This is a genomic window from Roseibium sp. LAB1 (assembly GCF_054658235.1).
Genome location: NZ_BAAGIB010000001.1, coordinates 363,445 through 421,115, shown reverse-complemented (window position 1 = coordinate 421,115; position 57,671 = coordinate 363,445). Strand labels below are relative to the sequence as shown.

General features: G+C 59.2%; 52 protein-coding genes and 4 tRNA genes (2 of these 56 only partly in view). 46 read left to right on the top strand and 10 right to left on the bottom strand.

The window, feature by feature from the left end; translation table 11 throughout:
- The 7 genes from nirD to ACYQ54_RS01980 form a co-directional block, all read left to right on the top strand.
- On the top strand, positions 1-111 hold the 3' portion of the coding sequence (nirD, locus tag ACYQ54_RS02010; RefSeq protein ID WP_460078817.1) for a nitrite reductase small subunit NirD. 231 nt of this gene lie to the left of the window's left edge; 111 of the gene's 342 nt are visible here — the last part of the coding sequence; the start codon falls outside the window, past its left edge; it ends in the stop codon at positions 109-111.
- A gap of 31 nt (positions 112-142) precedes the next feature.
- Positions 143-988 carry a formate/nitrite transporter family protein gene (locus ACYQ54_RS02005; protein WP_460078815.1) on the top strand — a complete coding sequence of 282 codons (846 nt, stop codon included), beginning with the start codon at positions 143-145 and terminating at the stop codon, positions 986-988.
- A gap of 64 nt (positions 989-1,052) precedes the next feature.
- Positions 1,053-2,786 (top strand): protein kinase domain-containing protein, encoded by a 1,734-nt coding sequence (locus ACYQ54_RS02000; RefSeq protein WP_460081644.1) that lies wholly within the window; start codon positions 1,053-1,055, stop codon positions 2,784-2,786.
- Between the two features lie 9 nt (positions 2,787-2,795).
- Complete coding sequence (gene cynS / locus ACYQ54_RS01995; protein WP_460078812.1) at positions 2,796-3,245, top strand: cyanase; 450 nt, start codon at positions 2,796-2,798, stop codon at positions 3,243-3,245.
- Positions 3,246-3,267: 22 nt separating this feature from the next.
- Positions 3,268-5,949 (top strand): nitrate reductase, encoded by a 2,682-nt coding sequence (locus ACYQ54_RS01990; RefSeq protein WP_460078811.1) that lies wholly within the window; start codon positions 3,268-3,270, stop codon positions 5,947-5,949.
- On the top strand, positions 5,921-7,468 hold the full coding sequence (gene cysG, locus ACYQ54_RS01985; RefSeq protein ID WP_460078810.1) for a siroheme synthase CysG: 1,548 nt from the start codon (positions 5,921-5,923) through the stop codon (positions 7,466-7,468). Before ACYQ54_RS01990 ends, cysG begins: the two co-directional genes overlap by 29 nt.
- Before the next feature lie 44 nt (positions 7,469-7,512).
- Positions 7,513-8,202 carry a GntR family transcriptional regulator gene (locus ACYQ54_RS01980; RefSeq protein ID WP_460078809.1) on the top strand — a complete coding sequence of 230 codons (690 nt, stop codon included), beginning with the start codon at positions 7,513-7,515 and terminating at the stop codon, positions 8,200-8,202.
- Positions 8,203-8,204: 2 nt separating this feature from the next.
- Here ACYQ54_RS01980 and ACYQ54_RS01975 read toward each other — a convergent pair whose 3' ends face one another.
- Positions 8,205-8,618, bottom strand: a complete 414-nt coding sequence (locus ACYQ54_RS01975) for a nuclear transport factor 2 family protein (protein ID WP_460078807.1) — start codon at positions 8,616-8,618, stop codon at positions 8,205-8,207.
- Positions 8,619-8,853: 235 nt separating this feature from the next.
- Between ACYQ54_RS01975 and ACYQ54_RS01970 the strand changes: the two genes are divergently transcribed.
- From ACYQ54_RS01970 to ACYQ54_RS01955, 4 genes are all read left to right on the top strand, one after another.
- Positions 8,854-10,041: an ABC transporter substrate-binding protein gene (locus ACYQ54_RS01970; protein WP_460078806.1), complete on the top strand. Its 1,188-nt coding sequence runs from the start codon at positions 8,854-8,856 to the stop codon at positions 10,039-10,041.
- Positions 10,042-10,126: 85 nt separating this feature from the next.
- Positions 10,127-11,002: a branched-chain amino acid ABC transporter permease gene (locus tag ACYQ54_RS01965; RefSeq protein ID WP_460078804.1), complete on the top strand. Its 876-nt coding sequence runs from the start codon at positions 10,127-10,129 to the stop codon at positions 11,000-11,002.
- A gap of 18 nt (positions 11,003-11,020) precedes the next feature.
- Complete coding sequence (locus ACYQ54_RS01960) at positions 11,021-13,531, top strand: branched-chain amino acid ABC transporter ATP-binding protein/permease (protein WP_460078802.1); 2,511 nt, start codon at positions 11,021-11,023, stop codon at positions 13,529-13,531.
- Positions 13,528-14,796 carry an amidohydrolase family protein gene (locus ACYQ54_RS01955; RefSeq protein WP_460078799.1) on the top strand — a complete coding sequence of 423 codons (1,269 nt, stop codon included), beginning with the start codon at positions 13,528-13,530 and terminating at the stop codon, positions 14,794-14,796. The genes ACYQ54_RS01960 and ACYQ54_RS01955 overlap by 4 nt, the downstream gene beginning before the upstream one ends.
- Here ACYQ54_RS01955 and ACYQ54_RS01950 read toward each other — a convergent pair.
- From ACYQ54_RS01950 to ACYQ54_RS01930, 5 genes are all read right to left on the bottom strand, one after another.
- Positions 14,793-15,527, bottom strand: a complete 735-nt coding sequence (locus ACYQ54_RS01950; RefSeq protein WP_460078798.1) for a FadR/GntR family transcriptional regulator — start codon at positions 15,525-15,527, stop codon at positions 14,793-14,795. The two genes, ACYQ54_RS01955 and ACYQ54_RS01950, sit on opposite strands and share 4 nt — an antisense overlap.
- Before the next feature lie 96 nt (positions 15,528-15,623).
- On the bottom strand, positions 15,624-16,631 hold the full coding sequence (locus ACYQ54_RS01945) for an ABC transporter ATP-binding protein (protein ID WP_460078796.1): 1,008 nt from the start codon (positions 16,629-16,631) through the stop codon (positions 15,624-15,626).
- The gene (locus ACYQ54_RS01940; RefSeq protein WP_460078795.1) at positions 16,628-18,565 is read right to left on the bottom strand and encodes a dipeptide/oligopeptide/nickel ABC transporter permease/ATP-binding protein; all 1,938 of its coding nucleotides are present in this window, start codon (positions 18,563-18,565) and stop codon (positions 16,628-16,630) included. Before ACYQ54_RS01940 ends, ACYQ54_RS01945 begins: the two co-directional genes overlap by 4 nt.
- Entirely contained in the window at positions 18,565-19,509 is a 945-nt protein-coding gene (locus ACYQ54_RS01935; RefSeq protein WP_460078792.1) for an ABC transporter permease, read from the bottom strand. Before ACYQ54_RS01935 ends, ACYQ54_RS01940 begins: the two co-directional genes overlap by 1 nt.
- Before the next feature lie 293 nt (positions 19,510-19,802).
- A complete protein-coding gene (locus ACYQ54_RS01930) occupies positions 19,803-21,362 on the bottom strand; it encodes an ABC transporter substrate-binding protein (protein WP_460078790.1) in 1,560 nt (519 codons plus the stop codon).
- Between the two features lie 146 nt (positions 21,363-21,508).
- Between ACYQ54_RS01930 and ACYQ54_RS01925 the strand changes: the two genes are divergently transcribed.
- The 8 genes from ACYQ54_RS01925 (at position 21,509) to ACYQ54_RS01890 (ending at position 29,439) form a co-directional block, all read left to right on the top strand.
- Entirely contained in the window at positions 21,509-22,750 is a 1,242-nt protein-coding gene (locus ACYQ54_RS01925; RefSeq protein ID WP_460078788.1) for an allantoate amidohydrolase, read from the top strand.
- Positions 22,751-22,909: 159 nt separating this feature from the next.
- Entirely contained in the window at positions 22,910-23,842 is a 933-nt protein-coding gene (gene cyoA / locus ACYQ54_RS01920; RefSeq protein ID WP_460078786.1) for a ubiquinol oxidase subunit II, read from the top strand.
- The gene (gene cyoB, locus ACYQ54_RS01915; RefSeq protein ID WP_460078785.1) at positions 23,842-25,881 is read left to right on the top strand and encodes a cytochrome o ubiquinol oxidase subunit I; all 2,040 of its coding nucleotides are present in this window, start codon (positions 23,842-23,844) and stop codon (positions 25,879-25,881) included. The genes cyoA and cyoB overlap by 1 nt, the downstream gene beginning before the upstream one ends.
- 12 nt (positions 25,882-25,893) lie before the next feature.
- Positions 25,894-26,487, top strand: coding sequence for a cytochrome o ubiquinol oxidase subunit III (gene cyoC, locus ACYQ54_RS01910; RefSeq protein ID WP_460078783.1), 594 nt, complete (start codon positions 25,894-25,896; stop codon positions 26,485-26,487).
- A 9-nt stretch (positions 26,488-26,496) separates the two neighbouring features.
- Positions 26,497-26,802: a cytochrome o ubiquinol oxidase subunit IV gene (gene cyoD, locus ACYQ54_RS01905; protein WP_460078780.1), complete on the top strand. Its 306-nt coding sequence runs from the start codon at positions 26,497-26,499 to the stop codon at positions 26,800-26,802.
- Between the two features lie 65 nt (positions 26,803-26,867).
- The gene (locus ACYQ54_RS01900) at positions 26,868-27,137 is read left to right on the top strand and encodes a hypothetical protein (RefSeq protein WP_460078779.1); all 270 of its coding nucleotides are present in this window, start codon (positions 26,868-26,870) and stop codon (positions 27,135-27,137) included.
- 89 nt (positions 27,138-27,226) lie between these two features.
- Positions 27,227-28,462, top strand: coding sequence for an FAD-dependent oxidoreductase (locus ACYQ54_RS01895; RefSeq protein ID WP_460078777.1), 1,236 nt, complete (start codon positions 27,227-27,229; stop codon positions 28,460-28,462).
- Positions 28,459-29,439, top strand: coding sequence for a glycosyltransferase family 2 protein (locus ACYQ54_RS01890; RefSeq protein WP_460078775.1), 981 nt, complete (start codon positions 28,459-28,461; stop codon positions 29,437-29,439). Before ACYQ54_RS01895 ends, ACYQ54_RS01890 begins: the two co-directional genes overlap by 4 nt.
- Positions 29,440-29,504: 65 nt before the next feature.
- On the opposite strand, the gene ACYQ54_RS01885 is transcribed toward ACYQ54_RS01890, so the two are convergent.
- A tRNA-Thr gene (locus tag ACYQ54_RS01885) sits at positions 29,505-29,580 on the bottom strand.
- Between the two features lie 240 nt (positions 29,581-29,820).
- Between ACYQ54_RS01885 and ACYQ54_RS01880 the strand changes: the two genes are divergently transcribed.
- On the top strand, positions 29,821-30,945 hold the full coding sequence (locus ACYQ54_RS01880; protein WP_460078774.1) for a YHYH protein: 1,125 nt from the start codon (positions 29,821-29,823) through the stop codon (positions 30,943-30,945).
- Positions 30,946-31,167: 222 nt separating this feature from the next.
- Entirely contained in the window at positions 31,168-32,358 is a 1,191-nt protein-coding gene (locus ACYQ54_RS01875; RefSeq protein ID WP_460078772.1) for an MFS transporter, read from the top strand.
- Between the two features lie 27 nt (positions 32,359-32,385).
- On the opposite strand, the gene ACYQ54_RS01870 is transcribed toward ACYQ54_RS01875, so the two are convergent.
- From ACYQ54_RS01870 to ACYQ54_RS01860, 3 genes are all read right to left on the bottom strand, one after another.
- Positions 32,386-33,207 (bottom strand): TrmH family RNA methyltransferase, encoded by an 822-nt coding sequence (locus tag ACYQ54_RS01870; RefSeq protein WP_460078770.1) that lies wholly within the window; start codon positions 33,205-33,207, stop codon positions 32,386-32,388.
- Between the two features lie 72 nt (positions 33,208-33,279).
- Positions 33,280-33,783: a PaaI family thioesterase gene (locus ACYQ54_RS01865; RefSeq protein WP_460078767.1), complete on the bottom strand. Its 504-nt coding sequence runs from the start codon at positions 33,781-33,783 to the stop codon at positions 33,280-33,282.
- Positions 33,783-34,310, bottom strand: a complete 528-nt coding sequence (locus tag ACYQ54_RS01860) for a MarR family winged helix-turn-helix transcriptional regulator (RefSeq protein ID WP_460078765.1) — start codon at positions 34,308-34,310, stop codon at positions 33,783-33,785. Before ACYQ54_RS01860 ends, ACYQ54_RS01865 begins: the two co-directional genes overlap by 1 nt.
- A gap of 417 nt (positions 34,311-34,727) precedes the next feature.
- On the opposite strand from ACYQ54_RS01860, the gene ACYQ54_RS01855 reads away from it, so the two are divergent.
- The 25 genes from ACYQ54_RS01855 to rpsC form a co-directional block, all read left to right on the top strand.
- Positions 34,728-34,812 (top strand) — tRNA-Tyr (locus ACYQ54_RS01855).
- A gap of 22 nt (positions 34,813-34,834) precedes the next feature.
- Positions 34,835-34,908, top strand: a tRNA-Gly gene (locus tag ACYQ54_RS01850).
- A 170-nt stretch (positions 34,909-35,078) separates the two neighbouring features.
- Positions 35,079-36,269 carry an elongation factor Tu gene (gene tuf, locus ACYQ54_RS01845; RefSeq protein WP_460078751.1) on the top strand — a complete coding sequence of 397 codons (1,191 nt, stop codon included), beginning with the start codon at positions 35,079-35,081 and terminating at the stop codon, positions 36,267-36,269.
- A gap of 108 nt (positions 36,270-36,377) precedes the next feature.
- Positions 36,378-36,453, top strand: a tRNA-Trp gene (locus ACYQ54_RS01840).
- A gap of 103 nt (positions 36,454-36,556) precedes the next feature.
- Positions 36,557-36,754 carry a preprotein translocase subunit SecE gene (gene secE / locus ACYQ54_RS01835; protein ID WP_006936470.1) on the top strand — a complete coding sequence of 66 codons (198 nt, stop codon included), beginning with the start codon at positions 36,557-36,559 and terminating at the stop codon, positions 36,752-36,754.
- A gap of 66 nt (positions 36,755-36,820) precedes the next feature.
- Positions 36,821-37,351 (top strand): transcription termination/antitermination protein NusG, encoded by a 531-nt coding sequence (gene nusG, locus ACYQ54_RS01830; RefSeq protein WP_006936469.1) that lies wholly within the window; start codon positions 36,821-36,823, stop codon positions 37,349-37,351.
- Positions 37,352-37,528: 177 nt separating this feature from the next.
- Positions 37,529-37,957 (top strand): 50S ribosomal protein L11, encoded by a 429-nt coding sequence (gene rplK, locus ACYQ54_RS01825; protein WP_168688158.1) that lies wholly within the window; start codon positions 37,529-37,531, stop codon positions 37,955-37,957.
- A gap of 4 nt (positions 37,958-37,961) precedes the next feature.
- On the top strand, positions 37,962-38,660 hold the full coding sequence (gene rplA, locus ACYQ54_RS01820) for a 50S ribosomal protein L1 (protein ID WP_460078763.1): 699 nt from the start codon (positions 37,962-37,964) through the stop codon (positions 38,658-38,660).
- A 325-nt stretch (positions 38,661-38,985) separates the two neighbouring features.
- On the top strand, positions 38,986-39,504 hold the full coding sequence (gene rplJ / locus ACYQ54_RS01815; RefSeq protein ID WP_023001583.1) for a 50S ribosomal protein L10: 519 nt from the start codon (positions 38,986-38,988) through the stop codon (positions 39,502-39,504).
- 60 nt (positions 39,505-39,564) lie between these two features.
- Positions 39,565-39,942: a 50S ribosomal protein L7/L12 gene (gene rplL / locus ACYQ54_RS01810; RefSeq protein ID WP_006936464.1), complete on the top strand. Its 378-nt coding sequence runs from the start codon at positions 39,565-39,567 to the stop codon at positions 39,940-39,942.
- A 289-nt stretch (positions 39,943-40,231) separates the two neighbouring features.
- On the top strand, positions 40,232-44,371 hold the full coding sequence (rpoB, locus tag ACYQ54_RS01805) for a DNA-directed RNA polymerase subunit beta (protein ID WP_460078761.1): 4,140 nt from the start codon (positions 40,232-40,234) through the stop codon (positions 44,369-44,371).
- A gap of 93 nt (positions 44,372-44,464) precedes the next feature.
- Positions 44,465-48,664: a DNA-directed RNA polymerase subunit beta' gene (gene rpoC, locus ACYQ54_RS01800; protein ID WP_460078758.1), complete on the top strand. Its 4,200-nt coding sequence runs from the start codon at positions 44,465-44,467 to the stop codon at positions 48,662-48,664.
- A 78-nt stretch (positions 48,665-48,742) separates the two neighbouring features.
- Positions 48,743-49,036, top strand: a complete 294-nt coding sequence (locus ACYQ54_RS01795; RefSeq protein ID WP_460078756.1) for a regulator — start codon at positions 48,743-48,745, stop codon at positions 49,034-49,036.
- Positions 49,037-49,722: 686 nt separating this feature from the next.
- Positions 49,723-50,094 (top strand): 30S ribosomal protein S12, encoded by a 372-nt coding sequence (rpsL, locus tag ACYQ54_RS01790; RefSeq protein WP_006936459.1) that lies wholly within the window; start codon positions 49,723-49,725, stop codon positions 50,092-50,094.
- A gap of 12 nt (positions 50,095-50,106) precedes the next feature.
- Entirely contained in the window at positions 50,107-50,577 is a 471-nt protein-coding gene (rpsG, locus tag ACYQ54_RS01785; RefSeq protein WP_006936458.1) for a 30S ribosomal protein S7, read from the top strand.
- Between the two features lie 25 nt (positions 50,578-50,602).
- Positions 50,603-52,678 (top strand): elongation factor G, encoded by a 2,076-nt coding sequence (fusA, locus tag ACYQ54_RS01780; RefSeq protein ID WP_460078754.1) that lies wholly within the window; start codon positions 50,603-50,605, stop codon positions 52,676-52,678.
- A 47-nt stretch (positions 52,679-52,725) separates the two neighbouring features.
- Positions 52,726-53,916 (top strand): elongation factor Tu, encoded by a 1,191-nt coding sequence (gene tuf / locus ACYQ54_RS01775; RefSeq protein WP_460078751.1) that lies wholly within the window; start codon positions 52,726-52,728, stop codon positions 53,914-53,916.
- A gap of 73 nt (positions 53,917-53,989) precedes the next feature.
- Positions 53,990-54,298 carry a 30S ribosomal protein S10 gene (gene rpsJ, locus ACYQ54_RS01770; RefSeq protein WP_006936455.1) on the top strand — a complete coding sequence of 103 codons (309 nt, stop codon included), beginning with the start codon at positions 53,990-53,992 and terminating at the stop codon, positions 54,296-54,298.
- Between the two features lie 23 nt (positions 54,299-54,321).
- Positions 54,322-55,032, top strand: a complete 711-nt coding sequence (gene rplC / locus ACYQ54_RS01765) for a 50S ribosomal protein L3 (RefSeq protein WP_031268311.1) — start codon at positions 54,322-54,324, stop codon at positions 55,030-55,032.
- Positions 55,032-55,652 carry a 50S ribosomal protein L4 gene (gene rplD / locus ACYQ54_RS01760; RefSeq protein WP_330559483.1) on the top strand — a complete coding sequence of 207 codons (621 nt, stop codon included), beginning with the start codon at positions 55,032-55,034 and terminating at the stop codon, positions 55,650-55,652. Before rplC ends, rplD begins: the two co-directional genes overlap by 1 nt.
- Positions 55,649-55,942: a 50S ribosomal protein L23 gene (locus tag ACYQ54_RS01755; protein ID WP_006936452.1), complete on the top strand. Its 294-nt coding sequence runs from the start codon at positions 55,649-55,651 to the stop codon at positions 55,940-55,942. Before rplD ends, ACYQ54_RS01755 begins: the two co-directional genes overlap by 4 nt.
- A gap of 18 nt (positions 55,943-55,960) precedes the next feature.
- Positions 55,961-56,791 carry a 50S ribosomal protein L2 gene (gene rplB / locus ACYQ54_RS01750; protein ID WP_006936451.1) on the top strand — a complete coding sequence of 277 codons (831 nt, stop codon included), beginning with the start codon at positions 55,961-55,963 and terminating at the stop codon, positions 56,789-56,791.
- Positions 56,792-56,803: 12 nt separating this feature from the next.
- On the top strand, positions 56,804-57,082 hold the full coding sequence (gene rpsS / locus ACYQ54_RS01745; protein ID WP_022998243.1) for a 30S ribosomal protein S19: 279 nt from the start codon (positions 56,804-56,806) through the stop codon (positions 57,080-57,082).
- A gap of 2 nt (positions 57,083-57,084) precedes the next feature.
- Positions 57,085-57,465: a 50S ribosomal protein L22 gene (rplV, locus tag ACYQ54_RS01740; RefSeq protein WP_006936449.1), complete on the top strand. Its 381-nt coding sequence runs from the start codon at positions 57,085-57,087 to the stop codon at positions 57,463-57,465.
- Positions 57,465-57,671, top strand: the start of a protein-coding gene (rpsC, locus tag ACYQ54_RS01735) for a 30S ribosomal protein S3 (protein ID WP_006936448.1). Its footprint extends 522 nt past the window's final position; 207 of the gene's 729 nt are visible here — the first part of the coding sequence; its start codon is at positions 57,465-57,467; its stop codon lies beyond the right edge, outside the window. Before rplV ends, rpsC begins: the two co-directional genes overlap by 1 nt.

Here is a 57,671-nt window from a genome sequence, read left to right as displayed (position 1 = left end):
GAGACCGGTGCCGCGCAAGGGGCTGACGAAGGCCGCACCGCGGCTTTTCCGGTCCGTCTCGAGGATGACCGCATCCTTGTCGATCTTTCCTATTCCCACGAAGCCGTCTGAACGGCGGAGCACTCTCGCGAAAGGATTTCAGATGTCATACGTAACGCCACAGGAATTTGCCTCGAAAATGATCGACGCGGGCGAAGCGAAAATTTTCATGTCCACCAAGGACACGCTTATCCGCGCCTATATGGCTGGTGCCATCCTTGCTCTTGCGGCCGCCTTCGCGGTGACCATTGCGGTCAATACCGGCAACTTCCTGGTTGCCTCGATCCTGTTTCCGGTCGGCTTCTGCATGCTCTATCTGCTGGGCTTCGACCTTCTGACCGGCGTGTTCACGCTGGCGCCACTGGCCGTGATCGCAAAACGTCCGGGCTGCACCTGGGGCGGTGTCTTCCGCAACTGGGGCCTGGTCTTTACCGGCAACTTCGCCGGTGCCCTGACCACCGCCGTTTTCATGGCGATCATCTTCACCATGGGCTTCAGCCAGGAGCCGAATGATGTCGGCCAGAAGATCGGCAAGATCGGCGAAGCGCGAACCCTCGGCTATGCCGCCGCCGGCTGGGCGGGTCTGCTGACGGTCTTCATCCGTGCCGTGATGTGCAACTGGATGGTGTCGACCGGTGTCGTCGCCGCGATGATGTCCAACTCGGTTTCCGGCAAGATCATGGCCATGTGGATGCCGATCCTGGTGTTCTTCTATCTCGGCTTCGAGCACTCCATCGTGAACATGTTCCTGTTCCCGTCCGGCATCATGCTCGGCGGCAACTTCACTTGGTTCGACTACTTCGCCTACAACGAAATTCCGGTCGTGGTCGGCAACCTTGTCGGCGGGCTGACCTTCGTCGGCGGCATGATCTATGCCACCCACTACAAGACCTCGCCTTCGCGCAACGCCGGCTACGAAAAGGCGCCGGCGACTGCACCTGCCGAATGACGGCTCGGCTCCGCCGCCAACCGGCGGCGGAGCAATTCATCCGGAGGAACCTTTTCCCGTGCTGATGCAAGTCCGCCCTACCGCCCTGAGCGTCGAGACCGGCCAGTGTTCGGCTGCCGGCCGGAAAGCCCTGAACCAGGACTTCCACGGTGCCATGGTGCCGGAAGGCGCAATGCTGGTGCACAAGGGTGTCGCGCTTGCCATCGCGGACGGCATTTCCTCCAGTCCGGTGGCGCATGTTGCCGCCGAAGCCGCCGTTAAATCTTTCCTTTCGGACTACTACTGCACCTCGGAAGCATGGTCGGTGAAAACGTCGGCCATCCGCGTCATCTCTGCTGCCAACTCCTGGCTATACGGGCAGACAAGGCAGGCAGCCGAGCTGGACAAGGGCCATGTCTGCACCTTTTCCGCCTTGATCCTGAAGGGCCGCAAAGCGCATCTTTTTCATGCCGGGGACAGCCGCATCTGGAGACTGTCCGGCCAGAGCCTTGAACAACTGACCGAAGATCACACGGTCCGGATCTCGGAAACGGAATCCTACCTGGGACGAGCCCTTGGCCTTGGTCAATCTGTCGATCTCGATTATGCCGTGCTCGACCTTCGGCCGGGCGATGTATTCGTTCTGACCACTGATGGTGTACACGGGGTTCTGCGGGTGAGAGACCTGGCTGCCGCTGTTCTTTCAGCCGATGATCTTGATCAAGCGGCGAACATGCTTGTCGAACAGGCCTTTGCTGCCGGTAGCGACGACAATCTTACCGTACAGATTGTCCGGGTGAACGAGATTGCGGAACCGGGTGCGGGAGATCTCCTGAACGGCGAGGGTACGCTTCCGCCTGCACAGCTGCCGAAGGTTCCAGGCGCTTTCGAAGGCTTCAGACTGTTTCGGGGTCTCCATGCGACCAGCCGCAGCCACATCTACCTTGCCGAAAACGAAAAGACGGGTGAGGCTGTCGCTCTCAAGTTTCCGTCACTCGATATGCGAGGCGACGAAGACTATCTGCGCCGGTTCGCACTCGAGGAATGGGTTGCCCGTCGAGTGGCCTCTCCGCATGTGTTGAAGGCCGCGTCCTATCCGCAGGACCGTCAGACGCTCTTTCTGGCGACGGAGTTTGTCAACGGCCAGACCCTGCGCCAGTGGATGACAGACAATCCGCATCCGAGCCTTGAAACGGTACGGGGGATCCTTGACCAGATCGCCAGAGGCCTCCGGGCGTTTCACCGCAAGGAGATGGTTCACCAGGACCTGCGGCCCGAGAACATCATGATCGATACCTCCGGCACGGTGAAGATCATCGATTTCGGATCGGTGCGGATTGCTGGTGTCATGGAAGCGGCTCCGTCGCTCGACAAGGGCGAAATTCTCGGCACCCATCAATACACCGCACCGGAAGTGTTTCTCGGGTATCTCGGCACCGAGTTCAGCGACCAGTTCTCACTCGGCGTGATCGCCTATGAGATGCTGACCGGCCGCTTGCCTTATGGCGCCGCCGTTGCCCGGGCCACCACTGAAAAGGCTCAGTCGGCTCTTCGTTATCGCAGCGCGACCTCAATCACGGAACGGGTTCCCGATTGGGTTGATGGAGCGCTCTGCCGGGCGGTTCATCCGGTTCCCGGCAGACGCTACGAAGCCTTGAGTGCCTTTCTGGAAGACCTGCGCCGGCCCAATCCGGTTTTCACATCGGACCGGTTCGTGCCGCTGGCGGAACGGGATCCGGTTCGCTTCTGGCAGCTTGTTTCTGCCTCTCTCGCGGTGCTCTGCGCCATTCTTTTCTTTCAACTTTTCGGCAATCCATAGGAGTTCCTCATGTCCGCTCTCACCCGTGAAGACGTCACCAGCATGATCCTGTCGGCCAAGCGGCAGGCCGGACTGACCTGGGAAGGCATTGCCGAAGCCATCGGCATGTCACCGGTCTGGACCCATTCTGCGGCCATGGGCATGAATGCCATGCCGGAAGAAAAGGCCCAGGCTATGACGGCAACCCTCGGCTTGCCGCAGGAAGCGGCGCTGGTTCTGCAGGAAAGCCCGACCAAGATCTGGTCTCAGACCGTGCCAACAGACCCGTGCATCTATCGCCTCTACGAGATCGTCGGCGTCTATGGGCCGACCATCAAGGCACTGATCCACGAGAAATTCGGCGACGGCATCATGTCCGCCATCGATTTCGACATGTCGGTAACCCGTGTGGAGAACCCCAAGGGCGACCGGGTGAAGATCGAGATGTCGGGCAAATACCTTGGTTACAACGCCTGGTAATCCAGGATCCGGGAAAGATGGAATGACCAACAAGACCAAAACGACCCGGACCACCTGTCCCTATTGCGGTGTCGGCTGCGGCGTACTCGCCACCCGGCATCCGGATGGAACGGTGGGCATTGCAGGTGACCCCGACCACCCATCGAACTATGGCCGGCTGTGTTCAAAGGGCTCGGCCCTTGGTGAAACGCTGTCTCTCGATGACAGGCTGCTTTACCCGGAAATCGAAGGCGAGCGCAGCAGCTGGAATGACGCGCTCGATTGTGTCGCGCGCAACTTTCAGGAAGCGATCCGCGATCATGGTCCCGACAGCGTGGCGTTCTATGTGTCCGGGCAGATCCTGACGGAGGACTATTACGTCGCCAACAAGCTGATGAAGGGCTTCATCGGGTCGGCCAATATCGATACGAATTCCCGACTTTGCATGGCTTCCTCCGTTGCCGGTCACCGGAGAGCATTCGGCTCGGACACGGTTCCGGGGACCTATGAAGACCTTGAACTGGCAGACCTTGTTGTTCTGGTCGGCTCCAATCTGGCATGGTGCCATCCGGTGCTGTTTCAGCGGCTTGAAGCGGCGAAGGCGGCAAATCCGGCCCTGCGTGTGGTCGTGGTCGATCCGCGCAAGACAACGACCTGCGCCATCGCGGATCTGCATTTGCAATTGAAGCCCGATACCGACGTTGCCCTGTTCAATGGTTTGCTGTCGTTTCTGGCAGAGGCAAAATGTGTAAATACCAGTTATGTGAATCGCTTCACTGAAGGTTTTGAGAAGACGGTTGAGGCTGCAGAGCCCTGTGAAATCGGCCAGATTGCCGAAAAGACCGGATTGCAGCGACAGGATATCGCTCTCTTCTACAAGATGTTTGCCCGTACCGAGAAAACCGTCACGGTCTACAGTCAGGGCGTCAATCAGTCCGTCGTCGGTACAGACAAGGTCAACGCCATTCTGAACACGCATCTGGCGACGGGCCGGATCGGCAAACCCGGCATGGGGCCGTTTTCCGTCACGGGCCAACCAAACGCCATGGGTGGACGGGAAGTCGGCGGGTTGGCCAATATGCTGGCAGGCCACATGGCTCTGGAAAATGCCGAACACAGGCGGATCGTTCAGGACTTCTGGAAGAGTCCGACCATCGCCGACCGGTCGGGATTGAAGGCTGTCGAGCTTTTCAAGGCCGTGCGGGAGGGCAAAATCAAGGCCCTCTGGATCATGGCCACAAGCCCGGTGGACAGTTTGCCGGATGCGGACGAGGTCGCACTGGCGCTGGAAGCCTGCCCCTTTGTGGTCGTCTCGGAAGTGACCAGAACCGCAGACACGGTTCCATACGCCAATGTGCTCTTGCCTGCGGCTGCCTGGGGAGAAAAGGACGGAACCGTCACCAATTCGGAGCGGCGGATCTCCCGACAACGCGCATTCCTGGAGCTTCCCGGGGAAACCCGGCCCGACTGGTGGCACCTGAGCGAGGTTGCCCGCCGGTTGGGCCATGCAGAGGCCTTTTCCTATGAAGGACCGGCAGCGATTTTTCGCGAACATGCACGGCTTTCCGCACAGGGCAACAACGGTACGCGCGATTTCGATATTGGTGCCCATGGCGACGCGTCCGACGCGGGTTTCGAAACGATGGAACCTTTTCAGTGGCCGCAACCGTCTGGTGCGCAGCAGGCCGAGACGCGGTTTTTTGCCGGGGGCGGCTTCTACACGGAAACCGGAAAGGGGCGTTTCGTTCCTGTCGTCTTCAAGGCGCCGCGTCAGACGGAACGCCGATATCCGTTCGTCCTGAACACGGGCCGGATTCGCGACCAGTGGCATACAATGACGCGAACCGGCAAAACGCCGCGTTTGACAGCTCATTTTGCCGAACCCTTTGCCGAAATACACCCGCGTGATGCCGAAACGCTCAAGGTCGCAGCAGCGGATCTCGTGATGGTGAAAAGCCCTCACGGATCGGTGCTGGTGCGAGCGCTGATTACGGACAGGGTCGGGCAGGGTGAAGTCTTCGTGCCGATGCACTGGACGGATCAGTTCGCTTCCAATGCGAGGATCGACGCCGTCGTTGCCCCGGAAACCGATCCGCACTCCGGCCAGCCGGGATCGAAATTCACCCCGGTCGCGGTGGCACGGGCCGATATGGCCTGGTTCGGTTTTGCCGTGCTGCGTCAACGGCCAGAGAAGGTTGCTGCGGACTATTGGGTTCTTGCACCCATACCAGGCGGCTACAGACTGGAGTGTGCAGGACGGAACGCAGCCGACATTGCAGCTCTTGCAGCTTCGCTCGGTGAGGCGGGTTGTGATACCGCAGAGATTTCCGATGTTGCCCGAGGCTGGTTCCGGCAGGCTCAATGGAAAGAGGACGTGCTGCATGCAGCGTTCTTCTTCTCGTCCTCTCCAGTGGAAGTCTCGCGTCAATGGGCTTGCGGCCTGCTGAGCGGCGAGCCGGTTTCACCGCAGGACCGCGCAAGGGTTCTGGCGGGCCGGGTGCCGGCGGACCGGCCTGATCCAGGTGCGCTCGTCTGTTCCTGTTTCCAGGTCGGATGCAACCAGATCGCGGCTGCTGCCCGCTGCGGTGCGGCCAGCGTCAACGCGATTGGGGAAACCTTGCAAGCGGGTACCAACTGCGGCTCCTGCCGTTCGGAAATCCAGACGCTTCTTGATGATATTGCAAAGGAAAGCCTAGATGACGCCGACATTGCGCAAGCCAGCTGAGGTTAAGAGCCGGAGCCGTTCGGTCCGCGTCGGGCCCCTGGCAAGCCTGCCGCTGTTCTTTCCTCTCGAAGGCCGCAAGGTTCTGCTTGCAGGCGGTACGGAGGCGGCGGCCTGGAAGGCCGAATTGCTGGCAGCCGCAGGTGCGAGCGTGCATGTCTATTCCGATACCCTGGAGCCTGCCTTTGAGAAACTTCTTGCATCCGGCAGCGTCAAAGGCAGCTTCCTCCACATCCAATCCGGCTGGACGGACACAAGCTTTGACGGGGCGGCTCTCGCCATAGCGGATGCGGATAACGACGAGGAAGCAGAAGCGTTTGTTTCTGCTGCCCGGCGCATGGGCGTTCCAGTCAATGTCATCGACAAACCGGCCTTTTGCGATTTCCAGTTCGGATCCATCGTCAACCGGTCGCCAGTTGTCATCGGCATCTCGACCAATGGGGTTGCGCCCATTCTGGGGCAGGCGATCCGCAGGCGCATCGAGACTTTGTTGCCGGAGAGCCTGCAGGGGTGGGCGCAGCTTGCCAGCCGCCTGCGGGAAAAGACACTTTCCCTGCTTGAAGCAGGGGCACAGCGGCGCCTCTTCTGGGAGCGGATTTCAGATTTCGCCTTTTCGGGAAAGTCTGCCCCCGATGGAGAAACCGATCTCGCCAACGCGCTTCTGGAGGACGCCAGGACATCCGCTACGGGGAAAGTGACGCTCGTCGGGGCTGGACCGGGTGATGCCGAATATCTGACGCTAAAGGCCGTGCGGGCCCTTCAATCGGCTGACGTCATCCTGTTCGACGATCTGGTGGACGATGCGGTTCTGGAACTGGCCCGCAGGGAAGCCAGACGCATGTTGGTCGGCAAACGTGGTGGGCGGGAAAGCTGCCGCCAGGAAGACATCAACGACATGATGGTGTCGCTCGCCCGACAGGGCAAACATGTCGTGCGACTCAAATGCGGGGATCCGATGATCTTCGGCCGGGGTGGGGAGGAACTCGACAGGCTCTCGGACGAAGGCATTCCGGCAGTGGTGGTACCGGGCATCACGGCGGCCTCAGCCATGGCGGCGCGCCTTGGCGTTTCGCTGACACATCGCGACCATGCCCAGTCGGTTCGGTTCGTCACCGGCCATTCGCGCAGGGGCGAGTTGCCGGAAACCGTCGACTGGCATGGGTTGACCAACCCTTCGACGACGACCGTCTTCTACATGGGGGGGCGGATGGCGGGCAGGATCAGGGACCGGCTCGTTGCAGAAGGACTGCCAGCGACAACACCCGTTGTCGCCGTGTCGAGTGTTTCCCGCATCGATGAAAAACGCTGGTCAGGGGCGCTGCACGACCTTGAAAACGGTGTCAATTCACTCGGCCTGGAAGGTCCGATGCTGATTGGAGTAGGCCAGGTCTTCCAGGCGGCAGGTCATCAGATCGGGCTGTGTGAGGGGCCTGAATGCAAACAGGACTTTCCTGTGCAGATTGATGGCTTCGGAGATGAAAATCCAGGCAATCGGACACTTGGCAAATCTGCAGCTATTTGATTTGTTTGTTTGACCGGCAAGTCACCTGATGCTCCGATACACTGATGAATCGTTCCGAACAAATTTGCGCAGCCTTGCGCAGCGCCATCCTTGAGCGTGCTCTGTTGCCGGGCATGAAACTGCCGGAAGATTCGCTGGGCGAACGCTTTGGGTCGAGCCGGACAATCGTGCGTCAGGCACTGGAACGGCTTGCGGCGGAAGGGCTGGTCGAACTGCGGCGGAACAGGGGGGCTGTCGTAGCGACGCCCAGTCTGGAAGAGGCGCGGGATCTGTTTGATTTGCGGTGCCAGATCGAGGATCTGGTCGTGGCCCGGCTGAGCGCCGAATTTTCCCAGAAGCACCTTGATGCTCTGAACGCGCATCTCGACAAGGAAATTGCCGCCGAAAAGGGCCCTGAGCCCGTATCCATCCGGCTTGCTACCGAATTCCATATTCTCATGGCGCAACTCACGGAAAGCCCGGTGCTGATCCGCTATGTGGAAGATGTCGGCTATCGATGCGGACTGACGCTGGCGCTCTATTCCCGTCCGCATTCGACCGATTGCGGGATCCAGGAGCACCGGGAGATCATAGACGCCCTGTCCAACGGCGATGAGGCTCGTGCCCGGGATCTCATGCGTCACCATCTGGGTGCCGTGGCCGACCGGGCGCTGATCAAGTCCGAAAACAAGGGCCAGGGCATCTATCTCGATGCCCTGGAGCCATATGTCCGTGCTGTTCGTGGAGACGACTAGGCTCAGGCCTCGATGCCCATGCGGGTGAGAATTCGCTCCGCGCTGTCGTTCCAGACATCCATCTTTGTAATCTTGCCATCATTCACTTCGAACCGGTCGACATACCGGTTGCCTTCGAAGGCGGTTCCGTCCGGCCATTCTCCGAAAAGCGTTCCGACGGAATAGACGACGACACCCTCAGCGCCGCGGGCTACGTCGAAACGGTCCATCTTCTTTTTCACCCACTTGTACCGCATGGCATTGAAGCCGGTCGGGCCGGAGGGATGGTTGAAGACCCGTCCGCCCGTGAAGGTGATGGTCACATGGTCTGCCACATAGGTCGCGGCGAGGTCCGGATCCGGTTTCATGGAAGCGTCAAGATAGGCCCTGACAATCTCGGCTTCTTCGGGAAGCGTGTCTTTCTTTTCATCCAGCATGGGGTCGTCCTCTTAAAGATGCGTCCACTGACCATAAATCTTGCCCGGTTTTTTGCATGCAAATTTTGTATGCAAATATTGCATGCAATTTAAGCGCTTGTCCGGTTCGAACGAGGGCATGCTTGCGTTCTTTCCCGTTAAGTATCTGAAATATATGAAACTCGCCAAACTGGCCCCTCGCTTGCTTTTGATGTGGTGTTCGGACGTGTCGTCCGGAAAACCAGAGGAGCCGTTCATGAAATCCGCTTGCAAATTTCCGAAGGTGACACGCCGCGTCCTGATGTCGGGCGCCGTCGGCCTTGCCCTGGCCACCAGCTTTCCGGCCTTGGCTGCCGATTCGATCAAGATCGGCCTTGTTGCCGCCCTCAGCGGGCAGTCCGCCAAATCCGGACAGGCAATCACCCGTGGCCTGACCATCGCAATTGACGAAATCAACGAGAAGGGCGGCGTCCTGGGCAAGCCGCTTGAACTTGTCAGCCGGGATGATGAGAGCAACCCGGGCAAAGGTCTCGTTGCCGCCCGTGAGCTTGTTCAGCGCGAGGGCGTTGCAGCCCTGATCGGCGGTCTGGATACGCCGGTCTCCTTCGCCATCGTACCATTCGCCAACCAGTCCAAAGTGCCTTTTGTCGGACCGTGGGCCGCCGGTACCGGCATCACCAAGAATGGTGCCGAGGAGAATTACATTTTTCGGGTTTCCGCCGTCGATGAATATGTCGATGAAGCGATCACCGAATATCTGGTCACCAGGTACGGATCAAAAAAGCCGGGCATGATCCTCATCAACAACCCGTGGGGGGAATCCAACGAGAAGGGGCTTTTGAAAGCGCTTGAGAAGCGCGGTATGGAACATGCCGGTATCGAGAAGTTCGAATCCAACGATGTCGATGTGGTGCCGCAGCTCACGCGACTGAAGGAAAACGGCGCGGATGGCCTGTTCGTCGTGGCAAACGTCGCTCCGACCGCGCAGGTGGTGAAATCGCTCGACCGGATGGGCTGGGATGTTGCGATGGCATCGCACTGGGGCCCGGCTGGTGGACGGTTTACCGAACTGGCCGGCAAGAGCGGCGAGAAGCTTCATTTCATCCAGACCTACCTTTTCCGGGAAGGTGACGCGAAGGGCGAAGCCATGTTCTCGAAGCTTCAGGAAAGCTTTCCTGAAATCAAGACAATGGCCGATGTGACCCCGGCGACCGGTATCGCCAATGCTTATGACGCCATGCTTCTGCTGGCGGCAGCCATCGAAAAGGCCGGTTCCACGGATGGTCCGGCGATTCGTCAGGCAATGTACGACATCGAGAATATCGAAGGCCTGATCAAGACCTACGCGGATCCGTTCTCGCCGGAAGACCAGGACGCCATTGCACCTGAGGACTATGTCTTCGCGCAGTTCGTCGAAGGTGAAATCATCCCGATCCTGGATTGATGACACAACCTCCCGCAGCAGGGCTGCGGGAGGTTTCTATCCCTTCGGATCGACCTGATCTCGTCTCTTCTGCCAGGACCCACCCATGACCCTCTTGATCGCCGCCCTTGTCACCGGCATCGGCCTTGGAAGCATGTACGGGCTGATCGCGCTCGGCTTTCAGATTACCTATTCCGTTTCTTCCACCGTCAATTTCGCGCAGGGCAGTGTCGTCATGCTCGGTGCGGTTCTTGGTTTCGTCTTTACCGAAAGACTCGGCTTGAACTGGATTGTCGCCTATGTGCTCGCGATCGCCTGCTGCGGACTTTTCGGTGTACTGGTCGAAATTCTGCTGGTGCGGCCGTTTGTGGAACGCAACTCGGAAGCCTGGCTGATGGCGACCGTTGCAGGCGGTATCTTTCTCGACAACGCCGTTCTCTTCAGCTTTGGCAATGAACCTCGGACGCTGTTCTCACCCCTGGCTCAGACGACCTGGCAGTTTGCGGGAACGGGCATCTATCCGCAGCAACTGCTTATTCCGATCGCGGCAATTGGTGTGGCGATGGCGTTGCATTTCCTGTTCCGGAAGACCTTGCAGGGCAGGGCCTTGCTTGCGGTTGTCCAGAACAAGCAGGCTGCCCGGCTCATGGGCATCAACACCACGAGCATGGTGTCCGGGTCCTTTGCGATTTCGGCCATGCTTGCCGGAAGCGCCGGACTTTTGATCGCACCGTTGTTTTCCGTGCATTCGGACATGGGAACCCTGTTCGGGCTCAAGGCCTTCGCGGTGGCGATCCTGGGCGGCATGACGTCCGCTGCCGGCGTCATGCTGGCAGGCTTTCTCTATGGGGTTACGGAAGCCCTGGTGACGACCTATCTGGGCTCGTCTTCCACCTACATCGTCGTCTTTGCATTGATCATCCTGGCGCTGACCCTGAAGCCGGACGGTCTCTTCGGACGTCCCGCCGTGAAGAAAGTCTGAGGACGCGCCGTGCCTTTAATGAACCAGCGAATTCTTCTCGACGGTGCATTGCTCGCCATGACCATCGCAGCCTGTGTGATGGCTGTGACAAGCGGCGGCTACACACAGTTCGTCATCGGCCTCGTGGCAATCACCACCATTCTCGGGACCGGCCTCAATGTTCTTTACGGTCTGACCGGGTTGGTTTCGCTCGGTCAGGTCGGGTTCTTTGCTATCGGCGCCTACGGCGTTGCGGTGATGACCCTGTCAGGATTGAGTTTCTGGATCGCACTGCCCTTGTCCGCGCTCGTCGCAGGATGCGCGGGTGTGTTGCTCGCGGTACCCGCCGTCCGCATGGCCGGACCGTTCCTGGCGATGGTGACCATTGCCTTCGCCTTCATTGTCGAACATGGCGCAGTCGAATGGCGCTCGCTGACAGGTGGGCAAAATGGCCTCATGGGTTTTCCGATGCCGGAACTTCTTGGCTTCGTGTTCACCGAGCGGGAGCTGGTGTTGCTTTCCATCCTGCTCGCGGGGCTGTCGCTCTATCTGTTTCGCCGGCTGGCGGACAGCGGATGGGGCATGGCGATGACCGGTGTACGGGATGCGGAAACGGCCGCCGCGTCGCTTGGGTATCGTCCCTTCGCGGTCAAGGCGGCCGCCTTTGCCATCGCTGCTGCGATGGCCGGACTGGCCGGAGGCCTGTTTGCACCGCTGATGATGTTCATCGCGCCGAGCAATTTTCCGTTCTCACAGTCGATCCTGTTTCTCTTTGCGATCCTGATCGGCGGTGCGGGCACAGTGCTGGGGCCTCTGGCAGGCGCATTGGTAACTGTCCTTCTGCCCGAGTTCCTGTCAGATCTTGCGGAATACCGGCTGCTGTTTTTCGGCGGGTTGCTTGTTGGTGTCTTGCTGATTGCGCCTCGCGGACTGGTCGGCACCGTGGCAGCTTTCATTCCCAGGACCAGCCGAAGCGTAACACCTGTTTCCACCGCAGACGTTGAGCAATTCCTGAAGCGAGGACTTTCCGCCAGCGCGCTTGAGATCGCTGACCTCGGTATTTCGTTTGGTGGCGTTCGCGCTGTGGATGGGGTCAGTTTCCGGATTGTACCCGGCGAAGTGACGTCGATCATCGGTCCGAACGGTGCAGGCAAAACCACCGTCCTCAACATGATCGGCGGGTTCTACCGGCCGTCGCAGGGAAAGATCCTGCTCGGAAGCAAGGATCTTGCGGGACTGCCGGCACATGCGGTCGCCCGTTCGGGAATTGCCCGAACCTACCAGACGACAAAGCTTTTCGAGAACCTGACTGTGCTCGCAAATGTCGTCTCCGGCCTCGGGCGCGGTGCATTCGGCAATCCATGGTCCGATATTCAGTCGCAAGACCGCCTGTCGCTGGCCGCAGGTCTGTTGCGCTATTGCGGTTATGAAGGAGACCTCGACAAGCGGGCCGGTGACCTGCCTCATGTTGACCGCAGACTGGTGGAAATCGCACGGGGTCTCGCTCTCAGGCCCGATATCCTGCTTCTGGACGAACCGGCAGCCGGGCTCATGCGCGCCGACAAGGACAAGCTCGCAACATTGTTGCGGGACATTGCGGATCTCGGGCCAGCGGTCGTGTTGGTGGAGCATGACATGGAGCTGGTCATGGGGATTTCCGACCGGATCCAGGCGGTGGATGCCGGCAAGCCGATTGCCTTCGGCTCTCCGGCGGAAATCCAGGCGAATGAAACCGTGATTGCAGCTTATCTCGGGACCGGAGGAACTACGGACTTCCCGCGTATCCAACCGCTTCTGACGGAAGAAACGCCGGTTCTGTCTACATTGAAGCTGACTGCTGGATATGGGGCCGCACCGGTTTTGAAGGGGGTGTCGCTCAAGGTCCGTCCGGGAGAAATGGTAGCGCTGCTTGGTGCGAACGGTGCTGGAAAGTCGACGTTTCTTTCCGCCGTTTCGGGCCTTCATCGGCCCGTTTCCGGCAGCATCATTCTGAACGATGAGCAGACACAGGCCATGCAGCCGCATGAAATGGTTGCACGTGGTCTGGTGCTGGTTCCCGAAGGCCGACAGGTGTTTCCGGAGCTGACGGTTCGCGAGAATATCGAACTGGGTGCCTACAAGAGACATTCGGACATGAACAGCTCCGAACTGGAGGGTCACCTGAAAAGATTTCCGCGTCTTCGTGACAGGCTGCACAGCCGCGCCGGGCTCCTGTCGGGTGGTGAACAGCAGATGATGGCGATTGCCCGGGGCCTGATGGCAAAGCCCAGGGTCCTGCTTCTGGACGAACCTTCGCTCGGACTGGCTCCTGCCATGGTTGAGGAGCTTTACGCGATCCTTGGCGAACTGCGCGATGAAGGCATCACCATCCTGCTGGTCGACCAGATGGCAACGCTGGCCCTGGCGGTCGCGGATTACGCCTACGTGTTGGAACAGGGACAGATCGTGATGGAAGGCAAGGCAGCGGAGCTGGCATCGGATCCGCGGTTGACAGCGGCCTATCTCGGGGCTGTCAACGAAGAGGACACTCGCATGGAGGCGAGGGTATGAGTGGGTTTGTGATTCGGAACGTCCTGCTGGAGGGCGGCAATTCGGCAGTCGATGTTGCGGTCAGCGGTGGAAAGATTTCCGCAATCGGCGCGGACCTACAGTCAGGTTCCGAACACATGAACGGCAATGGCGTTCTGCTGGTGCCGGGATTTGTCGAGAGCCATCTTCATCTCGACAAGGCCTGCATTCTCGACCGGTGCCGAAACGAGACCGGCACGCTGGAAGGGGCGATTTCCTCAGTCGCCGAGGCCAAGAAGGGATTTTCGGAAGACGATGTCTATGACCGTGGGCGCAAGGTTCTCGAAAAGGCGATTGTCCAGGGTACCAATGCCATCCGCACACATGTGGAGATCGATCCGGGGATCGGGCTGAAAGGCTTCCATGCCATTCGGCAATTGAAGCAGGATTTTGCCTGGGCGCTGGACTTGCAGATATGCGTCTTCCCGCAGGAAGGGCTTCTCAACAATCCGGGAACCGCCGAATTGCTGGAGGGAGCGCTTTCCGGCGGTGCTGACCTGCTTGGCGGTTGCCCCTATACGGACAGCGATCCAAACGGCCAGATCGCCTGCCTTTTTGCAATGGCTCGACGCCACGATGTGGATCTCGATTTTCACCTGGATTTCGACCTCGATCCGTCCTGGCGTCATCTTGATGAAATTGCCCGGCAGACTTTGGCCTTCGACTGGCAGGGCCGGGTTGCCATCGGCCACGTCACCAAGCTGTCGACCCTGTCGCGAAAGGATCTTCTGGAGGCGGTTCGAATTCTGAAAACCGCCGAAATCGCGCTTACCGTGCTGCCGTCGACAGACCTTTTCCTGATGGGCCGCGAAAGTGAAAGTCTGGTGCCGCGCGGGGTCGCGCCGGCGCATGTCTTTCACCAACACGGCGTCTGCTGCACGGTCGCAACAAACAACGTGCTCAATCCGTTCACGCCCTACGGTGACTGCTCGCTGCCACGCATGGCCAATCTTTACGCCAATGTCCACCAGCTCGGATCGCCCGAGGACCTGGAGGCCTGTTTCGACATGGTGACAGCTGCACCGCGACGGCTGATCAACAAGGCCCACGGGATCGAGGTTGGGGAAGATGCTACCTTTGTCGCGCTGCCGGCCTTGAACGGAAATCAGATCGTTTCGGAAATCGTCCGGCCGGTGTGGGGCATGAAGAACGGCAAATTCACCTTTGAGCAAGCTCCGGCGAGGTTGATGGAGCCGTCCGCAGAGGTGGGCATGTCGGGGGAGCTCAGGGCACTTCGTATTCCCTAGCTGCCCCTGGTCGTGGCGGTTTGCGAAGTGGTGCTGCCGCGTGTCCGCATGGCAGCCCGTTCCTTCATGTATTTTTCGGCTTCGATCATGTGGCCGCGCATGATCATCCGGCACAGCTCGGCGTCGCCCGCTTTTATCGCCCTTAGCAACTGGACCTGATAGTGCAGGCCGGTTTCCCGAAGGGCGGGGTTCGGTTCCTTGTAGATCGAGCGGCAAACGGTCATGTCACGCAGGAGACTGAGCAGAAAGGAACAGGTGAAGGCCAGGATCGGGTTTCTGCAATGCCGGGCCAGTTCCTCGTGAAAATCGAGTTCCGCCAGCCGTTGTGTGTATTCTTCTTCTGCGGTTTTCGGTTCGTCCTCGTAAAGCCGGATGCAGCCTTGCAGGGCCTTGAAGGCGTCGTCGGTCAGCGTTCCGGCAACGGAGGCGGCAAGCTCCGGTTCTAGCTGTTTTCTGAGTGTGTAGATGTCGGCAATGGTCGGCTGGTCGAACAGGAACAGATTGTCCAGCATTCGAATGGCTTCGCCCGGTTCCACCGAAGCGACGAACACACCGCCGCCAGGGCCGCTGCGCGTCGAGATCAGGCCCTGGAACTCCAGAACCTTCAGCGCCTCCCGCAGAGATCCCCGGGACACCTTGACCGCTTCGGGCTGCAGCCATTCCGCAGGAACCCTGTCGCCGGGGCGCAGTCCGGCCTCGACGATCTGTTCACGGATCTGCTGCGCAACCATGTCTGGCCGCCGCAGGCGTTTCCGTGTCTTGGGATCTGTCGCTCCTTCGGGAATTCTCATAGCCGGTTAAACTGCAATGCCTTGTTTTCGGGAAGCCTATGCCTTTCCGAGTGGGTGATAGCAAGCCGCAATGTGGTTGTTGCCGCCTTTGGCCTCGTTCGGTGACGGTTTGCCGGCAACGCAGATATCGGTGCGGTGTGCGCAGCGTGCGGCAAAGGCGCAGCCTTCTGGTGGATTGTAAGGATCAGGCAATTCCGCCGAGGCATCTTCCGACATCAGATCGTGCCGACCGGGTGCGGGTGCGGAGCGCATCAGAAGGTCCGTATAAGGATGGAGCGGCTTGCGGAAGATCTCTTTGGCAGGGCCAAGCTCGGCCATCCGGCCGAAGTACATGACCGCCACCCGGTCGCTGACGCTTTCGACCACCGACAGGTCATGGCTGATGAAGATATAGGTGAGGCCGAAGTCGTCCTTCAGCTTGTCCAGCAGGTTCAACACCTGGGCCTGCACGGACACATCCAGGGCGGACACCGGCTCATCAAGCACGATCAGCTCCGGTCCTGCCGCCAGCGCACGGGCAATGCCGATCCGCTGTGCCTGGCCACCTGAAAATTCATGCGGATAGCGCTCCAGGAACTCCGGCGCCAGGTTGACCGCCTGAAGAAGTTCGGCGAGACGCTCCTCGCGGGCAGCTCCATTCAGATTGGTCAGATGCTTGAGCGGAGCTTCCAGGATCGTGCGGATGGTCTTGCGCGGATTGAGAGAGGCAACCGGGTCCTGAAACACATATTGGACCTTGCGGGCAAGAGCGTTCCGGTCCTTCTTCGCAAGCCGTGTCAGGTCTTCGCCGTTGAAGGTAATTGAACCGGACGTCGGCAGGTCTAGCCCCACCACGAGGCGGGCGAGCGTGGACTTGCCGCAGCCGGATTCGCCGACAACCCCCAGGGTTTCGCCTTTCTTGACATCCAGGCTGAGGCCCTGAACCGCGTGGACGGCCGGCAGGTGTCCGCCGAAGAGCTTCCGTCCACCACCGAAAACGCGCTCGACATCCTGAATGGCCAAAAGTGCTTCGGTGTCCATCGGAGCGTGGTTCCTTTCGGTCATGCGGTCGCTCCGGAGTTCAGCGGAAAGAGGCAACGGACACCTCGGGTTTGCGAGGACATTTCAAGGTCGATCTCTCCGGTGCGGCAGGACGCCTGTGCGTGCGGGCAGCGCGCTGCAAAGGCACAGCCGTCCGGCAGATTGTTGACCACGGGTGGGCGACCCTCAATTGCATCCAGACGCCGCTCCGGTTCTCCCAGAACCGGCACACATTCAATCAGCTTGGCGGTGTAGGGATGGCGCGGGTTGGCCAGAACTTCTTCCGTCGTTCCCGTTTCGACGATCCGGCCCGCATACATGACCGCTACCCGGTCACACAGGGCGGAGACGACACCGAAGTCATGGGTGATGAAGAGGATCGCCGCATTGCGTTCCCGGCGCAGACCGTTCATCAGCGTCAGGATCTGCGACTGCACGGTCACGTCGAGCGCGGTTGTCGGTTCGTCCGCAATCAGCACCTTGGCATCGTTCGCCAGTGCCATGGCGATACAGACCCTTTGGCGCATGCCACCGGAAAGTTCGTGCGGATAGGCGGAGAGTCGTTCCTTGGCATTCGGAATGCGCACCAACGACAGAAGCTCGATGGCCTTTTCCCGCGCTTTTGAGCCGGACATGGGCTGGTGGGTGGTGATGGCTTCGGTCAATTGATCGCCAACGGTAAACAGCGGGTGTAGCGTCGATAACGGATCCTGGAAGACATAGGCGACCGAGCCACCTCGAAGATCCCGGATGCGCCGGTCGCTTGCGGCAAAGAGGTCCTCACCGTCCAGATAGGCCGCGCCGCCGGATATTCGCCCGGGAGGTGTCGGCACAAGCCCCATGATGGACATGGCGGTGACCGATTTTCCGGAACCGGATTCTCCGACGATACCCAGGCATTCGCCTTCTTTCAGGTTCAGATCGACACCGCCGACAGCTTTGTAAACCGAACTGCCGATCTGGAATTCCGTACGCATCTGCCGAACATCCAGGACACCGCCCTTTTCGGACGGTGCGGGAATGTCATCAGCCTTCCTGTGTACAGCCGTGCGCGAGACCGGCCTGGTCAGGGACCCGGCGCGCAGGCGCGGGTCGAGGATGTCACGTACCCCGTCGCCAAAGAGATTGATGCTCATGACCAGCGCGAAGATCATCAGCCCTGGGATGATCGATACATGAGGTGCGGTGAAGAGGATCTTGCGCCCTTCACCCAGCATGGAGCCGAGGTCGGCCTGGGGCGGCTGCGCGCCAAGGCCAAGGAAGGAAAGGCCGGCCGTTTCCAGGATCATCCAGCCGACGGTGGTCGACATGGTGATGACGATGACCGGCAACACGTTAGGCAGAATTTCCAGAAACAGGATCTGCACCGGTGACTTGCCGGACAGCCGTGCCGCATCGACGAATTCCCGCCGGGATAGCCCAAGCGTGATGCCGCGGATATTTCGGGCAAAGAAAGGGATGTTGACGAGGGCAATGGCATAAAGCGCGTTGAGCAGGCCCGGGCCAAGCACGGCGACAATGGCCAGCGCCAGCAGGATATAGGGAAACGCCATTACCATATCGATGCCGCGCATGATCAGCGTATCCGTTCGCCCACCCGCGTATCCCGCAACCAGCCCCAGGAGCGAGCCGAAAAAGGCGGCGATGATCGTGGCCGAAAGTCCGACAGCGAGGGACACGCGCGTGCCCCAGATCAACCGTGACAGGATATCCCGGCCGAGATGATCGGTGCCGAGCAGGTGGCCCTCGGTGAAGACCGGCAGGAGACGATCCGCAGGCGCGGTGACGTCCGGGTTCGCCAGCGGCAGGATCGGCGCTGCCAGAGCGATGAGACAGATCAGCACCAGGACAATCAGGCCGCTGGTTGCCAGCGAATTGTTGAGCAGCAGCGCCACTGTTCCAGGACGAGAGGACTTGGGCTTCGCTTTCGACGGGGCGCTCATGGTCGTGTCACTCATCAGCGCAACCTCGGGTCAAGAATGGTCTGCACCACGTCCGCGAGCAGATTGAAGAGAACATAGGCGGCCGCAACCACCAGAACGCCGCCCTGAACCAGCAGCAGGTCGCGGGTGGAAATGGCGGTCACGAGCATGGAGCCGATGCCGGGCCATTGAAACACGGTCTCGATATAGACCGCGCCGCCGATGACGAAGCCTGCCTGGATACCGATGACCGGCACGACACCGACCAGAGCGGACTTGAAGGCGTGCTTGTAGATGACCTTGCGCTCCGACAGGCCCTTGGCACGGGCTGTGCGGATGTAGTCCTGCCTCAGGACTTCCAGCATGGCGGTGCGTGTCAGTCGGGCGATGACACCGGTCGCGACCACCGAAAGCGTCAGGGCGGGCAAGGTGAGATGATGAACCAGGTCGGGCAGGTCACCGCCGCCATAAATGGCGTACATGCCAGAGGCGGGGAACAGACGCAGGTTGACCGCGAAAACAAGGATAAGCAGTAGTCCAAGCCAGAAGGACGGCGTGGAAATGCCGATAAGCACAAGCAGCGTGATGACCTTGTCGGCCCAGCCATATTGACGGACCGCGGACACGATGCCTGCAAGCAAGCCAAATATCGAGCACAGGACAAGCGACGTGCCGGCCAGGATAAGCGTTGCCGAAAAACGCTCCATCACTTCATCCAGCACCGGGCGGTTGAGCGTGTAGGACCGGCCGAGATCGCCCTGGAACAGGTTGCCGATCCAGATGACGTATTGTTCGAACAAGGTCTTGTCGAGACCGAGGTCGCGGTTGAGCTTGGCGACGTTTTCCGGTGTCGCATAGGACCCGAGGATGGCTGTTGCCGGATCGCCCGGGATCATGGCCATGATCAGGAAGACGATGATCGTCAGCCCGAACAGGACGGGGATGGCAGCCAGCAGACGCTTGGCGATATAGGCAGCCAATGGTCTCTCCCTCTTTCTGAGTGCGCAGCCTTCCGGTCCGGATCTGATCCAGAAATTCAGGCCTTGATTATCCCTAGTCCCTCATCCTGAGGAAGCGCGAAGCGCTGGCTCGAAGGATGGGCCACTTGCCCGGGAATATGCCGCCCATCCTTCGAGACGCGCGAAAAAGCGCTCCTCAGGATGAGGTCTTGTGGTGGCGCTATGCTTGCCTTGGCAACTCACGAACTCCCGGAAAGATCCGGATACGAAAATCCCGGCAGACCTTTTCATGGCCCGCCGGGAAAGGCTTCGTCTTACAGAGGTTTCTTCACCTTCTGAAGCATCAGGAAGAAGGACGGCTGCAGCTTGAAGTCTTCGACCGATGCCTTGGTGACGGCATTCTGTTTCCAGTTGGCGACGAAGACCCAGGGGGCGTCCTCCTGGACGATTTCCTGCATTTCCTTGTAGAGCTTGGCGCGCTCGGCCTGATCGGTTTCCTCGCGGGCCTTTTCCAGCAGTTCGTCCACCTTGGCGTTGGAATAGTAGCCGGAGTTGAAGCCGCCCTGTTCCGGCATGGCTTCAGTGCGCAGCGCCAGGAACGGCAGGGTGTCCGGATCGTTGGTCATCCAGGCCATTTCCGCCATGGCGGCCTTGCCCTGAAGCCCCGGGTTCACCTTGCCGAGGAAGGTGTTCCACTCATAGGTTTCGATCTTGACCTTCATGCCGACGGCCTGGAGATCGGCCTGGATGGCCGTGCCCATGGCAATCGGGTCGAGCATGCCGGAACCGCCTTCGGTGACGTAGAAGGTGATTTCCTCGCCGTTATATTCGGCTTCCTTGAGGAGTTCCTTGGCCTTTTCCGGATCATACGGATAGGGCTCCAGGCTTTCGTTATAGGCCCAGGCAAAGGCCGGCGGGGTCGGGCCGGCGGCAACTTCGGCGGTGCCTTGCAGGATGTTTTCCACCAGCGCCTTCTTGTTGATGGCGTAGTTGGCGGCCTGGCGCGCAGCCTTGACGTCGAACGGTGCTTCACGGGCGTTGAGGATCAGGAACCAGACGTGAGGTCCTGCCTGTTCCAGCACCTTGAAGGTAGAATCGTCCCGGAACTGTTGCAGGCTGTCGGGCGGCACTTCGACCATTACGTCCAGCCCGCCGGAGAGCATTTCGGCAATGCGCGTGTTGGCGTCGGTGATCGGGCGGTAGATCAGCGCTTCAAGTTCTGGGGCACCGTCCCAGTAGTCTTCGTTGCGGATGGCAACAACCTTGGCGTTGGCGTCCCACTCGGCAAACTTGTAGGCACCGGTTCCGGACGGATGGCGGCCGAAATCCTTGCCGTATTGCTTCACGGCCTCGGGGGAGACGATCAGCCCGGTCGGGTAGGCAAGGTTTGACAGGAACGGCGCATAGGGGGCGCTGAGGTTGAAGGTGACGGTGGTTTCGTTGTCGACGACCACGTCTTCCACGGTGGAGAAGAAGAACGCCAGCGGGAAGGGGCCCGTATCGTGATACGGGTTTTCCTCGTTCAGCATTCGGTCGAAGTTGAATTTCACCGCTTCGGCGTTGAAGGGCGAGCCGTCATGGAACTTGACGCCTTCACGCAGCTTGAAGGTGTAGGTCTTGCCGTCGTCCGAAATGGTCCAGCTTTCTGCCAGGGACGGTTCGACTTCAAGCGTACCGTCCTTATAGCGGACCAGACCGTCATACATGTTCACCAGGATGCGGAAATCGTTCACCGCTGTCACTGCGTGCGGGTCGAGCGACTTGGGTTCCGCGATCTGGCCGACGACCAGAACATTTGGTGGAGTTTGCGCCTGCACCTGGGGTGCAAAGGCGAGGAAGGCCGAGGCGAAAGCCGCGGCTAGGAACTTTTTCATGACCATTCCCCTCGTTGTTTCTGACGAATAATTAATCATGATTAATTGCAAAGCTGCAATAATTATTTCATATTTATTTTCGCTCGAGGGTTGCGCCCTTGATGCCAGATAAACGCTTAAGTGCTGATAATTAGGGGGAAACAAGGATGCCGCAGCAAGCAATCCGTATCGATCCGGAGCGCCTTAAAACGCTTCTCAACGGAGTGAATCGCTTCGGCTTTGTTCCCGAAACCGGCGGTTACACACGCCCGGGCTTTAGCCGCGTCGACCTGGAGTGCCGGGACTGGTTCGAGGCGCAAATGAAGGCTGACGGTCTGACCGTCTGGAGAGACGGCGCGCTCAACCTGTTTGGCCGTTACGGACCTGCGGATGGGCCATGCGTCATGGCCGGATCGCATCTCGACACCGTGGTCAACGGCGGTGCCTTCGACGGCTCGCTTGGCGCCTGTGTTGCGCTGGAATGCGTCCGCTCCATGAAAGATGCAGGAATTACGCCTCGCACCGCAATCGAAGTGGCCGCCACGTCGGAGGAAGAAGGCCGTTTCGGCGGCATGCTCGGCTCCCAGGCCATCGCCGGTGCCATCACGCCCGCGTGGATCGAACAGGCCGTCGACGCCGACGGCATCCGGCTGCGCGATGCCATGACCGGTCTCGGGCTCGAGCCGATGGATATTCTGAAAGCTGCCCGTCCGGCCGGGTCGGTCGAAGCGTTTCTGGAACTTCATATCGAGCAGGGGCCAGTTCTGGAAGACGAAGGCCTGCCGATCGGAATTGCCGAGGAAGTGTCTGGTGTCTGCTACATGGAACTGGAACTGACAGGCATTGCCAATCACTCCGGAACGACGCCCATGCACCTGCGAGCCGATGCCTTTGCCGGGCTTTCCGAACTTGCCGGAACTATCCCGGACCTTATCCATATGCACGGTACCGACCAGAGCCGGTTCACTATCGGTCATGTCGAACTTTTGCCGAACCATCCGCACACGATACCAGGCCGTGCGGTCTTCTCGGTGATTCTGCGCGACACCTCCGAAGAGATAATGGTCGGTCTGAAATCGCGTTTCCTGGAAAGTGCTGACATTGTCGCCAATCGACATCGTCTGACATTGCACAAGAGCGAAAGAAGCTGGTTGTCTCCGGTTTCGTTGGATAGCGAGCTTGCCGACAAGCTGGTCAGCCTTGCCGAACGTCATGGTTTGCCGGCACGGCGCATGCCGTCCGGAGCCGGGCACGATGCCCAGACAATGCAGTCTTTCTGCCCTTCCGGACTGATCTTCGTTCCAAGCAAGGCTGGTATCAGTCACGCCCCTGAAGAACACAGCGACTGGTCGGATATCGAGCAGGGGGCGAACCTCATGCTGAAGGCGTTGATCGATCTGTCCGGCTGACCCGTTCGCTGGTGCCGGCCAGCTTCTGCAACTTTCGCTCTTTCAATGCCGCGCGGGCTCGGCTAGGCTTTTCAAAAGTAAAGCATATCGTTCTTGGCGGGCGCGCCGCCGCAAGTGTTGGTTACAGACAGTCCCTATCCATTTTTCAAAGGGGGTGCCATGGTCGCTGTTCTTCCCGGACAAAGGGTCCGCGCTGCCATACAGTCCGCCGCAACGGTTGGCCTGATATGCATTCTCCCATTGTTGCAAGGCTGTGCGTTGTCCGACGCTCCGGTGCTCTTTCCCAAGGGGCCGATTGCGCTGGCGGAACGGGATCTGCTTTTTGCCGCATTCGGCATCATGATGATCGTGGCGATCCCCGCGATTTTGCTTACACTCCTGTTTGCCTGGCGGTATCGCAAGCGCAATGGCAGCAACGCTGGTTACGCGCCGGAGTGGGACGGATCTTGGGGTATTGAAGCAGTGGTCTGGCTGGTTCCGGCGGCAATCGTGATTGTCATCGGAACCATTGTCTGGGACGCGACCCACAGGCTGGATCCCTACAAGGCACTTGCTTCCGACAAGCCGGCCTTCAAGGTGCAGGCCGTGGCGCTCGACTGGAAATGGCTGTTTCTCTATCCCGAGCTCGGCACGGCTAGCGTCAACGAACTTGCCTTTCCCGCTGACCGGCCGCTGACCATCGAGATCACATCCGACACGGTCATGAACTCGCTGATGATTCCAGCACTCGGCGGCCAGATCTACGCAATGGCGGGCATGCGCTCCGAACTCAACCTGATTGCGGACGGTCCAGGCACATTCAACGGCCGCAACACGATGTATTCCGGCGACGGTTTCTCCGACCAGCATTTCAAGGCACATGCCCTTAATGAGGCGGATTTCGCCGCCTGGAAGGAAAAGGTGACGGGGTCGACAGACGTTCTGGATGCCAAGACCTATGTTGACCTGCACAAGCAGAGCGTTGCCGATCCCGTGCGTCATTATTCGTCTTTCGAGCCGGATCTCTTTTCCATCATCCTGCGCAAATACGCGCCGATTGTCGGCCCTTACGAAAGCAAGGCCGCCGAACTCATCTGCCGGGGGGCTGTTTGATGCTGGGACGTCTGACTGTAGAGGCTCTGCCGTTCTATTCCTGGGTGGCCATGGGTGGAGCGGCCGTTACCGTTTTCGGCGGGGTTGCCGTGTTCCTGCTGATCACCTGGCTGCGGGCCTGGAAAGTCCTCTGGACCGATTGGCTGACAAGTGTCGATCACAAGAAGATCGGCATCATGTATGTGGTGCTTGCCCTGGTGATGCTGGTGCGCGGTTTCGTCGATGCGCTTATGATGCGGGCACAACAGGCCTTCTCGCTGAATAGCGAAGGCTATCTTCCGCCGGAGCATTTCGAGCAGATCTTTTCCTCCCACGGCACCATCATGATCTTCTTCGTGGCCATGCCGTTCCTGACCGGATTGATCAACATCATCGTGCCGCAACAGATCGGCGCGCGGGATGTTGCCTTTCCGTTCCTGAATTCGGTCAGCCTTTGGATGACCGCAGCCGGTGCGGGGCTGGTGCTCGTATCGCTGGTTGTCGGCAAGTTTTCGGAAGCCGGCTGGACCGGTTATCCGCCTTATTCCGGCATCGAATACAGCCCGGGTGTCGGGGTCGATTACTGGCTCTGGGCACTGATCACCAGCGGCGTGGGAAGCACGCTCTCAGGCATCAACTTCATCGTCACCATCGTCAAGAACCGCTGTCCGGGCATGACCTACATGCGCATGCCGATGTTCACATGGACGACACTGTGCATTTCCATCCTGATAGCCTTTGCCTTCCCGGCATTGACGGTGGTCGCCGGACAATTGACGCTTGACCGGACGCTTGGCTTCCACTTCTTCACCAATGGTGACGGCGGCAACATGATGATGTTTGCCAACCTGCTGTGGATCTGGGGGCATCCGGAGGTCTACATCCTGATCTTGCCCGCTTTCGGCATCTTTTCCGAAGTGGTGGCCACGTTCTCGCGCAAGCGGCTGTTCGGCTATACGTCGCTGGTCTATGCGACCGCGTGTATTGCACTTCTGTCCTTTACCGTGTGGCTGCACCATTTCTTCACGATGGGGTCGTCGGCCAATGTCAACGCCATCTTCGGGATCGCAACGATGATCATCGCGGTGCCGACAGGCGTGAAGATCTTCGACTGGCTGTTCACCATGTACAGGGGCCGGATCGAGTTCCACACCTCCATGGTGTACACGATCGGTTTCATGGTGACCTTCGTCATCGGCGGCGTGACCGGGGTTCTGCTGGCACTGCCACCCGCCGACTACCTGATGCACAATTCCACCTTTCTGGTGGCGCACTTTCACAACATGCTCATTCCAGGCGCGCTGTTCGGATACTTCGCCGGGTTGAATTACTGGTTCCCGAAAGCCTTCGGGTTCAAGCTCGACGCCAAGTGGGGCATCAGGTCCTTCTGGTGCTGGATCATCGGCTTCTATCTCGCCTTCATGCCGCTCTACGTACTGGGCTTCAAGGGTATGAGCCGACGGATGGAACACTACGCTGATCCGACCTGGCAGCCCTACCTGATCGTGGCGGCAATCGGGGCACTGTTCGTCCTGTGCGGCATCGCCTGTATCGCGATCCAGCTCTATGTTTCAGCCAAGAAATGGGGATCGGCCCGGGACATCACCGGAGACCCGTGGAACGGGCGCACACTGGAATGGGCGACGTCTTCCCCGCCGGCGGCCTATAACTTCGCGGTTTTGCCGGAGGTCACGGACATCGACGCCTTCCATGACATGAAAATCCGGGGTGAGGCCTATCAGCCGCCGCAGCATTACGAAGACATCGTGATGCCGAAAAATACCTGGATCGGCCCGGTACTCGGTGCACTGGCCTTTGCGCTCGGCTTTGCGTTCGTCTGGTATATCTGGTGGCTGGTTGCCTTGTGCTTCGTGCTCTCCCTCATCTGTGTCGGCATAAGGGCGTCGGACGACAACAGCGAGTTCGTACTGCCGGCAGCAGAGGTCGCGCGGATCGAGCGTGATCGACTGGCGCAGATCTCGCCGGCTGACATGCATGACATGCGCGATTTTGTGCCGCGCGGTGCCGCCTCTGGCGCACCGCTGCCCGGTACGGTTTAGGGGGAGGGGCCGATGTCTGCTGCAACCATCCTGGAAGAAGAAGAAAAGCACGCCCTTCATTCGAGAGAATTCGGGTTCTGGATCTATCTGATGACCGATGCGGTCATCTTCGCTTTGCTATTTGCCACTTACGCGGTTCTTTCGAATAACTCCGCGGCGGGACCGACATCGAATGACCTCTTCGATCTCAGCCGTGCTGCCGTTGAAACCGGCTTGCTGCTGGTTTCCAGTCTGACCTTCGGGATGGCGAGCATTGCCCTGATGAGCGGCCGGAAAGCCCGTGTGATCCAGTGGCTGATCGTCACGCTGCTGCTCGGGCTCGGGTTCCTGGCGATGGAGCTGAACGAATTTGCGGGCATGATCGCAAAGGGTGCCGGACCGGACGTGAGTGGTTTTCTCTCCGCCTTCTTCACGCTTGTGGGCACACATGGTCTGCATGTGGCTTTCGGGTCGCTCGGTATTGTGGTGATGATCGGCCAGTTGATGGTCAAGGGCCTGACACCTCCGGTGCGCTCACGCCTTATGAGGCTCGGGCTTTTCTGGCATTTTCTCGACATCGTCTGGATCGGGATCTTTTCGGCAGTCTACCTGCCGGGCGTTCTATAGGGGGCACACATGAACCATTCCGCTGAACGCAGCCTGTCCACTTATCTGACCGGATTCGTACTTGCCGTTGTGCTGACCGCCATTCCCTTCGCTCTTGTCTGGGGCGGGTTGCTTGGGGGCACGGCCGTCTATGTCGTCATAGCCGTTGCCGCAGTGCTGCAGGTACTCGTTCATCTGGTGTTTTTTCTGCATATCGACTTGAAATCGACCCCGGCTGAAAATCTGTTTTTTCTGGCCTTTGCAGCGGTGCTCATCTTCATCATGGTGGGGGGCAGCCTCTGGATCATGATGGATCTTCATCACCGGATGCAATGAAACATCGGTCGTTTCCAGCGTGCTGACGGTCAGGCACGGCGCGACCGATCACAAGGAGAAGCGACATGTCACAGATAAGGAAATGGCTGTTTGGTGCCTCTATCGCAGTGGCGTCGGTGACGGTTGGAGCTCATGGTGCACTTGCCGATTGTCAGGCCGACATCGACAAGGTTGAAAATGCCGTGACCCATTCCGAGCGTGACGGAATCGACATTACTGTCGTGGAGAAGATGCGGGCCCTGCTTGACGAGGCCAACAAGGAACGGCATGCAGGCAACGAAGCCAAATGTCAGGAACTGATCAATCAGGCAAAATACATCGGTGATGTGGAATAACATGCGTCAGCCGAAGTGCCGGTTGGTGCCGGGACAGCGCAGACATTTCCGGAAATGATGCTTCAAATCATGAACTTGGCCGATCCAGGATGACATTGTCCCAGGACATTGCGATCGTGGGTGCGGGAATTGCGGGCTCGATCGCTGCCTTGGAACTGGCCGACCGCGGCAACCGCATTGTGCTTTATGACGCTGCAGGGGAGCCGCTGACTGCGGCTTCCTTCGTCAATGAAGGCAAGATCCACCTCGGGTTCGTTTATGGTGGCGACAGGTCGGGCCTGACAGCCCGGCGAATGATCGATGGCGCGCTTCAGTTCCGGTCCATCGTGTCCCGATGGGTGGGGCAGGACCTTTTCGCGTCTTCCGTCACGCGGCCATTCGATTATGCCGTTCCGGAGGGATCTCAACTTTCCGCAAGAGAGGTCGAACAGCACTTCCAACTGGTACAGGAAATCCTGTGCGAGCAGCTGAGCGCGCGAAATGCCGACTATCTAGGCGAAGTGGATCTGCCTTCGTTCCACCGCCTGATATCGCACCCTTATGGTTCGGAAGCGGGAAGGATCGAGGCAGCCTTTGCGACGCCGGAACGATCCGTCGACACCCACATCATTGCCGGTGCTCTTCGCGCTGCGGTCCTGACGCACCCGCTGATCGACTTCCAGGCCAACCACAAAGTAAACCGTTTTGTCGCAAGCCGGTCCGGCTGGCAGGTTGTCGGAGAAAACGGAACGGACGGCCCCTTCGGCCGAGTGCTCAATGCTGCCTGGGGGCAGCGTCGCTTTCTGGATCATGCCAGCGGTTTTCCGGACGATGACACCTGGTTCCTGCGCTACAAGATGGCGGTTCTGCTGCCGGATTGCCTTGAATACCTTGCCAATGTCACGTTCATGCTGGGACGTTATGGAGACTTGGTGCGCTATGATGCAGGCAGGGTGTATCTGTCCTGGTATCCGGCGATGATGCTTGCCAGCACGCGAGACCTGTTGCTGACGGCCCCGAAAATTACGCCTTCCAGAAAGGTCGAGATCGTTCGCGAATCCGTTGCCGCAATTGCTGCCTATTATCCGGAGGTTGCTCAATATCTGCAGGTGTCCGAGATCGATGAAGCAACGTTGATTGGGGGAATTATTGACGCAAGAGGCGCCAGTGATATCGATGATCGCGTGAGCGATCTGCACAAGCGCAGCAGAATTGGGCCCAGCCACCTGGCCGAAGGTTATTGCAGCCTCGATCCGGGCAAATATACGACTGCGCCGATGCTGGCCCTTGAAGCGGCAAATGACCTGGCCCTCGCGCGTCAGATTTACAAAGTTTCCTCCCTGTGAGCTTTCCTTCAATTCGGTTTCGGCGCCGGCCACGACTGACGATCTGCATTCCGGCCTATCGTCCGAAGGCATTTCTCGAACGGGTGCTGTCATCGCTCGAGGACCAGGCCTTCCGTGACTATCACATCGTCATTTCGAACGACGGTGGCTTTGACCGCGAAGTCTTTGAACCATTCCGGCGTTTGGCCAATGTCAGTGTTCGCCACCAGCCGGTTCGGCTTGGCTGGGTGGAAAACACCAATTGGCTGATCAGAAGGGTCAAGACGCCATATTTCGCTATCCTGCCCCAGGACGATACTGTTGAGCCGGACTATTACGCGGCGCTTGTCGACTTATTGGAACAGACCCCGGCGGCCGGAAGCGCCTGTTCCGCCATCCAGACGGTCGGCAGGCCGGATGCACACGTTATCCGCTTCAAATCCGTGACGGGAGATCTGGAAACGCGGATCAGGCAAGTGTTCGGAATGAGCTATGCCGGTGTCAGTTTCCGGGCGGTCAACCGGTCACCGGCAAGACTGCGCGACCTGACCGTTCCCGGAAACCGTTTCGACAACATGTTCGCTGACAGCGCATGGATCGTGCGCCAGGCGGTACAGGGAGAGATGCTCTATCTGGACCGCCCACTCTACAAGAAGCTCTATCACGACGGAAATACCCACATGGGCTGGCTGGAAACCCCGGCCAAAACCCTTGCACTCGCCTGGACACGTTATTGCCAGCAGATGGCAATCTACGCCGCCAGGTCCATGACAGACGATGCACAGCGCGAAGCCATATTCGATCTTGCCTGCGAGCGGGCATTTTCCCGCGATTCCGGCGTGAGGCCATTGGCTGTGGGAACGGCATTCGACGTGACATGGAACGAGAGTGAGCAGGAGGTGAGACGAGCGCGGATGAGAAAATCTCTCCGCCGGTCGTTACAACAAAGACAGGGCGGATGGAACGCGTGGCGGAACTACAGGCGCCACCTCGACTGAGGAATACGCACCTGCACGTGCCGAAGGCATGGCACGTGATGGAAACACAGACAGTTTTGGGAAAATGGTGCCGGCAGCAGGATTCGAACCCGCGACCCCGAGATTACAAATCACGTGCTCTACCAGCTGAGCTATACCGGCGCCGGGAAAGGCTTCTACCAGATTGGGCGCGCTTGTCCATGCCCTGATCTGCATTTTTCGATTCTGATTCCGGAAAATCCTCTAAATCGTTCTTTTCGTTCGGGAAACTGCGTAGTCGCTGTGGATAGTCAAGTGCCGCTGTCCCGCCGGTTTGCCTGATCTCTGGCGCAGGTGGTTTTTGATTCCACGGGGCGCATGTTAGTTCCTGTCGGAGGTGGAGGCGTTCGGGAGGTGAAGAACATGGCATCAGACTGGTCTGTCAGGCGTATCGCTGTTGTGTTGCTCTTCGTTGTCGGACTGTTTCCGGCAGCTTCCGTCAAAACGCTGGCGCATGACATCACGTCGTGCAAATGCGATGCCGCCTGCTATACCGGGGAAGTCAGCAACCTGGCATGTTCGGGCGGCAAAGCGCGGTTTTCGTCCAACGGGCTGCCGGGCCCCGAAGACCCTCTGATGCGCGGTATCCTGGCGACGAACCAGCAGTTTCCTTCCGTGCATCATTACGAATACGAGATACTTCTGGACCCGGCTCTTGCGCGCCAGCCGACGAAAACGGGGGCTGGACCGGTGGGGGTTGCGGTCAATGGCGTGCCGATCTTCGATCCAAGCACGCAAGGCCCGGCCGACCGGAAAACCGGCAAACGCCCGAATGCGTTCGAATCTGGCGAACTGGATGTTTGCGGCGGTCACGCAGGGCGCGGCGACGACTATCACTATCACATCGCCCCCAAGTGCCTGATCGAGGATCTGGGGAAGGACTGGGTCGAGGTGAACAAGAAGCCGGTCGGCTATGCAATGGATGGTTTTCCGATTCTCGCACTGGGCTGGTTCGACAAGACCAATGCGGTTGAAGACAAGCTGGATCCGTGCCGGGGAATGAAGGACGAAACCGGAAACTACTTTTATAATGTCAAAACCACGTCGGGATGGGACGTTCTCAACTGCCTGTCAGGCCGCCCGCAACATTTTGCCCGCGATCGATGGCAGCATCGGCTCGACCGAACGGGAATGGAAATAACCGGCATCCCGATACGGTTCGCGATCAGAGATTCATCCCGCAGCAGGTTCGGCAGTGATGCGTGCCATGTCATGACTGGGATGCTGCAAGGAGAGCAGGTTCTTGAGACCGATGGAAGGGCGCGCCGGATTTCCGCGAAGGAGGGCAGCCTCTTTTATTGCAACAAGGCGTGCTACGGCCTCTTCTTTGAAGCGGACAAGAGCCGGGCGTTCCGTGGGCGGGCAATCTATTACGACTATGTAGCCTCCGGGTGTCCGAGCGGGTTCGACGTTTCCGGGCTGAAGACCTTCTTGCCATATGAAGGTCCCGCGCAATCCCGCAAGGGACCTCCGCCGACAGGGCGATAACTTGGATGGCTTGCGTGCACGCAGATTTGCACGCATAAATTGGCGTTGCAACAATGGGTTTGCCGCTGTCGGCGCAAGCTCCTCTCGTCTTCCCGGAGGACCGACAGGACAAACCGGACATGGTCCGGCCTTGTCATCATCTCCGTTTCACCCTCAGCGGAAAGTTTGCCGTGCCACATGTGGTTCCGTCCGGATGCATGTGTGCCTGTTGGATCGATTTAAATGACTGAAGCGCAGCGTATTTGCCTTATTTTCTATCTTCAGCCGATCGCTCTTGGGGCCTGGTTGCCACATATCCCGGGTGTTCAGACAACTCTCGGCCTGAACAACAGCGAGCTGGCGATCGCACTCATCGGGGCTCCGGTCGGCACTTTGACAACCTTGCTGATCGCTGGACGTATCGCCAGCTGGATCGGTGCCAAACGGATCACATTGATCTTTTATCCGGTCTTTCTTCTGGCGATGCTGCTTCCCTTTCTGGCGACATCCCAATGGCAGTTGATGGCGGCTCTGGCATTGGTCGGCGGGTCCATGTCCATTCTGGAACTTGGGCTCAACGTTCTGGCTGACGACTATGAGACGCGCACCCATCACAAGATCATGAGCAGGGCTCATGGCTGCTGGAGCTTCGGATTGCTGTCGGGAACGCTGGTGGGGGCGGCTGTGGCCGGTTTCACCTTGTCGCAACTTCTGGCCGGGATCGCAATCGCGATTGCTGTTCAATCCCTGGTTCTGCCGGTGATCCTGGCCCTGCCGTCGCCGGTCGAAGGAGGGCACGCGCACTCCGGGCAGCGAGGGTTCCGGTTGCCGCATCCCATTTTGCTCGGGGTCTGTTTTTTCACCTTCGGTACGACGCTTGTGGAAGGTGCGGTCGCCGACTGGGCAGCGGTTTATCTCAGGGACGCATTTGCCGCCAATCCGGGGCTGGCAGGGCTGGGTATTTCGGTCTTCTCGCTCTGCCTTGCCTCCACCAGGCTGATGGGTGACCGCTTGCGGCAGGTCGCAGCACCCGGACGTCTGGGACAGGTGCTTGCGCTCGTCGGGCTGGCGGGGCTGGGCCTGATCTGGCTTGCGCCAAGTGCACCGATTGCGCTTGTCGGACTGGGCATTCTGGGATCAGGCGCAGCGCTCGCGTTTCCGCTCGGGGTCACTGCGGCATCCGGTGCGCCGGGGGGCAGCGCAGCCTCCAATGTCGCCGTGCTCTCTTTCGTTGCTCTGCTGGGCTTTCTGGTCGGGCCGCTTACTATCGGTCCACTCGCCGATGCCTTCGGTATTCGGACAGCTCTGATGGTGCTGGCTCCGATGATTGGCATCAGCCTGTTGCTGGCACCGTGCCTGACGCGATCCGAGGCAACGCGCGCCGGCCAGACTGCCGGTGGGTCCGCGAAAGTTGCGCGAGGCGAGGCGGTCTGACAGACGTATTCGGATGGCAGTGGGGCCTTAGAGCCCCATCTTCATCCGCGCAACATAGAGCGATAGAACTGCCGCATTGGAAACATTGAGCGAGCGGATTTCACCGGGCATGTCGAGGCGGGCTGTCAGGCCACAGGCTTCGCGCACGCCCTGGCGCACGCCCTTGCCTTCAGAGCCCAGCACCAGAACGGTCCTGTCGCTGAACGGCGTATCTTCAAGACTTGCCGGACCGTCGCTGTCGAGTGCAATGCAGGAAAAGCCTTCTTCCTTCATCTCGGCAATAAAGCGGGCCATGTTCTTGACCCGGACATGTTTGATCATGTCGAGCGCGCCGGAGGCGGATTTCGCCAGCACGGATCCTTCCTCCGGGGCATGGCGTTCGGTCGTGACCACCGCATCGGCATCCAGCGCGACGGCGGAGCGCAGGATCGCGCCGACATTGTGCGGGTCGGTCACCTGGTCGAGCGCCAGCACGAGGCGCGCGCCCTTAAGATGCTCGGCGCCGTAGGCGGGCAGGGGATCGGCTTCCAGAATCATGCCCTGGTGGACAGCATCCTTCGTCACCATCCGGTCCAGAGCCCGCGGCATCATGGATTCGACAGGCACGTCGATCTTTACGCCCCGTTCTTCGAGGCGGCGAACAGCATTGTCTGTTGCGAACAGCTTCAGACGTTTGCGATCCTTGTTTGCAAAGGCGGCTTCCACGGTGTGCAGGCCGTAAAGAAGCACCGGGCCTTCCGGAGGCAAGCCGGGGCGGCGCGGTGCCGGTTTGCCGAAGGTTTTTTTCTTGAAGCCACGGCCCTTGTCCGGGCGCTGGCCGCTGCGTGGCGATTTGCTGTCTTCCGTCATGGCGCAGCTCTACCGGGAATTACACGTCAGGAAAAGAGGGAAAGACGGCGTGCGAGATCCATTTGCCGGTGCTCAAGACGGCTTCAGGATCATGCAGCTGACAGTTCCATGGGCAATCAGCTTGCCGTTGGCGTCCCGCAGATCGCCTTCGGAGGTTGCCAGGCGCGAGCCCCGGTGAACGATGCGGCCCTCGCAGATGACTTCGCCGCTGGTTTCAAGCAGTGGGCGGACCATGTTCACGTTGAGCGACGTAGTGGTGTAGAACTCGCCGGGCTTGAGGGTCGTGTGCACCGCGCAGCTGAGCGCCGTATCGATGAGGGTGGAAATCCAGCCGCCGTGAACGGTCCCGAGCGGGTTCAGGAATTCCCGCGCCGGCAGGCCGGTGAAGACGGCGCGACCTTCGGAGAACTCCTTCATCCTAATATTGGAGTGCACCATGATCGGCGGGGCGGGCAATTCGCCGGCCATCATGCGTTCGAAGATGTCGAGACCGGTCATGGTGGCAAAGGCCGCTTTGGGCAATGTGCCAAGAGTGTGGGTCTTGCCGTTTTCGGTCAGCGTGGAGGTGTCGCTCATTACAGGAGTCCTGGATCAGAGGTCTGGGTCGGTTTAGACGGGGAGGCCGTCTCAGTGGCAATTGAATTCCGGTCTTCCAGAATATGGACGGCCTTTCGCAACGTGGACATTTGCGCGCGAACGGCATCCGCCCCTTCCGGTCCCAACAGAGCGCTGACCTCTTCCTGTGCTTTCTGCCAGGTGCTGTGGATCTCGATCACCTTTGCTTCGCCGAGCGGTTTCAGCACGGGAAGAACCTTTCGCCCGCCTCCCTGTTGGCGAGAGATGAGACCGGCTGCCTCGAGAGGCTTCAGGTTGCGGGCCAGTGTCGACCGGTCGATGCCCAGAAAGCGCGCGATCTCCGCTGCCGAATTTGCCGACCCGTCGGCGATGGCGGCCAGGAGCTGTGCCTGCGTGAGTTCCAGGCCGAGAGCCGCCATGTGTCTATTATAATGTCGGGTCAGAAGATTGGCGGTGCGCCGGGCAGCATGACCAAGGCAGGTCCGGCCCATATGCTGGAAATCGATATCTTTGAGAGAAACGGACATGTGTTGTAGATACAACAAAAGGAGAATCTGCTCAAGCACGGACGTGCTCCAGGTGTGATTTCCCGACTGCGACAGGCGAGCCGTATGGGGCAAAAGTCCGCATCATGCGAACCGGCGGCGCATTGGAAGTTGTCCACAGGCTGGAGCAGGGCGAACATGGTTTTTGAGCAAAACGCAGGGGAACCGTGACATCGGGGCCGTCCTGCGGCAATCTGGATGAGTTGTCAGCCTTGGCAATCGCTTACGTTCGAAGCGCCCGTTTCGAGCGTCCTGCTGATTTTGTTCATTTCTTTGCAAAATCGGCGTTGACAGGGCGGGGCCCTATCTGCATAACACGCGCCACGGGATTGCTCGCCCCTTCCGGGCGGGCTCTTCGGTAAGCCATCCTGATCGCTTCGGCGTGAAGCAGGACGAGATGGAGGAGTGCCCGAGTGGCTAAAGGGGACGGACTGTAAATCCGTTGGCTATGCCTACGTTGGTTCGAATCCAACCTCCTCCACCATCGTTCCTGGTTCTCTCGTTGTGCGGGTGTAGCTCAATGGTAGAGCAGCAGCCTTCCAAGCTGACGACGAGGGTTCGATTCCCTTCACCCGCTCCATCATGGGTGCTGATCGGAGTGTCCGGAACGGAAGGCTCTTTCGCCCGGAAATCCTGACAAGAAGTTCAACGGGAAGCAATTCGTCGCTCGCGGATCTGTCCAAGGCGCCGGAACGTGTCCCGCCTCGACCTAATTCGACCGAACCGAGTATTGGACAGAGAGCGACGCCGATGGCGAAGGAAAAATTTGAGCGCAACAAGCCGCACGTTAACATTGGCACGATTGGCCACGTTGACCACGGCAAGACGACGCTGACCGCAGCAATCACCATGACGCTGGCTGAAACCGGCGGTGCGACTGCAAAAGCTTACGACGAAATCGACGGCGCGCCTGAAGAAAAGGCTCGCGGCATCACCATCTCCACGGCACACGTTGAGTATGAGACGGAAAACCGTCACTACGCTCACGTCGACTGCCCTGGCCACGCCGACTACGTCAAGAACATGATCACCGGTGCAGCGCAGATGGACGGCGCGATCCTGGTGTGTTCTGCCGCTGACGGCCCGATGCCGCAGACCCGCGAACACATCCTCCTGGCTCGCCAGGTTGGTGTTCCGGCTCTGGTCGTGTTCATGAACAAGGTTGACCAGGTCGACGACGAAGAGCTTCTCGAGCTCGTCGAAATGGAAATCCGCGAACTGCTGTCTTCCTACGAGTTCCCGGGCGACGACATTCCGATCGTCAAGGGTTCTGCACTGGCAGCCGTTGAAAACCGCGATCCGGCCATCGGCCGCGATGCGATCCGTGAGCTGATGGCTCAGGTCGACGCCTACATCCCGACCCCGGAGCGTCCGAAGGACCTTCCGTTCCTGATGCCGATCGAAGACGTCTTCTCGATCTCCGGCCGTGGTACGGTTGTGACGGGTCGTGTTGAGCGCGGCATCGTCAAGGTCGGCGAAGAAGTTGAAATCGTCGGCATCAAGGACACGCAGAAGACCACGGTCACCGGCGTTGAAATGTTCCGCAAGCTGCTGGACAGCGGCGAAGCAGGCGACAACATCGGCGCACTGATCCGCGGTATCGGTCGTGAAGACGTTGAGCGTGGCCAGGTTCTTTGCAAGCCGGGTACCGTTACCCCGCACACGAAGTTCAAGGCCGAGGCTTACATCCTCACCAAGGAAGAAGGTGGTCGTCACACCCCGTTCTTCACCAACTACCGCCCGCAGTTCTACTTCCGTACGACGGACGTGACCGGTGTGGTGTCCCTGCCGGAAGGCACGGAAATGGTGATGCCGGGCGACAACGTCTCCGTGGACGTTGAGCTGATCGTGCCGATCGCCATGGAAGAAGGCCTGCGCTTCGCTATCCGCGAAGGTGGCCGTACCGTCGGCGCCGGCGTCGTCGCATCCATCATCGAATAAGATGAATTCGGGCTGCCGGGCCTTGTGCCCGGCAGGACCACCTCTTAAGTCTTGCGATGTGCGGCTTCAGAGGGTATCAGGAGCAAGTTCGTCCAGGCGGACTTCTGAAGGGGTATAGCTCAGCTGGTAGAGCGACGGTCTCCAAAACCGTAGGTCGCGGGTTCGAACCCTGCTGCCCCTGCCAATTTGCTCTTGATTAATCTGCCTCGAGGGCTTAAAGAGTTTCCTCGAGTGAGGCGCGCGAAGTTTTTCGCGCGCCCACTCGTATTTAACAGACCGGAATCGGAATGGCGAAGACCAATCCCTTTAAATTCATCCAGGAAGTACGTGCGGAGACGTCCAAGGTAACTTGGCCGACGCGCAAAGAAACAGCGGTGACCACAGTCATGGTTTTCATCATGGTTGTGATCGCGGCAATCTTTTTTCTCGTGGCGGATCAGTTGATGGGCTTCGGGATCGGCTATCTTCTGGGAGTCGGCGGCTAATTTCAGGCAGCCGCCCGGGCGATTGTCCGGTTTGAAGACAAAGAACAAGAAACGGAACTGAGATCCATGGCCAAGCGCTGGTACATTGTGCACGCCTACTCCAATTTCGAGAAGAAGGTCGCCGAGTCCATCCGCGAAAAGGCTGAGCAGAAGGGTTTGTCCGATCTGTTCGAGGAAATTCTCGTTCCGATGGAAAAGGTCGTTGAGGTGCGCCGTGGCCGCAAGGTCGATGCCGAGCGCAAGTTCTTCCCGGGGTATGTCCTGGTGAAGATGGAAATGACCAACGAGGCGTTCCACCTGATCAAGGACACGCCGAAGGTGACCGGGTTCCTGGGCGCGGATCAAAAACCGATGCCGATCCCGGAAAAAGAAGCAATGCGCATCATCAACCAGGTGCAGGAAGGTGTCGACAGGCCGAAGCCGTCGGTGACTTTCGAGGTTGGCGAGCAAGTGCGTGTTTCCGACGGTCCGTTTGCGTCCTTCTCCGGCCTTGTCGAGGAAGTCGACGACGAGCGTGCACGCTTGAAGGTGGCAGTGTCTATCTTCGGCCGCGCAACGCCGGTGGAACTGGAATTCGGTCAGGTCGACAAGCTCTGACTGTTTGCCGTCCCGAGGGGCGGCTTGAGAGCCCGGCTTCTGTGTCCAGCGGGATGCGGTTTCCGGGATGACAGGGTGGAAGGTTCTGGAACTCTTCGCCGGGTTCCGAATAAGGACCGGACCACCAACTCCCAAGCAGCTGGACAGCCATCCAGCTGTATATGACTGGAGAGAAACATGGCGAAAAAAATCGAAGGTTTCCTGAAGCTTCAGGTGCCGGCAGGTTCCGCTACTCCGTCGCCGCCCATTGGTCCGGCGCTCGGTCAGCGTGGTCTGAACATCATGGAATTCTGTAAGGCCTTCAATGCGGCCACGCAGGATGCTGAAAAGGGCGCTCCGTGCCCGACCGTGATTACTTACTACTCCGACAAGTCCTTCACGTTCGAAGTGAAGACGGCTCCGGTCAGCTTTTTCCTGAAGAAAGCTGCCAAGCTGCAGAAGGGTTCCCAGACCCCGGGCCGTGGCACGGTTGGTTCTGTGACCCGGGCTCAGGTGAAGGAAATCGCCGAAGCCAAGATGAAGGACCTGAACGCCAACGACATCGACGCAGCTATGCTGATGGTCGAAGGCTCCGCCCGCTCCATGGGCCTTGAGGTAACGGAGTAAGATCATGGCGAAGGTTGGAAAGCGTATCAAGACAGCGCGTGAAGGTATCGACCGTAACAAGCTGTATTCCCTGAACGAAGCCATTGGCCTCGTGAAGGGCCGGTCCAAGACCAAGTTCGACGAAACCGTTGAAGTTGCGATCAATCTCGGCGTTGATCCGCGTCATGCAGACCAGATGGTCCGCGGCGTGTGCATCCTGCCGAACGGCACCGGCAAGACCGTTCGCGTTGCCGTGTTCGCACGTGGCGACAAGGCCGAGGAAGCCAAGGCTGCAGGCGCTGACATCGTTGGTGCTGAAGAGCTGGTTCAGGAAGTTCAGGGCGGCAAGATCGACTTCGATCGCTGCATTGCAACTCCTGACATGATGCCGCTCGTCGGCCGTCTCGGTAAGGTTCTCGGCCCGCGTGGCCTGATGCCGAACCCGAAGGTCGGCACCGTGACCCCGGACGTCAAGTCCGCCGTCAACGATGCCAAGGGTGGTGCTGTTCAGTTCCGCGTTGAAAAGGCCGGTATCGTTCACGCCGGCGTCGGCAAGGTGTCCTTCTCCGAAGAAGCGATCACCGAGAACGTCAAGGCTCTGCTGGACGCAGTCCAGAAAGCCAAGCCGACCGGCGCAAAAGGCACCTACCTGAAGCGCATTGCCGTGTCCTCCACGATGGGCCCGGGCGTGAAGGTTGATCTCGCCACCGTTGCTGGCGAGTAATCCGGTCTTTCCGGATTGAAACAAGATTTCGGCTGTAAGGCCGAATAGACCCGGCGGCTTGCTGCCGGGTTGCCCTGTCCGAGACTGCAGGTGCCGGGAAACCGGCTTAAGCCGAACAAGGCCTGCATAGATGGGTGAGAACCGATTTTACCACCGATCCGGTGGAACAACTTGGTTCGAACCAGACCTTGCCGCGCGCCTGAGGCGCGAAGGTGAGGGGACAGGACCCTGAGCGTCGCCAGGTGAGGGCGGTTCCGGGTTCGGGACCATCTGCCAGGCGGCAAGGTAAACCGGCGGCGTCACAGCCGCCAAATGGAGAAGGCAAGTGGAAAGAGCGGAAAAGCACGAGTTCGTGTCGGCCCTCAACGCCGAGCTGGGTAACACCGGTGTTGTCGTCGTCGCGCACTATGCAGGCCTTTCGGTAGCTCAGATGACCGCATTGCGGGCATCCGTGCGCGAAGCCGGCGGCACTGTAAAAGTCGCAAAAAACCGCCTTGTCAAACTCGCCCTTCAAGGCACCGACCTTGAGCACATCTCCGACCTGTTTCAGGGCCCGACCGTTATCGTCCATTCCGACGATCCGGTAGCCGCTCCGAAAGCAGCCGTCGATTTCGCCAAGGCAAACGAAAAGTTTGCAATCCTTGGCGGTGCTCTTGGCTCGACCAACCTGAACCCGGATGGGGTCAAGTCTCTGGCAACCATGCCGTCGCTCGATGAGCTGCGTGCGAAACTGGTTGGCATGATCCAGACCCCGGCATCCCGGATTGCACAGGTTGTCAACGCTCCGGCCGGGCAGCTTGCCCGCGTCTTCGGCGCTTACGCCAAGAAGGACGAGGCCGCATAAGGCGTCCAAAACACACTGTCTCACGTAACCAAAACTGGTTCGAACTTAAGGTACTGAAAAATGGCTGATCTTGAAAAGCTCGTTGACGAACTGTCCGCACTGACCGTTATGGAAGCTGCTGAACTCAGCAAGCTTCTGGAAGAAAAGTGGGGCGTTTCTGCTGCTGCTCCGGTCGCAGTTGCCGCTGTTGCTGCTGGTGGTGGCGATGCAGCTGCTGCTGAAGAAAAGACCGAATTTGACGTGATCCTGGCTTCTGCCGGCGACAAGAAAATCAACGTCATCAAGGAAGTCCGCGCAATCACCGGTCTTGGCCTGAAAGAAGCTAAGGAGCTCGTCGAAGGCGCTCCGAAGCCGGTCAAGGAAGGCGTTGGCAAAGACGAAGCAGAAGAGCTGAAGAAGAAGCTCGAAGAAGCTGGCGCATCTGTCGAGCTGAAATAATAGAGGCCTTACGGCCTTTTGAACGGTCCCGGGTAACCGGGACCGTTACTAGCCCCGGCGGGATTTTCCCGTTTCCGGGGCAAACGTACCACTAGGGCATCCTGCTTTCGCAAGACGGCAGATGAAGATGTTCTAGGCCCCTAAGACCGGTCAACTTGTCTGGTTTCAGGTGAGGGCACCTGAAGCAGGTTGATCCAGGGGGGACGGTTTTCCGAAGCGCCCGGGCGCTCGCCCGATTGGAAAAGGGGCGTTTCGGGAAGCCGTTACCCGGCCGATACGAGGAGCGACAATGACCCAAACGTTCAACGGTCGCAAAAAGGTCCGTAAATATTTCGGATCGATCCGCGATGTCGCGGCTATGCCTAATCTCATCGAGGTTCAAAAAGCATCTTACGACCAGTTTCTGCAGGTCGATGAGATGCCAGGCGGTGGCCGCAAGAATGAAGGCCTTGAAGCGGTCTTCCAGTCCGTATTTCCGATCTCCGATTTTGCGGGCACTTCCCTTCTGGAATTTGTTTCCTTCGAATTTGAAGCTCCCAAATACGACGTCGATGAGTGCCGCCAGCGCGACATGACCTTTGCAGCACCGCTGAAGGTTACTCTGCGCCTGATCGTGTTCGATGTCGATGAAGACACCGGTGCGAAGTCCGTCAAAGACATCAAGGAACAAGATGTCTACATGGGCGACATGCCGTTCATGACCGACAACGGCACCTTCATCGTCAACGGCACCGAGCGCGTCATCGTTTCCCAGATGCACCGCTCTCCCGGTGTGTTCTTTGACCATGACAAGGGCAAAACCCATTCGTCCGGCAAGCTGCTGTTCGCAGCACGCGTGATCCCGTATCGCGGTTCCTGGCTCGACATCGAGTTCGACGCCAAGGACATCGTGCATGCGCGTATCGACCGTCGCCGCAAGATCCCGGTGACCTCCCTGCTGATGGCCCTCGGCCTCGACGGTGAGGAAATCCTCAACACATTCTACAAGCGTATCGATTACACCCGTCAGAAGGACGGTTCCTGGCGCATGCCGTTCGACGGCAACCGTCTGAAGGGCACCAAGGCGTCCTACGACCTGATCGACGCGGACAGCGGCGAAGTGGTGATCGAGGGTGGCCGCAAGATCACTCAGCGCACCATCAAGCAGCTTGAGGAAAAGGGCGTCACCGCCCTGAAAGTGACCGACGAGGACCTGCACGGCCAGTACCTGGCTGAAGACATCGTCGACATGAAGAGCGGCGAGATCTACGCGGAAGCCGGTGACGAGATTTCCGGCAAGCTGCTGGAAGAGCTTGTCGACCGGGGTTACCACGACCTGCCGATGCTCGACATCGACCACGTCAACACCGGTCCCTACATCCGCAACACCCTGGCGGTGGACAAGAACGAATCCCGTGAGGATGCGCTGTTCGACATCTACCGCGTGATGCGCCCGGGTGAACCGCCCACCATCGACACCGCCGAAGCGATGTTCCAGTCGCTGTTCTTTGATGAAGAACGCTACGATCTGTCTGCCGTCGGCCGCGTGAAGATGAACATGCGCCTCGACGTGGAGTGTGCCGACACCGTGCGCACCCTGCGCAAGGACGACATCCTTGAAGTCATCCGGGTTCTTCTGGAACTGCGTGACGGCAAGGGCGAAATCGACGACATCGACAACCTCGGCAACCGCCGTGTCCGTTCTGTCGGCGAACTGATGGAAAATCAGTACCGCGTCGGTCTTCTGCGCATGGAACGCGCGATCAAGGAACGCATGAGCTCCGTCGAGATCGACACGGTCATGCCTCAGGACCTGATCAACGCAAAACCGGCTGCCGCTGCGGTCCGCGAATTCTTCGGCTCCTCGCAGCTGTCGCAGTTCATGGACCAGACCAACCCGCTGTCGGAAGTCACCCACAAGCGCCGCCTGTCGGCTCTTGGACCGGGCGGCTTGACCCGTGAACGCGCAGGCTTCGAAGTCCGCGACGTTCACCCGACGCACTATGGCCGTATCTGCCCGATTGAAACGCCGGAAGGCCCGAACATCGGTCTGATCAACTCGCTGGCAACCTTTGCCCGCGTGAACAAGTACGGTTTCATCGAAAGCCCGTACCGGAAGGTGAAAGACGGCGCAGTCACTAATGAAGTCGTCTATCTTTCCGCCATGGAAGAAGCCAAGCACTACGTGGCCCAGTCCAACGCCGTCTATGACGACGAAGGCCGGTTCACGGAAGAGCTGATCACCTGCCGTCACGCTGGCGAAAACATGATGGTGCCGTCCGACAAGGTCGACCTCATGGACGTGTCGCCGAAGCAGCTCGTGTCCGTCGCGGCCGCGCTCATCCCGTTCCTTGAGAACGATGACGCCAACCGCGCACTGATGGGCTCGAACATGCAGCGTCAGGCTGTTCCGCTGGTACGTGCCGAAGCACCGTTCGTCGGTACCGGCATGGAGCCGATCGTTGCCCGCGATTCCGGCGCTGCCATCGGTGCCCGCCGCGGCGGCGTCGTCGACCAGGTGGATGCGACCCGTATCGTTATCCGTGCAACGGAAGACCTCGATCCGGGCAAGTCCGGCGTCGATATCTACCGGCTGCAGAAGTTCCAGCGGTCCAACCAGAACACCTGCATCAACCAGCGTCCGCTGGTGCGTGTCGGTGACCGGATCCACAAGGGTGACATCATTGCCGACGGTCCTTCGACCGATCTCGGCGATCTGGCGCTCGGCCGGAACGTGCTGGTCGCGTTCATGCCCTGGAACGGCTACAACTTCGAGGATTCCATCCTCCTGTCCGAACGGATCGTTTCCGACGACGTGTTCACCTCCATTCACCTCGAGGAATTCGAAGTGATGGCGCGTGACACCAAGCTTGGACCGGAAGAAATCACCCGCGATATTCCGAACGTTTCGGAAGAAGCGCTGAAGAACCTCGATGAAGCCGGTATCGTCTATATTGGTGCCGAGCTGAACCCGGGCGATATCCTGGTCGGCAAGATCACACCGAAGGGCGAAAGCCCGATGACGCCGGAAGAAAAGCTTCTGCGCGCTATCTTCGGTGAAAAGGCGTCCGACGTTCGCGACACCTCCCTGCGCCTGCCGCCGGGGGTTTCCGGTACCGTTGTCGAAGTGCGTGTCTTCAACCGCCACGGCGTTGAAAAAGACGAACGCGCGATGGCGATCGAGCGTGAGGAAATCGAGCGTCTCGCAAAAGACCGCGACGACGAACAGGCGATCCTCGACCGCAACGTCTATGGCCGTCTGGCAGAGATGCTGATGGACAAGAGTGCCATTGCCGGCCCGAAGGGTTTCAAGAAGGACACTGTACTGACCGGGGACGTTCTCAACGACTTCCCGCGCTCGCAGTGGTGGCAGTTCGCCACCGAAGACGAGAAGTTCATGTCCGAGATCGAAGCTCTGCGCGGTCAGTATGACGACAGCCGCAAGCGTCTCGAGCAGCGTTTCATCGACAAGGTCGAGAAACTGCAGCGCGGTGACGAACTGCCGCCGGGCGTCATGAAGATGGTCAAGGTCTTCGTTGCCGTGAAGCGCAAGCTTCAGCCGGGTGACAAGATGGCCGGCCGTCACGGCAACAAGGGCGTGGTCTCCAAGATCAACCCGTGCGAAGACATGCCGTTCCTGGCAGACGGTACGCATGTCGATATCGTGCTGAACCCGCTCGGCGTTCCGTCGCGCATGAACGTCGGTCAGATCCTTGAAACCCACCTGGGTTGGGCCTGCCGCGGCATGGGCAATCGGATCGGCGAAATGTACGACGAGTACAGGAAGTCGGGTGAGATCGAACAGTTGCGCGGCAAGATCGTCGAGATCTACGGCGACAACATGAAGGGCGACAACGTCAAGGAATACGATGACGAAGGTATCGCACGCCTGGCGGAGCAGCTGAAGAAGGGCGTCAGCATCGCGACGCCGGTCTTCGACGGTGCTCGTGAACCCGATGTCGTTGAGGCGCTCAACATTGCCGGCTACGACCCGAGCGGCCAGTCCGTTCTGTACGATGGCCGGACCGGTGAGGAGTTCGACCGCAAGGTGACGGTGGGCTACATCTACATGCTGAAGCTCCACCACCTGGTCGACGACAAGATCCATGCCCGTTCCATTGGCCCGTACTCGCTCGTCACCCAGCAGCCGCTTGGTGGTAAGGCACAGTTCGGTGGCCAGCGCTTCGGGGAAATGGAGGTCTGGGCGCTTGAAGCTTACGGTGCGGCCTACACGCTGCAGGAAATGCTCACCGTCAAGTCGGACGACGTTGCCGGCCGTACGAAGGTCTATGAGGCCATCGTTCGTGGCGACGACACCTTCGAGGCAGGCATTCCGGAAAGCTTCAACGTGCTTGTGAAGGAAATGCGGTCCCTGGGTCTCAACGTTGAACTGCAACGAACCGATGTCCCCGTGATCGGCGAGGAAGAAACTGCGGACGCCGCAGAATAATCCCCGCCTACGGACCACAAATGACTTGGAATGCCGGTTGCGGGGAGGGGCGCAAGAGCTCGCTCCCCCGCCGCGCATCGAAGGAGATGGATCATGAATCATGAGGTCATGAACCTGTTCAATCAGCAGGCTCCCGCACAGACCTTCGACAATATCCGGATTTCGCTCGCGAGCCCGGAAAAGATCTTGTCCTGGTCTTTCGGCGAAATCAAAAAGCCGGAGACCATCAACTACCGTACGTTCAAGCCAGAACGTGACGGTCTGTTCTGCGCGCGTATCTTTGGCCCGATCAAGGACTACGAATGTCTTTGCGGCAAATACAAGCGCATGAAATACAAAGGCGTTATCTGCGAAAAGTGTGGCGTTGAAGTCACCCTGTCGCGTGTTCGCCGTGAACGCATGGGACACATCGAACTGGCAGCGCCTGTCGCGCACATCTGGTTCCTGAAGTCCCTGCCGAGCCGTATCGGCCTTCTGCTCGACATGACGCTGAAGGATCTCGAGCGCGTTCTGTATTTCGAGAACTACGTTGTTCTCGAGCCGGGCCTGACCCCGCTCAAGCAGCACCAGCTTCTGTCGGAAGAAGACTTCATCGCCGCTCAGGACGAGTATGGCGAAGATGCCTTCACGGCGATGATCGGTGCCGAAGCAATCCGCGAGATCCTGATGAGCATGGATCTGGAGCGCGAGAGCGAGAAGCTGCGCCAGGAGATCGCCGAGGCGACCACCGAGCTGAAGCCGAAGAAGCTTGCAAAGCGTCTGAAGGTCATCGAAGCATTCATGGAATCCGGCAACCGCCCGGAATGGATGATCATGACCGTCGTTCCGGTCATCCCGCCGGATCTGCGCCCGCTGGTTCCGCTCGACGGCGGCCGGTTCGCGACGTCCGATCTGAACGATCTCTACCGCCGCGTGATCAACCGTAACAACCGTCTGCGCCGCCTGATGGAACTGCGTGCTCCGGATATCATCATCCGGAACGAAAAGCGCATGTTGCAGGAATCCGTCGATGCCCTGTTCGACAACGGCCGTCGTGGCCGCGTCATCACCGGCGCCAACAAGCGTCCGCTGAAGTCGCTGTCCGACATGCTGAAGGGCAAGCAGGGCCGGTTCCGTCAGAACCTGCTCGGCAAGCGCGTCGACTATTCCGGCCGTTCGGTTATTACCGTGGGTCCGGAACTGAAGCTGCATCAGTGCGGTCTTCCGAAGAAGATGGCGCTTGAGCTGTTCAAGCCGTTCATCTATTCGCGCCTCGACGCCAAGGGCTTCTCTTCCACCGTGAAGCAGGCCAAGAAGCTGGTCGAAAAGGAACGTCCGGAAGTCTGGGACATCCTCGACGAAGTCATCCGTGAGCACCCGGTTCTCCTGAACCGCGCACCCACGCTGCACCGTCTTGGAATCCAGGCCTTCGAACCGACCCTGATCGAAGGCAAGGCCATCCAGCTGCATCCGCTCGTCTGCTCGGCCTTCAACGCCGACTTCGACGGTGACCAGATGGCTGTTCACGTACCGCTGTCGCTGGAAGCCCAGCTGGAAGCGCGTACGCTGATGATGTCCACCAACAACATCCTGCACCCGGCCAACGGTGGCCCGATCATCGTTCCTTCGCAGGATATCGTTCTCGGCCTCTACTATCTGTCCATCATGGCAGAAGGCGAGCCGGGCGAGGGCATGGTCTTCGGCAACACTGGCGAGATCCACCACGCGCTGGCCAACAAGGTCATCACGCTGCACACCAAGATCAAGGGCCGGTTCCGCTCCATCGATGCCGATGGAAACGAGACCTCCGAGATCAACGAAACCACTCCGGGCCGCATGCTTATCGCGGAGCTTCTGCCGAAGCACCACGAAGTGCCGTTCGAGGTCTGCAACAAGCTGATGACCAAGAAGGACATCTCCAAGATGATCGACACGGTTTACCGTGCCTGCGGTCAGAAGGAGACAGTTATCTTCTGTGACCGGATCATGCAGCTTGGCTTCAAGAATGCCTGTAACGCCGGCATCTCCTTCGGTATGGACGACATGGTCATTCCGGACACCAAGCAAAGGCTGGTGGCCGAGACCTCGTCGCTCGCAACCGAATACGAGCAGCAGTACAACGACGGCCTGATCACCCAGGGCGAGAAGTACAACAAGGTTGTCGACGCCTGGGCGAAATGTACCGACAAGATCGCCGACGAGATGATGGCCCGCATTAAGGCGGTCCAGATCGATGAGGAGACAGGTCGCCAGAAGCCGATGAACTCGGTTTACATGATGTCCCACTCCGGTGCCCGTGGTTCGCCCCAGCAGATGAAGCAGCTGGCCGGCATGCGTGGCCTGATGGCCAAGCCGGACGGTTCCATCATCGAGAACCCGATCATCTCGAACTTCAAGGAAGGCCTGTCGGTTCTGGAGTACTTCAACTCCACGCACGGTGCCCGTAAGGGTCTGGCCGATACCGCACTGAAGACCGCAAACTCCGGGTATCTGACCCGCCGTCTGGTGGACGTTGCCCAGGATTCCATCATCCTGGAACCGGATTGCGGATCCACGCGCGGTATCACCGTTGCACCGATCGTCGATGCCGGTAACGTCATCGCCTCGCTCGGCATGCGCGTTCTGGGCCGTACGACGGCTGAAGATGTCTACAACAACCAGACCGGTGAACTGCTTGTCCCCAAGGGCACGCTGATCGACGAGAAGGATGTTGACGCCATCGAGGCTGCCAAGGTTCAGCAGATCAAGATCCGTTCGGTTCTGACCTGTGAAACCGAAACCGGTGTCTGTGCAACCTGCTACGGTCGTGACCTTGCACGCGGTACGCCCGTGAACATGGGTGAAGCTGTCGGCGTTATCGCCGCACAGTCCATCGGTGAGCCGGGCACGCAGCTGACCATGCGTACCTTCCACATCGGCGGTACCGCCCAGGTGGTCGACAGCTCGTTCATCGAGTCCAACGTCGATGGTACGGTCAAGATCCGGAACCGGTCGGTCAATCGCGACAGCGACGGCAACCTGATTGCCATGGTCCGCAACATGTCCATCGTTGTCATCGACAGCGACGGTAACGAGCGTGCCGTGCATCGCGTAGCCTATGGCTCCAAGCTGCATGTCGATGAAGGCGATGCAGTCAAGCGCGGACAGCGGATTGCCGAATGGGATCCGTATACCCGTCCGATGCTTGCTGAAGTTGCCGGTATCGTGGACTTCGAAGATCTGGTCGATGGTGCGTCCGTTCAGGAAACGGCCGACGAGGCGACTGGTATCACCAAGCGTGTCGTCATCGACTGGCGGTCATCCCAGCGCGGTCAGGATCTGAAGCCGGCTATCGTCGTGAAGGACGAAAAAGGCACGATCTACAAGACCGACCGTGGTTCTGATGCCCGTCTGATGCTTTCCGTGGATGCGATCCTGTCCGTCCAGCCGGGGGCTTCGGTCAAGGCTGGTGACGTTCTGGCTCGTATCCCGCTGGAAAGCGCCAAGACCAAGGACATCACCGGTGGTCTGCCGCGCGTTGCGGAACTGTTCGAAGCTCGCCGTCCGAAGGATCATGCGATCATCGCCGAAATCGATGGTACGATCCGCTTCGGTCGCGACTACAAGAACAAGCGTCGCGTCATCATCGAGCCGGCGGAAGAAGGTGTCGAGCCCGTCGAATACCTCATCCCGAAAGGCAAGCACTTCCATCTTCAGGAAGGCGATGCCATCGAAAAGGGTGAGTACATTCTCGACGGTAACCCGGCCCCGCACGACATCCTGGCTGTTAAAGGCGTGGAGGCCCTGGCGGCTTACCTCGTCAACGAGATCCAGGAAGTCTACCGCCTGCAGGGCGTGACCATCAACGACAAGCACATTGAAGTGATTGTCCGCCAGATGCTGCAGAAGGTCGAAATCACCGATCCGGGCGATACGGAGTTCTTCTCCGGCGAACAGATCGACAAGATCGATTTCGAGGACGCCAACCGCAGGGCGATCGACAATGCACGCGATCCTGCCAAGGGGACGCCGGTTCTGCTCGGCATCACCAAGGCTTCGCTGCAGACGCGTTCGTTCTTCTCCGCCGCCTCCTTCCAGGAGACGACCCGCGTTCTTACCGACGCAGCGGTCAACGGCAAGACCGACCCGCTGGTCGGCCTCAAGGAGAACGTGATCGTCGGTCGTCTGATCCCGGCCGGTACCGGTGGGGTGATGAAGCGGATCCGTCAGATCGCGACTCATCGCGACGATCTGATCCAGGAAGCTCAGCGCCAGCATTCTTCGGACAGCGCCGCGGAAGGCCTTCTGGAAGATATGACGGGCGCAGCCGAGTAATCGGTTTCCAGTCTAGCTATCGAAAGGCCGCCCTCGGGCGGCCTTTCTTGTATAATGAGGCAAAAGAGGCCTGATCACATGAACGACAATGAACTTGAACTGGATCCGGTGGTCTACATCGTGATCGGCAGGGTTTGGGAAAACGAGGATGCGTCTCCAAACGATGCCATCACCATTCACGCGCTGTTGAAGGCACCTGATGACGACGATGCGGTGCGCAAGACACTGGAGTCCCTTTCGGCTCAGGGCTTTGCCGAAGCAGAACTTGACCAGATCGGTGTGATGGACGGCGAGCCGGACGACCCGGTCTACGAAGGTGCCTATCAGGACGCCCTTGCCGGAAACGTCGCGATCGTGACCTTCACCGCCTGAGGTCGCCTGCGTCTCCAGAAGGAGATGTACCGGCAAATACCTGCCTTGCGCCAGGTGCATACCACGGGGCGAGGGGGGGGCAATTTGCGAATCCGGACCGTTTTCCAGACAGGTTTGTCTGGAATCGGTCCTTTGAATCAAGAGCCTGTAAAGGCGGACTCGCCGGGTGTACGGAGCAAACTGACCTGATTTGACTCATTCCGGTTAGACTTGATTCAGAATTCCGCAGATTTGCGGAATCAGGTCGCGCAATAAAATTACCGGAAACCTGCAAAAAAATACTGATTGCCACCGGTAAGTGACGGAAAACATGCCGGAAATTCAGATGATAGATCTGTAACCCGCACAAACGCTGTTTTTTCGACAAAGCACTTGACGCAATGGGTGCATATGAGTAGTTTCCGCGCATCCCAAGGGCAGGCGGTAAGAGCGAACCCGTCCAGCGCTGACCAAGGCGCAGGACCCAGTCCTCTTAAACGCTGCCGGGTTATATAGGCGAATACGCGTCGATTGCATGACCGCGGGGTAACTCGTGGTCCTCTGGTTTTTCGCAGCGCCGGCCGCTCTTCATTGAGCGCGCGGGCGCGATTTTGCATGTCTTTACGGGTCAGACCGGGAAGTGAGCAAGGTCAGCGGGGACTGCAGTTGCATACGAATTTTTGGATGGACAAGGTAAAGGGCAAAGAATGCCGACCATCAACCAGTTGATCCGCAAGCCGCGGAAAGATCCGCCGAAGCGGAACAAGGTGCCGGCCATGGAGGCCTGCCCCCAGAAGCGTGGTGTTTGCACCCGCGTTTACACGACGACGCCGAAGAAGCCGAACTCGGCTCTGCGTAAGGTGGCCAAAATCCGCCTGACCAACGGCTTCGAAGTCATTGGCTACATCCCGGGTGAAGGTCACAACCTTCAGGAACACTCGGTGGTGATGATCCGTGGCGGCCGCGTGAAGGATTTGCCGGGTGTGCGCTACCACATCATCCGTGGTGTGCTCGATACCCAAGGCGTCAAGGATCGTAAGCAGCGCCGTTCGAAGTACGGCGCGAAGCGGCCGAAGTAAGGAGCACATCAGATGTCCCGTCGTCACCGCGCAGAAAAACGCGAAATCAACCCGGATCCGAAATTCGGGGATACCGTCGTCACGAAGTTCATGAACTCCATCATGTACGACGGTAAGAAGTCGACTGCCGAGCGTATCGTTTACGGTGCATTCGACGTCGTCGAAAACAAGACCCGCGAGAACCCGATCGAAGTGTTCCACGCTGCTCTTGAGAATGTCATGCCGCAAGTGGAAGTTCGTTCCCGCCGTGTTGGTGGTGCGACCTACCAGGTTCCGGTTGAGGTTCGTACCGATCGCCGTCAGGCGCTGGCAATTCGCTGGCTGATCACTGCGGCTCGCAATCGTAACGAAACCACGATGGTTGATCGTCTTTCCGGCGAGCTGCTCGACGCGGCTAACAACCGTGGTACCGCAGTCAAGAAGCGCGAAGACACGCACCGGATGGCAGACGCCAACCGCGCATTCTCGCACTATCGCTGGTAATTTGTGACTTCGAAGGGCTGACGCTATGGCGCGCACGCATAAAATCGAGGACTACCGCAACTTCGGCATCATGGCTCACATCGATGCTGGAAAGACCACCACGACCGAGCGGATCCTCTTCTACACTGGTAAGAGCCACAAGATCGGCGAAGTTCATGACGGCGCGGCCACCATGGACTGGATGGAGCAGGAGCAGGAGCGTGGCATCACGATCACCTCTGCTGCTACCACCGCTTTCTGGAAAGAAAAGCGCCTGAACATCATCGACACCCCGGGCCACGTTGACTTCACCATTGAAGTTGAACGTTCCCTGCGTGTGCTCGACGGTGCCGTCGCCCTTCTGGACGCAAACGCTGGCGTTGAGCCGCAGACTGAAACTGTCTGGCGTCAGGCCGACAAGTATCATGTCCCGCGGATGATCTTCGTCAACAAGATGGACAAGCTGGGCGCTGATTTCGATCGTTGCGTCAAGATGATCAAGGAACGCCTCGGCGCTACTCCGCTGGTCATGCAGCTTCCTGTCGGCGCTGAAAGCGAATTCGCTGGCTGTATCGACCTTCTGGAAATGAAGGCCCTGATCTGGCAGTCTGAAAACCTCGGCGCTGCCTGGGACGTTGTCGATATCCCGGCTGACCTCGTCGATCGCGCTCGGGAAGCTCGCGATACTCTGATCGAGACCGTTGTCGAAGTCGACGAAGCTGTCATGGAAGCTTATCTGGAAGGCGAAGAGCCCTCCATCGAGACGATCAAGAAGCTTGTCCGCAAGGGTACGATCAGCACCGACTTCGTTCCGGTTTTCTGCGGTTCCGCGTTCAAGAACAAAGGCGTTCAGCCGCTTCTCGACGCTGTTGTCGATTACCTGCCGAGCCCGGTTGAAGTGCCGGACATCAAGGGTATCGATCCGAAGACCGAAGCTGAAATCGTTCGCAAGTCTTCCGACGAAGAGCCTCTTGGTCTGCTGGCGTTCAAGATCGCCAACGACCCGTTTGTCGGTTCCCTGACGTTCTGCCGCATCTATTCCGGCGTTCTGAACAAGGGCGTGTCCCTGCTGAACACCGTTAAAGACAAGCGTGAGCGCGTCGGCCGGATGATGCAGATGCACTCTAACTCCCGCGAAGACATCGATGTAGCCTATGCAGGCGATATCGTTGCTATCGCAGGCCTGAAGGACACCACGACCGGCGACACCCTGTGTGATCCGCTGAAGCCGGTGATCCTGGAGCGCATGGAATTCCCGGAACCGGTCATCGAGATCGCAGTCGAGCCGAAGACCAAGGGCGACCAGGAAAAGATGGGCCTCGCGCTCAACCGTCTGGCAGCCGAGGATCCGTCCTTCCGCGTTAAAACCGACGAAGAATCCGGTCAGACCATCATCGCCGGCATGGGCGAGCTGCACCTGGACATCATCGTCGATCGCATGAAGCGCGAGTTCAAGGTCGAAGCCAACATCGGTGCACCGCAGGTGGCTTACCGCGAAACCATCACCAAGGTTTCTGAAGTGGATTACACCCACAAGAAGCAGTCTGGTGGTTCTGGTCAGTTCGCTCGCATCAAGCTGGTCATCGAGCCGGCCGAGCCGAACGAAGGCTACGTCTTCGAAAGCAAGATCGTCGGCGGTTCCATTCCGAAGGAATACATCCCGGGTGTTACCAAAGGTATCGAAAGCGTCATGTCCTCCGGTCCGCTGGCAGGCTTCCCGATGCTCGATATCAAGGCAACCCTGATCGATGGTGCCTACCACGACGTTGACTCCTCGGTTCTTGCCTTCGAAATCGCCGGCCGTGCCGGTTTCCGCGAAGGTATTGCCAAGGCCGGCCCGAAACTGCTCGAGCCGATCATGAAGGTCGAGGTTGTCACGCCGGAAGACTACATGGGTGACGTGATTGGTGACTTGAACTCCCGCCGCGGTCAGATCGCGGGTACGGAGAACCGGGGCGTCGTTACTGTCATCACCGCAATGGTCCCGCTGGCCAACATGTTTGGCTACGTGAACAACCTGCGTTCCATGTCTCAGGGCCGCGCACAGTACTCGATGGTGTTCGATCACTACGAGCAGGTGCCGCAGGCTGTCGCCGAAGAGGTTCAGGCGAAATACGCCTGAGCCCATCCTCTTAACGTCAAGAAGAACTAGAGAAACGGAGTAATCCGATGGCGAAAGAAAAATTTGAGCGCAACAAGCCGCACGTTAACATTGGCACGATTGGCCACGTTGACCACGGCAAGACGACGCTGACCGCAGCAATCACCATGACGCTGGCTGAAACCGGCGGTGCGACTGCAAAAGCTTACGACGAAATCGACGGCGCGCCTGAAGAAAAGGCTCGCGGCATCACCATCTCCACGGCACACGTTGAGTATGAGACGGAAAACCGTCACTACGCTCACGTCGACTGCCCTGGCCACGCCGACTACGTCAAGAACATGATCACCGGTGCAGCGCAGATGGACGGCGCGATCCTGGTGTGTTCTGCCGCTGACGGCCCGATGCCGCAGACCCGCGAACACATCCTCCTGGCTCGCCAGGTTGGTGTTCCGGCTCTGGTCGTGTTCATGAACAAGGTTGACCAGGTCGACGACGAAGAGCTTCTCGAGCTCGTCGAAATGGAAATCCGCGAACTGCTGTCTTCCTACGAGTTCCCGGGCGACGACATTCCGATCGTCAAGGGTTCTGCACTGGCAGCCGTTGAAAACCGCGATCCGGCCATCGGCCGCGATGCGATCCGTGAGCTGATGGCTCAGGTCGACGCCTACATCCCGACCCCGGAGCGTCCGAAGGACCTTCCGTTCCTGATGCCGATCGAAGACGTCTTCTCGATCTCCGGCCGTGGTACGGTTGTGACGGGTCGTGTTGAGCGCGGCATCGTCAAGGTCGGCGAAGAAGTTGAAATCGTCGGCATCAAGGACACGCAGAAGACCACGGTCACCGGCGTTGAAATGTTCCGCAAGCTGCTGGACAGCGGCGAAGCAGGCGACAACATCGGCGCACTGATCCGCGGTATCGGTCGTGAAGACGTTGAGCGTGGCCAGGTTCTTTGCAAGCCGGGTACCGTTACCCCGCACACGAAGTTCAAGGCCGAGGCTTACATCCTCACCAAGGAAGAAGGTGGTCGTCACACCCCGTTCTTCACCAACTACCGCCCGCAGTTCTACTTCCGTACGACGGACGTGACCGGTGTGGTGTCCCTGCCGGAAGGCACGGAAATGGTGATGCCGGGCGACAACGTCTCCGTGGACGTTGAGCTGATCGTGCCGATCGCCATGGAAGAAGGCCTGCGCTTCGCTATCCGCGAAGGTGGCCGTACCGTCGGCGCCGGCGTCGTCGCATCCATCATCGAATAATCGACAGCCGGGCCTGCCGGTGATTTTGAAATGAAGCGCGGGCAGGCCCGCAGTCTTATTGGGAACAACAACAATGAACGGTCAGAATATCCGGATCCGCCTGAAGGCGTTTGACCACCGTATTCTCGACGCCTCCACCAAGGAGATCGTCAATACGGCCAAGCGGACCGGTGCTCAGGTACGGGGTCCCGTGCCGCTGCCGACGCGGATCGAGAAGTACACGGTGCTTCGCGGGCCGCATATCGATAAGAAAAGCCGCGATCAGTTCGAGATGCGTACGCATAAGCGCCTTCTCGATATCGTTGATCCGACGCCCCAGACGGTGGACGCGCTGATGAAGCTCGACCTCGCCGCTGGTGTCGACGTCGAGATCAAGCTCTAAGCCGGGTCGAAGGGGACACATCCATGCGTTCTGGAGTGATCGCTCAGAAAGTGGGCATGACCCGCATCTACAACGATGCAGGCGAGCATGTTCCGGTCACCGTTCTGCGGCTGGAAAATTGCCAGGTGGTAGCCCACCGCACTGACGAAAAAAATGGTTACACTGCGCTGCAGCTCGGTGCAGGTACCCGTAAAGTAAAGAATACGCCGAAGGCACTGCGTGGCCACTTTGCTGTTGCAAAGGTCGAGCCGAAGCGGACCGTGGCCGAATTCCGCGTCTCTGCGGAAAACCTTATCGACGTTGGCGCGGAACTGACCGCTGACCACTACGTCGAAGGCCAGTTTGTCGACGTGACCGGCACTTCTATCGGTAAAGGTTTTGCCGGTGCCATGAAACGTCACAACTTCGGTGGTGGCCGTGCATCGCACGGTAACTCGATCTCGCACCGTTCGCACGGTTCTACCGGTCAATGTCAGGACCCGGGCCGCGTGTTCAAGGGCAAGAAGATGGCCGGTCACATGGGCGATGCCCGCGTGACCACGCAGAACCTGAAGGTTGTGCGCACTGATGTTGAGCGTGGCCTGATCATGGTCGAGGGCTCTGTTCCGGGCGCCAAGGGCGGCTGGATCCTGGTCCGCGACGCGATCAAAAAGGCGCTGCCGGAAAACGTTCCGGTTCCGGGTGCTTTCAAAGCAACCGAAGCGACTGCGGCCGCCGGGAAGGAGAGTGAGTGATGGAACTCCAGGTCAAGACCCTCGAAGGCGGGGCGGCCGGTTCGATCACGGTGTCTGACGAGATCTTCGGTCTCGAGCCGCGCACCGATTTGATCCACCGTGTGGTGCGTTGGCAGCTGGCCAAGCGCCAGGCAGGTACCCACAAGGCACTGGGCCGTTCGGAAGTTTCCGGCACGACGAAGAAATTCGTTCGCCAGAAGGGTTCCGGCGGTGCACGTCACGGCAACAAGAAGGCCCCGCAGTTCCGCGGTGGTGGTAAGGCATTCGGCCCGATCGTTCGCGATCACAGCCATGACCTGCCGAAGAAGGTTCGCGCCCTCGGCCTGAAGCATGCCCTGTCGGCGAAAGCCAAGACAGACAGCATCGTAGTTGTTGAAGACGCCAAGGCAGCTGAAGCAAAGACCAAGGCACTCAAGGCACAGCTTTCCAAGCTCGGCCTGACCAGCGCCCTGATCATTGACGGTGCCGAAGTCGATGCAAACTTCGCTCTGGCCTCCCGCAACATTCCGCATCTGGATGTGCTGCCGGTTCAGGGTATCAACGTTTACGACATCCTGCGCGCCAACACCCTGGTGTTGACGAAGGCTGCGGTGTCCGCACTTGAGGAGCGCTTTAAATGAGCAAACTTCCTCACTACGACAAAATCGTTGGCCCGGTAATCACCGAAAAGTCGACGATGGCTTCCGAAGAGAACAAGGTTGTCTTCAAAGTTGCTAACGACGCGACGAAGCCGGAAATCAAGGCCGCAGTCGAAGCTCTGTTCGGTGTGAAGGTCACGGCAGTGAACACCCTGGTCCGCAAGGGCAAGGTCAAGCGCTTCCGCGGTCGCATCGGCCGGCAGTCCGACTACAAAAAGGCCGTCGTAACGCTGCAGGAAGGTCACGCTATCGACGTGACCACCGGGCTCTAAGACGGGGACTTAAGAAAAATGGCACTTAAGACATTCAACCCGACGTCCCCAGGCCGCCGTCAGCTGGTTCAAGTTGATCGCTCTGGTCTGTGGAAAGGCAAGCCGGTCAAGACCCTGACCGAAGGCCTGTCCAAGTCCGGTGGCCGCAACAACGCCGGCCGCCTGACGTCTCCGAACCGCGGTGGCGGTCACAAGCGGTCTTACCGTCTTGTCGACTTCAAGCGCCGTAAATGGGACGTTCCGGCTACGGTCGAGCGCCTTGAATACGATCCGAACCGGACCGCATTCATTGCTCTCATCCGTTACGAAGACGGTGAACTGAGCTACATCCTGGCGCCGCAGCGCCTGGCTGCTGGCGATACCGTTGTCGCCGGTGAATCCGTCGACGTGAAACCGGGCAATGCCGCGCCTCTGGCTCGCATTCCGGTTGGCACGATCGTGCACAATGTCGAGCTGAAGCCGGGCAAAGGCGCCCAGATCGCTCGTTCGGCAGGCGCGTTCGTTCAGATCGTCGGCCGCGACCAGGGCTACACCACGCTGCGCCTGATGTCTGGCGAGCAGCGTCGTGTGCTCGGAACCTGCATGGCTTCCATTGGCGCCGTGTCCAACCCGGACCACGCCAACGTAAACCTGGGTAAAGCAGGCCGTTCCCGCTGGCTTGGTATTCGTCCGCATACTCGCGGCGTTGCCATGAACCCGATCGATCACCCGCATGGTGGTGGTGAAGGCAGGACCTCCGGCGGTCGTCATCCGGTTACCCCTTGGGGTAAACCGACCAAAGGTAAGCGTACGCGGCGCAATAAGCAGACTGATAAGTTTATCGTCCGCAGCCGTCACGCGAAGAAGTAAAGGGCAAGGATCGTGGCACGTTCGATCTGGAAAGGTCCGTTTGTCGACGGGTATCTGCTGAAGAAAGCGGACAAGGTCCGTGAGTCCGGCCGGAACGAGGTCATCAAGACCTGGAGCCGCCGCTCTACCATCCTGCCGCAGTTCGTCGGTTTGACCTTCGGCGTCTACAACGGTCAAAAGCACGTTCCGGTGCTGGTGTCTGAGGAAATGATCGGTCACAAGTTCGGCGAGTTCTCGCCGAGCCGGACCTATTATGGACACGGCGCCGACAAGAAGGCGAAGAGGAAGTAACGATGGGCAAGCCGAAGCGTGAGCGGACGCTCGCTGACAATGAGGCCCGGGCAATGACCCGCATGCTGCGCGTTTCTCCGCGCAAGCTGAACCTCGTTGCGGCTTCGATCCGTGGTAAAAAAGTCGGTTCCGCGATTGCGGACCTGACATTCTCCCGCAAGCGCATCGCTCAGGACGTCAAGAAGACCTTGATGTCCGCGATTGCCAACGCGGAAAACAACCATGACCTGGACATCGACAACCTGGTGGTTGCTGAAGCACATGTCGGCAAGGCATTTGTGATCAAGCGGTTCCAGGCCCGTGCACGCGGCCGTGTTGGCCGGATCGAGAAGCCGTTCTCGAACCTGACCATCGTCGTGCGCGAAGTTGAGGAGACTGCCTGATGGGACATAAGACAAACCCGATCGGCATGCGCCTCGGGATCAACCGGACCTGGGATTCCCGCTGGTACGCGAACAAGAACGAATACGGCGATCTTCTGCACGAAGATTTCCGCATCCGTGAGCTCCTGCTGAAGGAACTCAAGCAGGCAGCAGTTTCCAAGGTTGTCATCGAACGCCCGCACAAGAAGTGCCGCGTGTCCATTCAT

Coding starts and splice junctions, on each gene's coding strand:
- ACYQ54_RS01875 (WP_460078772.1), top strand. CDS start 31,168: ATGACTGAAGCGCAGCGTATTTGCCTTATTTTCTATCTTCAGCCGATC.
- ACYQ54_RS01970 (WP_460078806.1), top strand. CDS start 8,854: ATGAAATCCGCTTGCAAATTTCCGAAGGTGACACGCCGCGTCCTGATG.
- ACYQ54_RS01975 (WP_460078807.1), bottom strand. CDS start 8,618: ATGCTGGATGAAAAGAAAGACACGCTTCCCGAAGAAGCCGAGATTGTC.
- rplA (WP_460078763.1), top strand. CDS start 37,962: ATGGCGAAGGTTGGAAAGCGTATCAAGACAGCGCGTGAAGGTATCGAC.
- rplK (WP_168688158.1), top strand. CDS start 37,529: ATGGCGAAAAAAATCGAAGGTTTCCTGAAGCTTCAGGTGCCGGCAGGT.
- cysG (WP_460078810.1), top strand. CDS start 5,921: ATGACGCCGACATTGCGCAAGCCAGCTGAGGTTAAGAGCCGGAGCCGT.
- ACYQ54_RS01755 (WP_006936452.1), top strand. CDS start 55,649: ATGAGCAAACTTCCTCACTACGACAAAATCGTTGGCCCGGTAATCACC.
- ACYQ54_RS02000 (WP_460081644.1), top strand. CDS start 1,053: ATGCAAGTCCGCCCTACCGCCCTGAGCGTCGAGACCGGCCAGTGTTCG.
- ACYQ54_RS01960 (WP_460078802.1), top strand. CDS start 11,021: ATGAACCAGCGAATTCTTCTCGACGGTGCATTGCTCGCCATGACCATC.
- secE (WP_006936470.1), top strand. CDS start 36,557: ATGGCGAAGACCAATCCCTTTAAATTCATCCAGGAAGTACGTGCGGAG.
- ACYQ54_RS01930 (WP_460078790.1), bottom strand. CDS start 21,362: ATGAAAAAGTTCCTAGCCGCGGCTTTCGCCTCGGCCTTCCTCGCCTTT.
- ACYQ54_RS01965 (WP_460078804.1), top strand. CDS start 10,127: ATGACCCTCTTGATCGCCGCCCTTGTCACCGGCATCGGCCTTGGAAGC.
- rplD (WP_330559483.1), top strand. CDS start 55,032: ATGGAACTCCAGGTCAAGACCCTCGAAGGCGGGGCGGCCGGTTCGATC.
- ACYQ54_RS01950 (WP_460078798.1), bottom strand. CDS start 15,527: ATGGTTGCGCAGCAGATCCGTGAACAGATCGTCGAGGCCGGACTGCGC.
- ACYQ54_RS01795 (WP_460078756.1), top strand. CDS start 48,743: ATGAACGACAATGAACTTGAACTGGATCCGGTGGTCTACATCGTGATC.
- fusA (WP_460078754.1), top strand. CDS start 50,603: ATGGCGCGCACGCATAAAATCGAGGACTACCGCAACTTCGGCATCATG.
- tuf (WP_460078751.1), top strand. CDS start 35,079: ATGGCGAAGGAAAAATTTGAGCGCAACAAGCCGCACGTTAACATTGGC.
- cyoA (WP_460078786.1), top strand. CDS start 22,910: ATGGTCGCTGTTCTTCCCGGACAAAGGGTCCGCGCTGCCATACAGTCC.
- cyoC (WP_460078783.1), top strand. CDS start 25,894: ATGTCTGCTGCAACCATCCTGGAAGAAGAAGAAAAGCACGCCCTTCAT.
- ACYQ54_RS01990 (WP_460078811.1), top strand. CDS start 3,268: ATGACCAACAAGACCAAAACGACCCGGACCACCTGTCCCTATTGCGGT.
- nusG (WP_006936469.1), top strand. CDS start 36,821: ATGGCCAAGCGCTGGTACATTGTGCACGCCTACTCCAATTTCGAGAAG.
- ACYQ54_RS02005 (WP_460078815.1), top strand. CDS start 143: ATGTCATACGTAACGCCACAGGAATTTGCCTCGAAAATGATCGACGCG.
- rpoB (WP_460078761.1), top strand. CDS start 40,232: ATGACCCAAACGTTCAACGGTCGCAAAAAGGTCCGTAAATATTTCGGA.
- tuf (WP_460078751.1), top strand. CDS start 52,726: ATGGCGAAAGAAAAATTTGAGCGCAACAAGCCGCACGTTAACATTGGC.
- rplL (WP_006936464.1), top strand. CDS start 39,565: ATGGCTGATCTTGAAAAGCTCGTTGACGAACTGTCCGCACTGACCGTT.
- ACYQ54_RS01980 (WP_460078809.1), top strand. CDS start 7,513: ATGAATCGTTCCGAACAAATTTGCGCAGCCTTGCGCAGCGCCATCCTT.
- ACYQ54_RS01945 (WP_460078796.1), bottom strand. CDS start 16,631: ATGACCGAAAGGAACCACGCTCCGATGGACACCGAAGCACTTTTGGCC.
- rpsG (WP_006936458.1), top strand. CDS start 50,107: ATGTCCCGTCGTCACCGCGCAGAAAAACGCGAAATCAACCCGGATCCG.
- rpsJ (WP_006936455.1), top strand. CDS start 53,990: ATGAACGGTCAGAATATCCGGATCCGCCTGAAGGCGTTTGACCACCGT.
- ACYQ54_RS01895 (WP_460078777.1), top strand. CDS start 27,227: ATGACATTGTCCCAGGACATTGCGATCGTGGGTGCGGGAATTGCGGGC.
- rplV (WP_006936449.1), top strand. CDS start 57,085: ATGGGCAAGCCGAAGCGTGAGCGGACGCTCGCTGACAATGAGGCCCGG.
- cyoD (WP_460078780.1), top strand. CDS start 26,497: ATGAACCATTCCGCTGAACGCAGCCTGTCCACTTATCTGACCGGATTC.
- rpoC (WP_460078758.1), top strand. CDS start 44,465: ATGAATCATGAGGTCATGAACCTGTTCAATCAGCAGGCTCCCGCACAG.
- ACYQ54_RS01865 (WP_460078767.1), bottom strand. CDS start 33,783: ATGAGCGACACCTCCACGCTGACCGAAAACGGCAAGACCCACACTCTT.
- cyoB (WP_460078785.1), top strand. CDS start 23,842: ATGCTGGGACGTCTGACTGTAGAGGCTCTGCCGTTCTATTCCTGGGTG.
- cynS (WP_460078812.1), top strand. CDS start 2,796: ATGTCCGCTCTCACCCGTGAAGACGTCACCAGCATGATCCTGTCGGCC.
- rplC (WP_031268311.1), top strand. CDS start 54,322: ATGCGTTCTGGAGTGATCGCTCAGAAAGTGGGCATGACCCGCATCTAC.
- ACYQ54_RS01955 (WP_460078799.1), top strand. CDS start 13,528: ATGAGTGGGTTTGTGATTCGGAACGTCCTGCTGGAGGGCGGCAATTCG.
- ACYQ54_RS01940 (WP_460078795.1), bottom strand. CDS start 18,565: ATGAGTGACACGACCATGAGCGCCCCGTCGAAAGCGAAGCCCAAGTCC.
- ACYQ54_RS01925 (WP_460078788.1), top strand. CDS start 21,509: ATGCCGCAGCAAGCAATCCGTATCGATCCGGAGCGCCTTAAAACGCTT.
- rplB (WP_006936451.1), top strand. CDS start 55,961: ATGGCACTTAAGACATTCAACCCGACGTCCCCAGGCCGCCGTCAGCTG.
- ACYQ54_RS01880 (WP_460078774.1), top strand. CDS start 29,821: ATGGCATCAGACTGGTCTGTCAGGCGTATCGCTGTTGTGTTGCTCTTC.
- ACYQ54_RS01870 (WP_460078770.1), bottom strand. CDS start 33,207: ATGACGGAAGACAGCAAATCGCCACGCAGCGGCCAGCGCCCGGACAAG.
- ACYQ54_RS01860 (WP_460078765.1), bottom strand. CDS start 34,310: ATGTCCGTTTCTCTCAAAGATATCGATTTCCAGCATATGGGCCGGACC.
- ACYQ54_RS01900 (WP_460078779.1), top strand. CDS start 26,868: ATGTCACAGATAAGGAAATGGCTGTTTGGTGCCTCTATCGCAGTGGCG.
- rpsL (WP_006936459.1), top strand. CDS start 49,723: ATGCCGACCATCAACCAGTTGATCCGCAAGCCGCGGAAAGATCCGCCG.